The organism is Pseudomonas sp. Pseusp11 (assembly GCF_047304405.1).
Classification (GTDB): Bacteria; Pseudomonadota; Gammaproteobacteria; order Pseudomonadales; family Pseudomonadaceae; genus Aquipseudomonas.
The window spans coordinates 1-55,208 of sequence record NZ_JBGLZF010000035.1 but is presented as its reverse complement, the minus strand read 5'-3'; the positions used below and the strand labels follow the sequence as shown (position 1 = coordinate 55,208).

Sequence of the window (55,208 nt, the reverse complement as noted above, 5' to 3'; positions counted from 1 at the left end):
TAAATCTCACTGCCGAACAATTCATCGTTTCGCTTGAGAATTGATTGCCTGAAGAAAACCATTGCGAAGTTATCTTGCACGGTATATTGCCTGCTGGACTCCATCGTTTAGTCCCTTTAAGAATGAAAGTTTGCTTGCTTTACTGAAACGACTCCTCGAAGCAATCGATAGCCATAACCGCGAACACTATGAATGATGTTAATGCCGAAGTGCTTTTTGATTTTGTTTCGAAGTCGGCTTATGGATTTCTCCAGAACACGTGAGTCATAGAGCTTGATGTTCAAACCCATGGATTCGGCCATGGAATCATGGTGCAGGATATTACCTTCTGCATTGATAAGTGCATCCAGGGCTTTCATTTCCTGATAAGCCAGATCCAGTTTGAATTCATCGTTGTATAAGTGCAGGCATGTTTGGTCCAGGGTCAACTTAATGGAGGGCTGCCATTCAGGTGTTTCGAGTAACTCTGAAATTAACCTGGCTTTTTCATCCTGGTCGTTAGGTACATTGATACAATGATCTGCACCGGCCAGGTAACATTCAATTTTGGTTTGCGGAGCGCGAAAATTGATTGCAACGATAATGGACAGTTCTGTTGGGCTCGTACGTAATTTCTTGATGAGCGCCAGGCAGTCATTAAGAATAGAAGGGCTTTCAATGTCGATTAGTACGGCATCGTGGGCTTGAGTTTCGCTATCTGGGTTTAATGGGTTTGTGTAATCTAATGTATATATATGCGTGAGATTGGGTGCAAATAACTGTCGAAGTTTCTCTGCCGAGCGCCAAGTGCGCCCAATAGCGAGAATACCCCTCTGGCTATTTTCGATCTTGCTCTCAGTACTCATCGTGCAAATTACTCATATGTGCTGGCGTTGCAATCTTAATACACAAAATACTGAAATTATCTGACTTTTTATAACATTTTGAGCTTGTCAGCAGGTGCCATTCCATTGCCAGTAGTTTCAGTTGAATCAATGACATAGCCAACTGAGGAGGCTTTAGCCAATTTGATTTTTTGATATCCGATTTAGTTGGTGAGCGCCTTTGCGTCGGACTAGGCCCTCTAGGTTGACTTTTCTATGATCAACACTGAAGCGTGGCTGATCCGCGGATCGGGCTACAGAACGAGGCATCACAGAGAAGTCTTGCGTATAAATTGTGCGGAAGTCCGCATTTTTGATTTCTGGAGTTGATTTATAAGGATATTCCACGGTGTTCTATGGCAGTTTGGGTGCGCGCTCGAAAGGCGTCAGTTCAACTGTCGCCTCTTTTTAGGGCAAATTCGAGCGGGGGGTATATTAATTGACTCCTTTTACATTATATTTGTAATATTTTATGTCAAGAGCTGATTTTGTGAACAGTGTAGTTATTCCGTCTAGTGATTGAATACAAAAAGCCAAGATTGATATTAAATGGCCATTATACTTAAGTATTAGTCTAAGGGGGAGGTCCGTTCATTGGTCTTTTTCGCAATTAATCATCCATGACACGCCAAACCGATCGACCAGCATCCCGAAGCGTGCCGCCCAGAACGTTGTCTCCAATGGCATCTGAATACTCCCGCCTTGCACCAATGCCGCAAACACTCGCTCTGCCTCAACGACACTGTCGACATTCAACGACACCGAACAACCACTCATGCCGGCGCTAGGGCGATCGGGTGTGGTATCCGACCCCATGATCGACTGATCCCCGACCAACAGGCGCGTATGAATGATCAGGTTGTGGCAGTCCGCTGGCACATGGTCGCGAGCCGGAGTTTCGCCGAAGGTCATCATGACTTCGATCTGGCCAGGCAGGCTTTTGGCGTAGAAGTTGAAGGCATCCTGGCAGTCGCCGTTGAAGATCAGGTAGGGATTGATTTTCATGTTCTGCTCCTGGTGATGGAGTGGGGCACATTGGTTGGACGTTCAGGTTCGTCTGCCAATCCCGATAGGCATTGACTCCTCATAGCAAAGCGCTAAAACGTGGTGAGCGACGATACTTTTTTAGATGTTTTTCCTATGGGCGAGGCGAGGCTTATCGCTTCATATCCACGTAAAGTAGGCGTCGCTCATTCCACATACCGTATGACCTGCCGGGCCCCTTTACATCCGCCACCGAGTCCATCGCCCTATGCCTGTCCTTACCCGTTTCGCCTCTTTGCTCGACCAGGCGAGGCGTGCCTTGCTGCTGGTCTGGGGAACGTCCCGCGGGCTGTTTCTGGGGTTGGTGCTGGCGACGCTGATCGCTGGTGTGCTGCCGGCACTGGCAGCCTGGTTGGGGCAGCGGATTGTCGACGCGGTAGTTACCGCGATGCAGTTGCACGCGCAACAGGGCAGCGCACCGTTGTGGCCGGTCGTGCGCTATGTGCTGTTTGAAGCGGGCGTGCTTGCATTGCTGTCCGGGACGCAGCGCGCGCTGTCGGTGCAGCAGTCGCTGTTGCGGGTGCAGTTGGGGCAGAAGGTCAACACGATGATTCTGGAGAAGGCCCAGACGTTATCGTTGGTGCAGTTCGAGAACTCCGAGTTCTACGACAAGCTGGTTCGGGTGCGGCGCGAGGCATCGACCCGGCCATTGGCGCTGGTGATGAAGTCGCTGGGGCTGATCCAGAACCTGATCGTGTTGATCAGCTTTGGCGTGTTGCTGGTGCATTTTTCGCCTTGGGCGCTGGTGCTGCTGGTGGTCGGGGCGTTGCCGGTATTCTTTGCCGAAGCGCATTTTTCCGGGGATGCCTTTCGGCTGTTCACGCGCCGGGCACCGGAGAGTCGGCAGCAGAACTACATCGAGACACTGCTCTCCCATGAGGGTTACATCAAAGAGGTGAAGCTGTTCGGCTTCGCGCCGCTGTTGTTGCAGCGTTATCGGGACACGTTTGCTCGTCTCTACGCCGAAGACCGGCGCCTGACATTGCGTCGCGATGGCTGGGGATTTGTGCTGGGACTGCTGGGCACCGCGGCGTTTTATCTGGCCTATGCGTGGGTCGTGGTCGATACCGTTCACGGCAGCATCAGCCTCGGGCAAATGACCATGTACCTGGTGCTGTTCAAGCAAGGGCAGACGGCGGTGAGCAGCAGCTTGAGCGCGATCAGCGGTCTCTATGAGGATGGTCTTTACCTGTCGAGCCTCTATGAATATTTGGCTGAGCCGGTGGTGGCCGATGCCGGAAGCCTTACCGTGGGTGCGGTGCCCGGCGATGGGTTGCGTTTTGAGAGTGTCGGTTTCCGTTATCCGGGGGCGAGCCGCGCTGCTTTGCAGGGCATCGATCTGCATCTGTTGCCCGGACACAGTGTTGCGCTGGTGGGGGAAAACGGCTCGGGCAAAACCACGCTGATCAAGTTGCTGACTCGGCTGTATCGCCCTGATCAGGGCCGCATTCTGTTAGATGGCAGTGATTTGCAGGCTTGGGAAGAAGAGGCGCTGAGACGGCGCATCGGCGTGATCTTCCAGGACTACATTCGCTACCAGTTCTCTGTCGGCGAGAACATTGGTGTGGGCGACACCCTGGCGTTCAACGATGAAACCCGTTGGCAGCAAGCGGCCGCCGAGGGTATGGCTGCGCCCTTCATCGAGCGTCTGGATCGTGGTTACGCCACGCAATTGGGGCGGTGGTTTGCCGGTGGACAGGAACTGTCCGGTGGGCAATGGCAAAAGATCGCCTTGTCTCGCGCCTACATGCGCCGCGACGCCGATATCCTGATTCTGGATGAACCGACCTCGGCCCTGGACCCGGCGGCGGAGGCTGCGGTGTTCGAGCATTTCAGCCAACACACTGAAGGGCGCATGACGTTGCTGATTTCTCACCGCTTCTCCAGCGTGCGCAATGCCGACCACATCATCGTGCTGGACCAGGGGGCGATCCTTGAGCGGGGCGATCACGACAGCCTGGTCGCGGCGGGTGGGCGTTATGCGCAGTTGTTCAACGTGCAGGCTCGTGGTTATCGATAATCAGAACAAATCACCCATCCTGCCGGCCCCCGACCATTCACAGCCTTCCAGCGTCAGCAACCGCTCTTTCGCCTCAAGCCCCCCGGCAAACCCCGTCAATTTCCCCGACGCACCGATCACCCGATGACACGGCGCGACAATCGATATCGGATTTTTGCCGTTGGCCGCGCCCACCGCCCGAACCGCGCTGGGATTGCCGATCTGCCGGGCTATCTCGCTGTAGCTGCGCGTCTCGCCAAACGGAATCGTCAGCAACGCCTGCCACACCTGCTTCTGAAAATCCGTCCCGGCAAAGTCCAGTTCCAGCTCGAAATGATTACGCGTGCCGGCAAAGTATTCCCGCAACTGTTGTGCGGCGCGTATCAGGATCGGGTTGTCCGCCGCTTCACTCATCGGCCCCAGTCTTACCCGGCCGGGTTTGTCGTTTTCCCAGAGGATGGCCGCCAGACGCGTGCCTTTCGCGACCAGCTTCAACTCGCCGACCGGCGACGCCAGGGTGGTAAATGTGTAGGTCATGCCGGCGGACTCCGCACACGTGCTGAACAGGGGCCCAGCATACTGCCTCGCCGGGGAGGCGCAATACGCAATAGCAGCCATACTTGCCAACTGCTTTTGAACCGTTCCCTCTGTTTTTCCACAGAGCCTAAAAACAAAAAAGAGACCGACCCATGAAGTTTGAACCTTTTGCCAAATTGCTCATGGCGACCTCATTGGCGTTGAGCTGCCTGACGGCTCACGCGGCCTCCGTTGCCCCGGTCGCGGCCGAAAATGGCATGGTCGTCACCGCCCAGCATCTGGCCAGCCACGTCGGCGTCGATGTCCTCAAGAATGGCGGCAACGCCGTCGATGCAGCGGTGGCGGTGGGTTATGCGCTGGCGGTGGTGTACCCCGCTGCAGGCAACCTGGGCGGCGGCGGTTTCATGACGATTCAATTGGCGGACGGGCGCAAGACCTTCCTCGACTTCCGTGAAAAAGCGCCGCTGGCCGCCACGGCCGACATGTACCTCGACAAGCAGGGCAACGTCATCCCTGATCTCAGCACCCGCGGCCACTTGGCCGTCGGCGTGCCGGGCACTGTGTCTGGCATGGAGCTGGCGCTGAAGAAATTCGGCACCAAACCCCGAAAGGAAGTGATCGCCCCGGCGATCAAGCTTGCCGAAGATGGTTTTGTGCTGGAGCAGGGCGATGTCGATTTGCTGGAGTACGCCACAGACGTCTTCAAGAAAGACATGCGCGACTCGGGCTCGATCTTCCTGAGCAATGGCGAGCCGATGCAGGTCGGCCAGAAACTCGTACAAAAAGACCTGAGCAAAACCCTGCGGGAAATTTCCGAGAAGGGCGCCGACGGCTTCTATAAAGGCTGGGTGGCCGACGCCATCGTCACCTCCAGCCAGGCCAACAAGGGCATCATCACCCAGGCCGACCTCGACAAATACCAGACCCGCGAACTGGCACCCATTGAGTGCGACTACCGCGGCTACCACGTGGTCTCGGCGCCGCCGCCAAGCTCCGGCGGGGTGGTGATCTGCGAGATCATGAACATCCTCGACGGCTACCCGATGAAAGACCTCGGCTACCGCTCGGCGCAGGCCATGCACTACCAGATCGAAGCGATGCGCCATGCGTATGTGGACCGCAACAGCTACCTCGGCGACCCGGACTTCGTGAAAAATCCGATCGCCCATTTGCTGGATAAAAACTACGCGACCAAAATCCGCGCTGCCATCGATCCGCAAAAGGCCGGCGTGTCCCGCGAACTCAAACCCGGCGTAGCGCCTCACGAAGGCAGCAACACCACCCATTACTCGATCGTCGACAAATGGGGCAACGCGGTGTCGGTGACCTACACCCTCAACGACTGGTTCGGCGCCGGCGTGATGGCGAGCAAAACCGGGGTCATCCTCAACGATGAAATGGACGACTTCACCTCGAAAATCGGCGTGCCGAACATGTACGGCCTGGTGCAGGGCGAAGCGAATGCCATCGCCCCTGGCAAGGCACCGCTGTCGTCCATGAGCCCGACCATCGTCACCAAGGATGGCAAAGTAGTCATGGTCGTCGGCACCCCCGGTGGCAGTCGCATCATCACCGCAACCTTGCTGACCATCCTCAACGTGATCGACTACGGCATGAACATCCAGGAAGCGGTGGATGCGCCGCGTTTCCACCAGCAATGGCTGCCGGAGGAAACCAACCTGGAGAACTTCGCCACCAGTCCGGACACCAAGAAGATGCTCGAAAGTTGGGGGCACAAGTTTGCCGGCCCGCAGGACCCCAACCATATTGCAGCTATTCTGGTAGGTGCGCCTTCGCTGGAAGGCAAACCGGTGGGCAAGAACCGCTTCTATGGGGCGAACGATCCACGGCGCAATACCGGGCTGTCGCTCGGTTACTGAAACAGGCGATCATCGGCCACCCCGACTCCCTGGGTGGCCTCGATCCCGGGTAGCAGCTGCCGAGCCCGCGAGGCTGCGTTCGGCTGCGTAGCAGTCGTAAAGTCGGTTAGCCACGTTCATTCGGGCAAACCGCATTCGCTGATATGGCGAGCGCTGCGCGCTCGAACGCAGCCTCGCAAGCTCGACAGCTGCTACACCGGCTACATAGGCTAGAAGGGAGTTGAAATCCATCGTTCCAGCGACCTGTCTAAGGAAGGAAGCCATGAGCACCGCACTCCTGATCATCGATGTCCAACGCGCGCTGTGCACCGGCGAGTATGAATGCTTCGACATCCAGCGCGTCATCGAAACCATCAACGGCCTCAGCACCAAAGCCCGAGCCGCCAATATTCCGGTCATCCTGATCCAGCACGAAGAAGAGGGCGACCTGCTGCAATACGGCGCCGAAGGCTGGCAACTGGCCGACGGCCTGAAGACGTCACCCCAAGACCTGCGCGTGCGCAAAACCACTCCGGACTCGTTCTACCAGACTCACCTGCATGAACATCTGCAAGAGCTGGACGTCGACCGCTTGATCATCTGCGGCCTGCAAACCGATTACTGCGTCAACGCCACGGTCCGTGAGGCTTTATCGCGAGGCTATGACGTGGTGCTGGCGGCCGACGCCCATACCACGATCGACAATGGCACGATGAGCGCCGAAGACATCATCACCGAACACAACAAGGATCTGGCGCATCTGACCGGTTCCGTGGCGCGGATCGATGTCGTGCGGGCCAGCGAAATTAATATCTGAAAGCATCGGTGGTTACTGGATGTATTTCCCTCTCGCTTCAAATAAAACGGGTGCCGATCATGGCGCCCGTTCTTTGTTCAATCCGCTTGTAGCCGCCGTACCACCGCCTGAAAACGCTCCGACGCAATCCAGTCCGGATCCGCGTCCCCCACCAGCAGCATGATCCCCAGGTAGTGTTCCAGATGCAGCGTAATCGTCTGCCCCTCGACGGCCAGGTCCCAATAACGCTGGTCCAACCCATTGATCTGTGCCGTCCAGGTCCCGCCCAGCCCTCGTGCCAATTCACTGGCGATGCGATTGAACAAATCCCGGTCGGATGTCTGCGAGAGATAAATTTCCCGTGGTGGCGGGGGCGACGGATCAGTCATGTTTTGCTCCTAGAGAATGAACGTGACTTTACGCTTCCGGCGATATGTGTGGCGAGCGAGCTTGCTCGCCTGGAGGTGGACGCCATTACCGCGCCTATGGCATGGTCGAAATGACAGGCCATGCAGCGAGTGAGATCAGCACGATGGAGGAGGGTGATGAGGTCGGCGCCAAGACGTCGATGGCAACGCTGAGAGCATTCAATCATTGCGTGTTGCACCTTGGTCGCCTTGCTCGGGATCGCGGTGCATCCGGGTTCATCGCCGAAGGCCTGCAGGCATTCCGTGAACTGCTGCCCTTCGCTTCCGCCTGGTGGGGTGAGATGTCCGCGTCGGACGTTGATGCTCCGCCCAGAAGCTGGATGCACGGGCGAATCAATCTGCCCGAGTCGTTTGCCGCCGAATGGCACAAGAGTGCGGGCAGCGACAGATTTTCCCATGACACCCTGAGTCGACCCGGTGAGGTCGTGCGTGACAGCGGGTTCACCGACCCCGATGCAGACGTGGACGCGTTCGCTCGGCGCCACGCCCTCTACCACCTGATGTGCATCACTTTCGAGTTACCCGAAAGCGGCTTGATGTTCTTCGTCTGTCTCTACCGAGGCATTGAAGCTCCGGCGTTCAACGACAGTGAGGCGGAGCTGTTTTCGGCCTTCTGCGACCATCTGTTGCAGCTCTGGCGATTTCAGGTGCAGGACATGATTCGCTTCGACACGGGAAACGGGGCGTCTGACTTTGGCGTCGCGCGCATGGACGGCAGCCTGCTGTACGTGGGGGCCACACTGTGCGCAGCGATTGAGCGTGAGTTGCCAGGGTGGGGCGGTTCAATGCTTCCCGCGCAGGTGATCGCGCAACTGCCAAAGGTACCCTGCGTGATGCGTCTGGGCCGCTGTGCACTGACACTGAGCCCTAACGCCGAGCACGTCATCCTGTCGCTCGAAGCGCAGTCGCGGGGGGCGGTGCTTGCGCCTCGCGAGCGGACGGCAGCGATGCTGTTTGCCGCCGGTCATTCCTACAAGGAGATTGCCAAAATCCTTGCCTTGAGTCCCGCGACGGTGCGCACCTACCTGCGCAACTGCTACCTGCAGCTCGGCGTGAAGAGCAAGGTGGAGCTGGGTTCCGTGCTGCGTTCGCCGACCTCGTTTGCGGATGCAGCGCGTCGCGATTAGGTGCGGTCAAGTTGCCTCACCCTCCTCATTTGCAGAGGTCCATCCAACCGCTGCGCTCTATATCGTGTGCCCTGCATATCAGGGGCTTGCGGCAGTTCGTTCGGGCCACTTCCAGAACTATAAAAACAGAGGTGAGGCAGTTGAAACTTTCCCGTTTGTTTATGGCCGTTGCGACGACAACGGCATTTTCTTGCATGGCGCTGGTGGGGTGTCAGACACACGGTTCGACACCGGCTGACATGGTGATGCGTAACGGCTATGTCTACACCGTCGATGGCAAGAACTCCGTGCAGCAGGCGATTGCCGTCACGGGTGGGAAGATCGTTTACGTGGGCAGCGATGAAGGAGTTGCCGCGTACATCGGCACGCAGACGCAACTGATTGATCTGGCGGGACGCATGTTGATGCCCGGCTTCGTCGATGCACACATGCACCCGGGGGACGGCGGTCGCGCCATGACCTTGTGCGACCTGAAATACCAGACGATGACCCGTAAGGTTTTCCAGGAAACCATTCAGGCATGTCTGGATGCCGACGAGGATAAAGGCCCGGATGTCTGGCTTGAAGTGGGCAGCTGGGACCGCATGGGCATGACCGGGCTCGACGGCGATCCCGACAAATCAACGCTGGACGCGCTCAAGACCACTCGCCCGATCCAGGTCCGCTCCACTGACTTCCATACCGTGCTGACAAACTCCCGCGGCCTGGCGGTCGCTGGCATCAACAGGCACACGACCAATCCGGGGGATGGCAAGTACGTGCGTGACAGCGCCGGCAACCCGACCGGGATCTGCGAAGACGGTGCCGCCGATGCCATGGCCGCCGTGGTGCCGCCAGCCACCGACGCCGAGAAGCTCAACCAGACCCGCGCAGCGCTCGATGCCATGCGCCGGCAAGGCATTACCAGTTTCTTCGATGCCTTGTCGGGGCCGGAAAATGGCAAAGCGTTCACCACCTTGCAGCAGTCGGGCGAGTTGACCGCACGGGCCTTGCTGGCAATCAAACTCGACCCTGCCGCCGCCGCGGCAGACCCGGCGAAGACCATTGCCGAGGCCAAGGCATTGGCCAACACCTATGATCAGGGCGAAGCCAAAGTCGCGCCGGGGGTGAGCATGCGACACGTCAAATTGTTCATGGACGGCATCATCAACGCGCCAGCGGACACCGGGGCGATGTTGACCCCGTACCTGCGCAATACCGGCACCGATGCTGCGCCCAAGTGGACATCAGGCAACAACGTCGGCGAGCTGTATTTCCCTGCACAAGTACTCAATCCACTGCTGCTGAAGGCTGTCCAGGCCGGCCTCGATCCGCACCTTCACGCCACCGGAGACCGAGCAGTGCGCGACTCGTTGAACGGTATCGAATACGTGCGCCAGCAACTGCCGGGCAATGGCTTTCGTCCGACCATTACTCACGCCGAGTCGGTGGACCCCGCCGACTATGGGCGCTTCAAGGCGCTCGACGTGACTGCCAACATGTCCTTCCAGTGGGCCCAGCAAGCGCCGTCCACGGTCGATGGCACCAGCGAACATCTGGGAGCCGATCGCTTTGCCCGCATGGAGCCATCGGGCAGTATCAGTCGTGCCGGTGGCAGGGTGGCGTATGGCAGCGACTGGCCTGTCGACCCGCTCGACGAATTCCTCGCGCTGAAGATCGGGGTCACCCGTTCAGGCGATCCGCTTAACCCGCACAGCTATGGTCCCAAATATGCAGGCAGGTTGAATGCTGCCCCGGCGTTGTCGCGCGCTGATGTGTTGAAAAGCATCACGATGAACGCTGCCGAGCAGTTGCGACTAGACTCGGTCGTTGGCTCGATAGAAGTGGGCAAGTTTGCTGACGTGATCGTTCTGGACAAGAACTTCATGCAGGTGCCCGAGGATGAACTGGCCCGCAATGACGTGCTGCTGACGGTGGTCGGCGGCAAGGTCGTATGGGCCAAGGCGCCGTTCGTTGGTTTTGAACAACGGGCGGCTCAAGTAGCCGTTACTGAACAACAAAAATAAAAGCACGCGTCTACTCCATTAGAAGAGAACAAAAAAATGACCAAGGTCAGCGATACCCAGCAGCGAAGTCCCCTGATCGAGACACGTTCGATCGATTACATTCCCGAGGCCGAGCGCCATGGCAGCCTCTACAGCCAGTTCACCCTGTGGCTCGGCGCCAATCTGCAGATCACAGCGATTGTGACCGGCGCGCTGGCCGTGGTGCTGGGTGGCGATGTGTTCTGGTCACTCATTGGTTTGCTGATCGGTCAGTTGCTCGGCGGTGCGGTGGTGGCGCTGCACGCTGCACAAGGACCGAAGCTCGGGCTGCCGCAGATGATCTCCAGTCGCGTGCAGTTCGGTGTCTATGGGGCGGCGATTCCGATTGTGCTGGTGTGCCTGATGTACCTCGGCTTCAGCGCCACCGGTGCGGTACTGTCGGGACAGGCGATTGCCCAGTTGGTCCATGTCAGCGACAGCGCTGGCATCCTGATATTCGCCACCTGCATCGCGTTTCTGACCCTCTTCGGTTATCGGGTCATCCACTTGGTCGGGCGGGTGGCCAGCGTGCTGGGCATCATCGCCTTCGTCTATCTGTTTACGCGGCTGATGACGCTCAACGACATCGGTCTGTTGCTGGAAAACCGTCATTTTGGCTGGAGTACTTTCCTGCTGGCGGTGTCCCTTTCCGCATCCTGGCAGATCGCGTTCGGCCCTTATGTGGCTGACTACTCACGCTACCTGCCGAGCAAGACCTCGTCCTGGAAGACGTTCACCGCCGTAGGCTTGGGGACGGTGGTGGGGGCTCAGGCTTCCATGGTGCTGGGAGTGTTCGCCGCTGCGTTGGCGGGCGCGAATTTTCGCGGGCATGAAGTCGCCACCATCGTCGGGTTGGGCAGTACCGGCGTGATGGCCTCCCTGCTGTATTTGAGCGTGGTGTTTGGCAAGGTCACGGTGTCGACCCTCAACGCTTATGGCAGCTTCATGTGCGTGGCCACCATTATCAGTGGCTTTCGTCGTGGCTTCGAAATATCCGCCGGCAAACGCATGCTGTTTGTGCTGGCGATTGTCGGCGCGTCCACCACGCTCGCGCTGCTGGGGCAGTACTCGTTCCTGAGCACGTTCAAGTACTTCATCCTCTTTCTGCTGACGTTCTTCACGCCGTGGAGCGCGATCAATCTGGTGGATTATTACTTCATCAACAAGGAGCGCTATGACATCCCGGCGTTGTCCGACCCGGCGGGGCGTTATGGCCGTTGGAATGTGTTGGGGATCAGCGTGTATGTGATCGGTGTACTGGTCCAGTTGCCTTTTGTCGACACTCACTTCTACTCCGGACCAATGGTCGCGCAGCTCGGCGGTGTCGATATTTCCTGGATCGTCGGGCTGGTGGTGCCGGGCATGCTCTATTACTGGCTGGCCAGGACATCAGCGCTTGCGGTGTCGGTCGAGCGCAGTTCGCAGGCTTGAATGCCCGGTCATCAAAGGGGGCAGGGCGGGCGCGCGGCTAACTACCGGGTCCTCAAGCGTCTCCTATACTGATCCGCGTTGACGATTTAACACAGACACCGAATGCCGCCGGAACAGCAGCCAGCGTTCCGGCGACTTCCCTACGACTCAACAGTAAGGAGAACGAACATGGCAATCCGTATTGGCGACGAAGCACCGGACTTTACCGCTGAAAGCACCGAAGGCCCGCTGCATTTCCATGAGTGGATCGGTGACAAGTGGGCGATTCTGTTCTCGCATCCCAAGGACTTCACCCCGGTGTGCACCACTGAGCTCGGCTACATGGCGGGGCTCAAGCCGGAGTTCGATAAGCGCAACACCAAAATCGTCGGGCTCAGCGTCGACCCTGTCAGTAACCATAAGACCTGGGCCAAAGACATCGAAGAAACCCAGGGACATGCGGTCAACTATCCCATGATCGGCGACGAGAACCTGGTGGTGGCGAAGCTCTACGACATGATTCATCCGAATGCCAGTGGCGGCGCTCGGACTGCCGTGGACAACGCCACGGTACGTTCGGTGTTCATTATCGGCCCGGACAAAAAGGTCAAGGCGATGCTGATCTACCCGATGAGCGCCGGGCGCAACTTCGATGAAGTGCTGCGTCTGCTCGATTCTCTGCAACTGAACGCCAAGCACACCGTTGCCACGCCGGTGAACTGGCGTCCGGGCGAAGACGTCATCATTCCCACTTCGGTCTCCGATGAGGATGCCAGGAAGAAATACCCGGATGGCTTCAAGACGCTGAAACCTTATTTGCGCACCGTGGCGCAACCGAAGTAACCCCTCTGTTCGGAGACCACCCACATGGCCGTCCAGGTCCTGCGCGTTGATGCAAGCCACATCGACAAAGTCGCCAGTCTCTTCGACGCCTATCGAGGCTTTTACGGCCAGCCCTCGAACCTGATGCAGTCCCGCGATTTCATCGCAGAGCGCATCGCCAGGGATGAATCGGTGATTTTCTTCGCCGAGGACTCCACGGGCGAAGCGCTCGGCTTTGTCCAGTTGTACCCGACGTTCTCCTCCATCGATGCCCACCGCACCTGGTTGCTCAGCGATCTCTTCACCACACCTGCCGCCCGAGGCAAAGGGGTAGGGACGTTGCTGATGAACACCGCCCGAGCCTTTGCGCTGTTGACCGGCGCCAAGGGCATGGTGCTGGAAACGGCTACGGACAATCACCTCGCGCAACGGTTGTATGAGTCATTGGGCTATGTGCGCGATACGGGTTACTACACCTACTGTCTCGACTTGAAGTAGGCGCAAACTTGTGGAAACGAGCCTGTGTGGCGAGGGGGCTTGCCCCCGTTCGGCTGCGTAGCAGTCGTAAAACCATTGCATGCGGTGTACCTGATATACCGCGATTGCAGGTTTTGGGGCCGCTTCGCAACCCAACGGGGGCAAGCCCCCTCGCCACACAAGTCTGCGGTGTTCAAGCCCCAAACTGACTGACCCCAGCGCCAGCCATTTTCTATGGACGGTTCGAAACCCTCACTCAAGGCGCGCCAAACAGCATCGTCCAATAAACCCCTTTGTTGCTGCGCGAATCGCTGGCATACGCCGCGCCGACCTGGGTAAACATTGGGTTCATCAGGTTGGCGCAATGCCCGGGGCTGGCCAGCCAGCCGGACATCGCCTGGCTGGGCGAGCCTTGCCCGGCGGCGATGTTCTCGCCGATCTGCCGGCCGCGGTAACCGGCGGCTTTGGCGCGATCCGCCGGCATATCGCCGTCGGGGTCCTGGTGGGCGAAGTAGTTGCCGTAGGCCATTGCCTTGCTGTGCCCTTGAGCGGCGGCGCCCAAGGCGGGATTCCAGGTTAATGGCCGTGCGGCGGCAAAGCGTTGGCGCCCACACATGCGTGGCCTGGCCCTTGCCGCGTTGACCTGCGCCAGCAACGTCTTGCCCGCGGCGCGCGAATCGCCGATACGCCCGTCGAGTACCGGTTGCGCCAGCACCACCCGCCATTCGCTGCGGGCACGAGTGACGCCGATGTCGGCGTATTGGGTATCGAGCAGCGCCCCACAGTAATCGCTCTGAAGCATGTCGAACGCCTCATCGGCGTCTTGCGCGCCGACCAGGCGGATGGTCCGCACCGTTACAGCCTGATAGCCGTTAGCTTTCAACCCCTCCCGCAAGCCACCGCCATAGCCGATCGGCAAGGACAAGTCCGATTTCAGCGCCAGTGGCCGTAACGGCCTGACCGCACGCCCCGCGCAGCGGTCGGGATCGGCGCGATAGTCGTTAATGACTTCCACCAGTTGCCGTTCCCCACTGGCATGGGCGGGGCTGGCGAACAGCGGAAACAAAGGCATCAGGCACAGCGAAATAAAGCGGCAGCAGCGGACAGTCGGGCGCATGAACAGACAGCTCTGATGAGTTGACGACGATAAGGGTGGGATAAAGATGAGCAATAACCGCATGAGCGCTTCTTTGGGCGAGCGTCTTTTACGGCACGGCTATGACTGCGGGTCTCAAAACTGGTTCACGAGGGGAACAGACAAATTTGACGGCTACGCCGAGAGGGCTGATTCAGACGGGTCACGAGTCTGGGACAGCAGACGCTCGCACTGGTAACGTACTGACATCATTCGAGTGGTACAGGGACATGACTAAAACCAAGGGCGACAAGGATTGGGTCAAGCGCTCGGCTCAGCCGTTGAAGATAGAGCGCATCGAAGCTTTTTTTGGCGGCCATGGCTTTACGCCGCATCGCCACGATACTTACGCCATCGGGCGAACGCTGTCGGGTGTACAAAGTTTCCAGTACCGCAAATCCCAGCGTCACAGCCTGCCCGGGAAAACCATCGTCTTGCACCCGGACGAGGTGCATGACGGTGAGGCCGGTACCGAAGCGGGTTTTCATTACCGGATGATCTACATCGAGCCGGCCTTGATTCAGCAGGTGCTGGGCGGCAAGCCGTTGCCATTTATCGAGGGTGGCTTATCGAGCGACCCACGGCTGGGTGCCGCAACCCAGGTACTGCTGCAAAACCTCGACGTTTGCATCGAGCCCCTGGAAGAAGACGATGCCATTTACGATCTCGCACAGGCGCTGGATACGCTCTCTGGTCAGCGTGGGCGGCGCAAGTCATTTGATTTTGCAGCGGCCGAGCGCGCGCGTGCGCTGATTCATGACTCGCTGGATCGAGTCATTACCCTGGATGAGTTATCCCAGGCGAGTGGTCGCGACCGCTGGAGCCTGAGCCGTGATTTTCGGGCGCTGTACGGCACAAGCCCCTATCGGTACATGACCCAGCGCCGGCTCGACCTGGCAAGAGCATTGATGATTGGGGGCCACTCGATGGCAGAAGCGGCCGTATGCGCAGGTTTTTTCGATCAAAGCCACATGACGCGTCAATTCGTCCAGACCTATGGCGTCTCCCCCGGTCGGTGGCTGAAGAGGTTGGGCCTTGATTGAGCAGGGGCTCGGCCAACTTGCACAATCATGCAATACGCAGCGTTAGGTCATCCCTAGAGTCAGGGCTCGATATCTTGTCCCGAAGGTGACTTAAATGAATTCCCAGGCCTGTACCGCGATTAACTTTGCCGAAAAATATGCCTTGTTCAGCGAGCAATGGACGCCCAAGGTCATCGCCGAAATGAACGACTATCAGTTCAAAGTGGTGAAAATCGAAGGCGACTTTGTCTGGCATTCCCATGCCGATACCGATGAAACCTTCATCGTCCTTGAAGGCGAGCTTCGCATCGATCTTCGGGAGAGGGCCGTTGTGGTTGGGCGGGGAGAAATGTACGTCGTCCCCAAGGGCGTCGAACACAAGCCTTACGCTGAACGCGAGGTGAAGCTGTTGCTGATCGAGCCGCGAGGTGTGCTGAATACCGGTGATCAAGCCGGGGAAAGAACCGCAATGAATGATGTGTGGATCTAGACGTTTTGGTGGTTTTTGCCGGCCTTTTCGTTGAAACGATTCGATGGAGGCCGGCAGAATGCCTCTCGTCGGGAGATAAAGCAGCTATTGCGCGCTTTTCAGCTATTCTTGCGGCATCTGGAGAGTGCCATTACGTGCTGGCACACGATGCGCAGGGAAGGGAAAAACAAATGGATGATGTGCATTGCGTGCAAGTTATCGCTGTGACCGGCGGCAAGGGTGGCGTGGGCAAGACCACGGTAGCGGTCAACCTCTCGTTGGCGCTGGCGAAAATGGGGCGGCGCGTCGTACTGCTGGATGCCGATCTTGGCCTGGCGAATATCGATATTCTGCTGGGGCTGACTCCGCGCTACACACTGGCCGATGTTCTCGAAGGGCGGTGCGAGTTGTCCGAAGCGCTGATGCCAGGGCCTGGCGGCATTCGTGTGGCCCCGGCCTCTTCTGGTTTGCAGAACATGACTCATCTGGAGCCTGCGCAATACCGCGCGCTGATCCAGGCCTTTAGCGATATCGGCGACAAACTGGATGTGCTGATCATCGATACGGCCGCCGGTATCGGTGGCTCAGTGATCAATTTCATCCGCGCGTCTCAGGAAGTGCTGGTGGTGGTGTGCGATGAACCCACCTCGATCAGCGGCGCCTACGGGCTGATCAAATTGCTCAACCTGAACTACGGTCTGCAGCGTTTTCGCGTGCTGGCCAACATGACGGGCAGCCCGGCGGAAGGCCGCAATCTGTTTGCCAAGCTGGAAAAGATTACCGAAATGTTCCTGGATGTCTCGCTGCAATACGTCGGCGCGGTGCCGAACGACGAAAGTGCGCACAAAGCCGTGCAGAAGGGACGCGCAGTGTTTGAAGCCTTCCCTCGTTCCAAGTGTGCTCAAGCTTTCCAGGCCCTTGCTCACAACGTCGACAGCTGGCCATTGCCGACTCATCCGAGAGGGCACGTGGAGTTCTTCGTTGAGCAACTCGTGCAGAACTCCGGCAGGTGAGGCTGTCGACGGCGGCAGCCCATCGTTAGCTCAGCAGCGAAACGTGTTTCACAGCTTGTAGCCAATCTGCCGCAACAAATTCTTGCGCCACAGGATGTCTTCGTCGCCTTCAATGCCATTGGCACAGAAGCCATCCACGACGCCCAGGATCGCGCGTCCCTGTTCCGTCTCGGCAAGAATCACTTCGGTTGGATTGGCTGTTGCACAAAAAATGCGGCACACCTCTGGCACCATTTTGACGGCGTTCAACACGTTCAGCGGATAGAAACCGTCGCCGAGGAAAATGATGAAGCTATGGCCGGCGGCAATGGCTTGCGCGTTTTTCTGGGCCAGCTCGATCATGGCGGTATTGGTGCCAGACCATCGCACCAGGCATTTGCCGGAGGCTTCACAAAAAGCCACGCCAAACTGGATACCTGGCACGACGTTTATCAACGCTTCGTGGAGGTCTTCAACGGACTTGATGAAGTGCGTCTGACCAAAAATGAAATTCGTCGCTTCCGGTTTGTCGATTTTCAACGTGATGAGTTGCATCTCAAACGCCTCCTGTCACGATGTCGCGGACCGGCATCGGGCCTCTATTCAAGCCGGGACGATCTCCTGCTCCTCTGGCTGTGTCTCCGGGTGGATGCGAACATCACCCAGTCTCCTTATGGTTGACTTGGGCAAGGTCGGGGCATCCAGAAGAATCGAATCAATGCGCTTGCGGATGTCCAGCACGATCGGGCCCAGGGTAGCCTCGTCCTTGCCGCTGGCGATTTCGTCCTGAATCTCGCGAGACATCGCACCGAGCTTCTCGGAGGTGTCTTTATGCCCGGCAGCCCGGGTATCAAAGTTAAGGAAGGTCTGAACCGAACTCAGCACCAGGGTCAGCAGTGAAAGGATGCCGGCTGCATATTGGAGCCATGCTGGCGATGAGTCACTGATTGAACCAAAGACGCTGGCGCTGACTATCGCCGACAACACCACGCAAGGGATGCCCAGTTTCCAGCTGAACTTCTCGAAATCCCGGGCACTGATTTCGTGCTCGATCTGCAACCGCACGATCATGCGATTCCATTTGGTCAGTAACTCGAGCCGGCTCATGATTGCAGTCCTTTGCAGGGGAATACAGATGAATATTAGCTCCTATTTGACCACCAGCCAGGGCGCCGGGATTCAGTCTGTGGGCTGTCGTCGTACCTTAATGCGGTTTCATACGATAGGCCGTCGCGCTCCAGTACCGGTTACCATTGCTGGTATGGCGAATCCATCCGGTAGCCTCCAGGTGCTTGGCAATCATTCGATTCATTATTCCATGACCGAGCAGTAAAACGGGCCCTTCGTCGGCAAGGGATTGAAGCCGTTGAGCGGCCGTATTGGCGCGCATTCTGGCCTTACTGGCAGACTCGACCTTCCCCGAGAAACCGCACAACCATAAAACACGAAGAATAAATGCCCACGTAAACGGTGAAAGGTGCGGCAGTGTCCATCGTCCATGGGGCAGTTGCGCTTCGCAGAACATATCATCGACAAGGCCGGCTTGAAGGCCTAGTGCTCGAACCGACGTCAGCGCCCGGGGCGCACTGCTCGACACGATCATTTTGGCGGTACGCGCCAGCGCCACACTCGATTGTGGAGCGGGTTGGTCGATGATTTCTGACAGGTCGTATTGCTCGATCCAGCGTTTCATATCGCGCGCTGAAACTTTGTCTTGCACGGCCAGATCTGGCTGGCCATGACGCATCAAGATGATTTCCTTTTCCACTGTTGTTACGTCCTTGTTTTGCTATTCCGTGAGTGGTTGCACCCATCGGAGATTTGAAGGCAAACGACCCGTTTCGGGTCAAACTGCAACGCCTGCGTTGTAGTCCTGTCAGCGATACTCAAGAGGCGGGCGAGCGACAATCATTATGAAGAGGGATAACCACCATGAGCAAGGAGACGGCCGGTTCAAAGGACACTGAGGAGCAAGGCTCTGCCTCTACGCTGATCGAGGCGAAAATCAAGGCACTGGATGATTGGCGGGGCGAGACGCTCGCTCGGGTTCGAGCGCTCATCAAACAGGCCGACCCCGATGTGGTCGAGGAGTTGAAGTGGCGGGGCGTTCCGGTGTGGTCGCATGCCGGCATCATCTGCACCGGCGAGACGTACAAGAATGCCGTGAAGATGACGTTCGCCAAGGGCGCCTCGCTGGAAGACCCTTCAGGACTGTTCAACGCCAGCCTCGATGGCAACACCCGGCGTGCCATCGATATTCATGAGGGCGACCGGATTGATGAAACAGCCTTGAAGGCGCTGATTCGCGCCGCCGTGGCGTTCAACATGTCGTAGCGCCGTTCAGTCGAGCACAGATTCCGGTTCATCCAGGTGATCGATGTGCTTGAAACGCTCGACCAGAAAATCGATCAGGCTGCGCACTCGCGCCGACAGGTGCAACTGTTGCGGGTAGATGGCATAGACATCGGCGCGGGTCGGTGTCTGGTCCTCCAGCACCAGGCGCAAGCGGCCACTGCGCACGTAGCGGGCGATGTCCCATTCGGCCCGCAGCAGAATCCCATGACCTTCCAGCGCCCAATTGAGGGCCACTTCACCGTCGTTGCAGCCTAACGCGCCACGCACTTTTACATTTTGCGTGCGCCCGCCGTTGGTAAAGCTCCATACGCCGTAGGGCGTTTCGTTTTGCCGCAGGAAGATGCAGTTGTGTTGCTGTAAATCCGCCAGGCGTTGCGGCACGCCATGCTTTTCCAGGTACAGCGGCGAGGCGCAGAGCAGGCGGCGATTGGAGGCAATCTTGCGCGCATGAAAGGCCGCGTCCGGCAGCGTGCCAAAACGAATGCCCAGGTCAAACCCGTGAGTCGCCAGGTCGAGCGGGTGATCGCTGATTTCCAGCTGTATTTCCACCTCCGGGTATTGCGCGAAGAACGCGCCCAATGCCGGGCCGATGTAGCGACGACCGAAACCCAAAGACGCGTTGACGCGAATCAGGCCTTTCGGCGTTGCACGACTGCTGCTGATGAGCTGCTCGACCTCATCGATCTGCGTCAGGATGCGCGCGGCATGGGAAAAATACAGTTCACCTTCCGAGGTCAGGCTCATCGAGCGCGTGGTGCGGTTGACCAGGCGGATGCCCAGCCGTGCTTCCAGCGCGGTCAGGCGTTTGCTCACCGCCGGCGGGGTCACGCCCAGCTCTCGCGCCGTCGCCGCGAGGCTGCCTTTGTTGGCCAGCAGGTAGAAAAAAGACAAATCCAGGGTCTGGCTCATTGGTAACTCAAATTCATCTATGTAGTGATTTGGAGTAACTCACGCTCATTTGCTCACTACATATACTCCGCTCACACCCTGATTGAACACCCCCGTTCGACAGGCACAACAAGAACGTAACGAGAGTGGAGTTGATGATGAGCGCATACAAAATTGCTGCGGTTCCAGGTGATGGCATCGGCGTGGAAGTGATCGCCGCGGGCGTCGAAGTGCTGCAAGCCTTGTCGAAAAAGTCCGGCTTCGAACTGGCCTTCAAACACTTCGACTGGAACTCGGATAACTACCTGAAAAACGGCTACTACATCCCTGAAGGTGGCCTGGAAGAACTGAAAACCTTCGATGCGATTTTCTTCGGCGCGGTCGGTGCGCTCAACGTGCCGGATCACATTTCCCTGTGGGGCCTGCGCCTGCCGATCTGCCAGGGCTTCGACCAGTACGCCAACGTGCGTCCGGCCCGCGTACTGCCAGGGGTAAAAAGCCCGCTGCACAACGGTGATCAGATCGACTGGGTGGTGGTGCGGGAAAACTCCGAGGGCGAGTACTCCGGCAACGGCGGTCGCGTTCACCGGGGCCTGCCGGAGGAAGTCGCCACCGAAGTGTCGGTGTTCACCCGGGCCGGGGTCGAGCGTATTCACCGTTTTGCTTTCGAACTGGCGCGCAGCCGTCCGCGCAAGCACCTGACCATGGTCACCAAATCCAACGCTCAGCGTCACGGCATGGTGTTGTGGGACGAGATCTTCTACGAAGTCGCCAAGGACTTTCCGGACGTGAAGATCGACAAGGAACTGGTCGACGCCGTAACCACGCGCATGGTGCTCAAGCCGTCGACGCTGGACGTGATCGTCGCCACCAACCTGCACGCCGACATCCTGTCCGATCTGGCCGCCGCGTTGTCCGGCAGCCTGGGCATCGCGCCGACCGCCAACCTCAACCCGTCACGCAAATTCCCCTCGATGTTCGAACCGATCCACGGCTCGGCCTTCGACATCACCGGCAAAGGCGTGGCCAACCCGATCGCCACATTCTGGACCGCGGCAATGATGCTCGAACACCTGGGCGAAGCGGCCGCGGCGAAACAGCTGATGTCGGCCATCGAAGCCGTGACCGAAAGCGGTTTGCATACCCCGGATCTGGGCGGCACGGCCACGACCCGGCAGATCACCGATGCAGTCATTGCGTTGATCAACCGCTGATATTTTCCCCCGATTCAAAGTAGTACTGCGGCACAACGCCAAGGGGCAGATCGCTGAATCCGGTCCCTTGGCATTTCCTGACAACAATAAAAAATCAGGGCCCTGTCATGAAAAGAATATTTGGCAAACTCTACGTACAAGTGCTCATCGCGGTCATCCTCGGCGCCATTGTCGGGGTGTTCATTCCCGAGACTGGAGCTGCGCTCAAACCCTTGGGTGACGCCTTCATCAAACTGATCAAAATGCTGCTTGCCCCGGTGATTTTCCTCACGGTGGTGACGGGTATTGCGCGCATGGAGAACATGAAAGAGTTGGGGCGTGTCGGCTTCCGGGCGCTGCTCTATTTCGAAGTGGTGTCCACACTGGCGCTGGTGGTCGGCCTGGTCGTGGTCGATGTGTTCAAACCCGGCGCGGGCATGAACATCGATGTCGCCTCGCTGGATACTTCCAGCCTGGCGACCTACACCACGGCAGTGAAGCATGCGTCGTTCATGGACTTCGTGATGAACATCATCCCCGACACCATCGTGGATGCTTTCGCCAAGGGCAACGTCCTGCAAATCTTGCTGTTCTCCATTCTGCTGGGCGTGGCCCTGGCGCATGTCGGGCCGCGCGCAAAAGTGTTCGTCGACACGCTGGATAGCCTGATGCAAGGGATGTTTCGCATCGTCAACATGGTCATGCGTCTGGCCCCCATCGGTGCCTTCGGGGCGATTGCCTTTACCATCGGCAAGTACGGCTTCGGTTCGCTGTTCTCCCTCGGCAAACTGATGGCGTGCGTGTACCTGACCTGCGCGGTGTTCGTGATCTTCGTGCTCGGGCCGATCTGCCGTTACAGCGGTTTCAGCCTGTGGAAATTTCTGAAGTTCATCAAGGAAGAACTGTTCACCGTACTGGGCACCAGCTCTTCGGAATCGGTGCTGCCGCAGATGATTTCCAAGATGGAAAAGGCCGGCGTTTCCAAACCCGTCGCCGGGATGATCATTCCCTCGGGCTTGACCTTCAACCCGGACGGCCAGGCGATCTACTACACCATCGCCGCGATCTTCATTGCCCAGGCGACCAACACGCCGCTGACCCTCATGGATCAGTTGATCGTGCTGGCGGTGCTGATGTTCACCTCCAAAGGCTCGGCGGGGGTGACCGGTTCGGGGTTCATCATCCTGGCGGCGACGCTGTCCTCCCTCGGCACCATTCCGGTGGCGGGCATGGTGCTGTTGTTGGGCGTCGATCGGTTCATGTCGGAAGCACGCGCGATCACCAACACCATCGGCAACGGCGTCGGCACCATGGCTATTGCCAAATGGGTCGGCGCGTTGGACACGGTAAAGATGAACAAGGCGCTGAACGGGGAGGGCTCAGAGGAAAAACCCGAGATGGTTCAGGCGGACACTGTTGCTGTTGCGGCATCGACGCCAGCCGGCGCGATGGCCTCATCGCGATCAGGCTCGCTCCCGCAAGGGGCATATCTCGAGTCCAAGTAACCGGGGCCATGCAGCTCAAGAAATGTGTGCGGGCTTGTGTGGCGAGGGAGCTTGCTCCCGCTCGGCTGCAAAGCAGTCGTAAACCCTTTGCATGCGGTTTAACTTTGGAATGCCGGGGTCGCTGCGCGACCCAACGGGAGCAAGCTCCCTCGCCACACAAGCCTCGCTCCTACAAGGGATTTCGCTTGATCAGAGGGGCGGTTGGGCAACCAGGCCTTCTTCCCCTCGCAGCTGACGGCTCATGTCGTCGCAGCTTTGCGACCAGGCCGTCAGCCACGTCGACATCTCGGGTGACTGTTCGGCCAACCCCAGCTCGCGGACGAACTCGACCGGTGCAACCGTGCCTTTGGCCGAGCGGAACAGCCCCCGCATGATGACGACGCCGATTACCCGGCCTTTGCTCACGAAACGGTGTTCCATAAAGCTCCATTTATCGTCCCAGCCGAGTATGCGGGTATGAATTTCGAACGATTCGAACAGCTTCAGCTCACGCCGAAACTTGCCCCAGGTATCGCCAACGATCGGCACGGCCTTGTTGCGCAACGCTACTCGAAAGGCGCCGCTGCGCAGCACGAAATCCATGCGGCCTACGTCGGCCAGGGTGAAATAGCGGCCATTGGTGACGTGCCGGTTGAGGTCGAGGTCGAGCGGCCAGACGCGCAGGCGGATGACGGTGGTGGCCAGGCCGTCGACCGGTTTGCGCCATGGGCGACGGAACAGCATGAGGATAAGTCGGAACCAGAGATTCATAAGTACGCCGAGGATTGAATGACCGGTGAACTGTAGGGGGCGGAAATCGGATAAGGTAGGTGCACAAATGACTTTTTTCATGCGAAAAGCGCAATCTGGATGATTCATGCACGTCACCCTGCTACTGGCTGATCAATGTTCCGCCGCCAGCGCCACCCTGGCGCTGGAAGTGCTCAGTGCCGCCAACCTGTTCGCCGATACCGCCAGTGCACCGTTTGAGGTGGTTGCCGCCTCGCTGGATGGCGCCGATGTCGCCGCATGGGGAGGGCAAACGCTGCGCGTGGACCGATCCATCGCCGACATCACTCGAACCGATCTGGTGCTGATCCCGGGGTTTCTCTTTACCCTGAAAGACGCCTTGCCGGCATTTTCCGGTTATGGGCCGTGGCTGCGTCAACAGCACGCGCAGGGTGCCGTCGTGGCTTCCATGTGTACGGCGGCGTTCATGCTCGCAGAGGCGGGAATGCTGGACGGCATTCGTGCCACCACGCACTGGGCCTTCGCCGATTTTTTTCGTCGCCGGTATTCAGAGGCCTGTCTGGAGTCGGCGCAGATCCTCTGTGAAGACAATCGCATGATCACCAGCGGTGGCGCGACGGCTGCCATGGACTTGTTGCTGCATCTGATCCGCCGCTTCGCATCACTGGAGCTGGCGCAGAAGTGCGGCAAATACTTGCTGGCCGACAACGTACGCAGCGAGCAATCGGTCTATGTCATGTGGTCGATGCCGAAGAACCATGGGGATGGCGAAATCCTGCAGGTTCAAGCGTGGCTGGAAGATCACTTCCATCAGCCGCTGCTGATCAAGGACATGGCCGAGCGATTCGGATTCGGCGTCAGGAACTTCAAACGGCGTTTCAAGGAAGCCACCGGTTACACGCCGCTGACCTACCTGCAAACACTGCGTCTGGAAAAGGCAAAGCAGTTGCTCGAATCCACACGAATGACCCTGGACAGCATCACCTACAAAGTGGGCTATGAGGACAGCAACTCATTTCGCAGGCTTTTCCAGCAGCGCGTGGGCCTGCTACCGGCGGCTTACCGGAAGAAGTTTCAAGCGAGTGTGGGTTGAGTGACACGTCTGGTCCAGATCAGTGTTTCGACGTAGCAGCCAGTCATGATGAAATAGCCGCCCGCTTTTGCTGTCAGCAACGCCTGATTTGGAGCCGAACATGAAAAACGCCGCCGTACTCACCTTGGCCTTGATGCTCAACATGGGGTTGTTCAGCACGCAAGCAGTAGCGGCTGGCGATGCTGAGGCGGGCGAGAAACTGTTCAAGCGAATCTGCGGCGGCTGCCACCAGGTAGGGAGTTCGGCGCGAGGTTTTTTTGGTCCGCAACTCAATGCGATTTTCGGGCGCCCTGCGGGCAGCACGGCGGACTACCAGTACTCAGACGCGATGAAATCATCAGGCGTCGTCTGGACCCGCGAAACTCTCACCGCCTACATCGAAGCGCCAAAAACAGTGGTCCCCGGCACCCGCATGATTTTCTGGGGCCTCAGCGATCCGGAAAAGATCGAAAACCTGTTGGCCTATCTGCAGACGTTTCAGCCGCAATGATCGGTGCCTCATCGATCCGTTTTTTTCAGTGTTGCGTGATATCAATGAGCCACTTCATCCGTTAGAGTATGCGCCGCCCGAGAGATGGATCCCGGGTATTTCTAATGGAGTGACACAGTGAATTACCTCAGCAAAGTGGTTGCCGTAGCCCTGTTTGGCCTGGTTCTGGCGGGTTGCACCGGCACCCCGATGAAGACCCAGCAATACGACAGCAGCCAGTACACCGTTGTCGGCCACAGTGAAGCGACCGCCACTGGCCTGCTGCTGTTCGGCGTCATCCCGATCCAGCAGAACAACCGCTTCATCCGCGCTCAGGACGCGGCCATCAAAGCCAAGGGCGGCGATGCCATGATCAACACCCAAGTGCAGGAAAACTGGTTCTGGGCTTGGGTCCTGACCGGTTACACCACCAAAATCTCCGGTGATGTGGTCAAGCTGAAAACCGTTCAGTAAGTGCAGTGCGCCTTCAGTCATTTCAGCTGCGGCGCACTCCTTGTAGCAGCTGCCGAGCTCGCGAGGCTGCGTTCGGCTGCGAAGCAGTCGTGAATCCGACTGACGCGGTCTGCCTGATGCACCGCAAGTTCTGATCTTACGACTGCTGTGCAGCCGAACGCAGCCTCGCGAGCTCGGCAGCTGCTACAGATCGCATTACGGCTTAGGACATCGACCGGGGTGAGGCACTCCAGATGCCATCACCCGGCTCATTGATCGAACCTCACGCCCACGCTTTTCCGAGTTCCTCCAGACCGGCGTTTTGCAGGTCTTGCGGGTTCATGACCACACGGAATTTGCAGTTGGCCTGGAAGTTGAGGAAGAAGGGTTCCGCATATCCGGGGATTTCGGAGGGATCCACGATATCGATCAGAAAAATCCCATTTCGCATGCCATCTTGCTCAGTGAAATAAGTCGCCTCAGGCTTAATGGTGTCCAGGATACGGTTCATGATTTCGCCGACCTTCCCGGACCTGACAAACGCGTTGAAAGGCTCATGGGGAAACTCGACCATCAGTAGCATTTTCATCATTCAATACTCTGTTAGAAGTGGCGCACTCCTTACCCGGATCCTTACTCCTGGTTCTGATGCCGCAAGCCGTGCTTGCGGTGTGTGTGGTTAAGAATAGCGAAGGGTGAGAGGCCGTCGGGGCGGGGTTACGGACGGTCGTTGTTGATGATTTAGCGGTGAGACGAAAGTGCAGGCACTTTATTGGAGGTGCCAAAAGGCGCTGATCGAAGCCGACCTGCGTCCGCCGGAAAAGGCTTGGCTAAACTGCTGCCAAAATCATCAGGCAAAAAAAAGCTGCCTGAAGTGGCAGCAGAAAAAACAGCACGTATTGAATAGCCTCAGTATTACTGTCGGAAGGTTACAGAACGATGACTGTTTTTTGTGCATCGAAAAAGGGACCTAAAAACAGCTCGACCACCCGTCTATCCAGAGGGTGTCATCTTCGTGTCATCGACCTGATGGCAAGATCCTCGCAAACCGTCTTGAGCGCTCAGCGGAACTCCGTCTGCGGGCTGATGAATTTGCCAGGAATCCCCTATGAAAGACGCCTCCCTGTTTGCGGCCATTGACCTGGGGTCCAATGCGTTTCGCATGATGATTGGCCAGTCGGTCAGGCGTAATCAGGGGTTCGTTATCCAGGAAGTGAAAACCCTGCGTGAGCCTGTCCGTTTGGCGGAGGGGTTTCAGGGCGGAGCGCTGGACGAGTTGGCGCTGGATCGGGGATGGCAAGCCCTCGCGCGGTTTGGCAAAAAACTGCGCGGCTTTGAGGCGGGGCGCGTGCGGGCAGTGGCGACCAGTGCCGTGCGCGAAGCCGACAATGCTCAATTATTCTTGGCCAGCGCGGAGCGGCACCTGGGTTTTCGTATAGACGTCATCTCTGGGCATGAAGAGGCTCGACTGGTATACGCAGGGGTTGCCCATGCGATACCCAATACAGAGAGTATGCGACTGGTCGTGGATATCGGCGGCGGCTCCACTGAATTGATTCTGGGGCAGGGCACGCAGCCCCTGTTGACCGAGAGCATTGCCATTGGCAGCGGCACCCTTGGCGCGCGCTATTTTCAGGGGGGCTGTATCACGGCTCAAGCGCTCCTGGAGGCTGAGCGAGTGGCCACTCTACAGTTTGAGAAAGTTACCCGTCGTTATCGTGCAATGGGCTGGCAGCAGACTATCGGCTCTTCGGGCACCGCACGGATGCTGGCCAAAGTGCTCAAGGCCAATGGCTTGAATGACGAGGGGCAAAGCGGTATCACCTACGGCGGTCTGTTGCGCTTGTCATTGCGTCTGCTGGAAGTGGGGCATGTTAAACAACTCAAATTGGCGGGCTTGCCACCCCATCGCCTGAATATCTTGCCCGGTGGTCTGGTGCTCATGCTGGCGGCGTTCAAGGTATTCGGCATTTCGCACATGAGTCCTTCCGAACCGGGCTTAAGGTTAGGCGTTCTTCATGGCCTGATGTCCAGGCACTGAATGACGCTGCTGCAATAAAAAGCTGTCGGATCAAATAGGGTGAAAACACACCGAGGCTCATACCTCCGGCTCATTCAGCCGGGCACTAAAAACGCATGAAAAAACCCGGCTGATGAGGCCGGGTTCTTTGGTCGAGTGTTGCGGTAAAGCCACTCATTCATGCAGCACGGTTTTCGATCAGACGATCCGAGCCACCTTCAGCGACGCGGTTTTCAATCAGACGATCCGAACCACCTTCAGCGACGCGATTCTCGATCAGACGATCCGAACCACCTTCAGCGACGCGATTCTCGATCAGACGATCCGAACCACCTTCAGCGACGCGGTTTTCGATCAGACGATCCGAACCGCCTTCAGCGACGCGGTTTTCGATCAGACGATCCGAACCACCTTCAGCGACGCGATTCTCGATCAGACGATCCGAACCACCTTCAGCCACACGGCTTTCAATCAGGCGATCCGAGCCGCCTTCAGCGACGACCGGGTGAGTAGAAGAAGCGGCGAAAGCGTTTACTGCAAAAACCGAGAAAGCGATGCTGAGAAGGGTTTGGCGTTTCATGATGGTGTGCTCCAGGGTGTTATTGGTTGGGTATGGAGCGGATGTTACGCCGAGGATTTTTTATGAGAACTTCATTGACGTGATGGTGACTATCGACGTCAGCAATGGTTGAAACGTGGTGGGCAACCCCAGCCAATCTGGCGGCGCCGGGAGTGATGCTCTATGCCGCTACAGCCAGGCCGACAACGGCGGTCAGCGGTGTAAAGAACCACTTACTTCAGCGTGAATGTTGCTTTGAGCGGCATGACAACCTTACGCAAGTTGTCTTTGAGGGTGATTTCCAGCGTCCAGATGCCTGTGGGATCGTCAGGCTCGCCGATGAAACCGATCACGGGGGCGGCGAGATACATGTTGTTCGGATCCCCTTTAAGACGCCCTTGAAAACAAACGGCATCTCGCTGATTGATCGATTCTGTACCGTTCGGCCTTGTGGCTTTCAAATCGCACGTGATGTTGGCTTCGTGATTGGCATTGAGCTTCGGGTTTGCAAAAAACGTAAGCGCGAAGATCCTTTCACCTCGGGTGACTATTTTGGCTTCGGTAAATACTGGAGTGGTTTCGGCCGGTGTATTCCACTTTTTCTCCCAATCGGGATCGGAAGTGATGAATAGCGAGCCACCAAACTCCCCGATGGTTCGTCTTGATTCAGAGTCCGGGATTGGATTGCCGTTTGAATCCTTCCAGTAGCCGGCCTGTGCACTGGTCCATGAAAGAGAAATCGCGATGAAAACGGTGAGCAATCGACGGTTCATGAACGACTCACTCTCAATAGACGATGGAAATGGCGTAATGCCTATGTGAAATGCCTTGCTCCGCTTGAGTGTAGCGGCAGAAAACGCGCTTACACGAACAGGTCATAGGACAGTTTGCCGATCAGGATCAGCAGCAACACCAGGAACAGCGCCCGGACAAAGGGCACGCCTTTATGAACCGCCAGCCAGGTGCCGGTCAGCGCGCCGAGGATGTTGAATGCGGCCATGGGGATGGCGATCAGGTAGAGCACGTTCCCCGTCGGAATGAAGAACATCAGCGCCGCTACGTTGGTCGCGATGTTCACCAGCTTGGCCGACGCCGAGGCATGCAGGAAGTCGAAGGCGAAGCAGCGGATGAACAGGAAGATCAGGAAGCTGCCAGTGCCGGGCCCGAACAGTCCGTCGTAGAAACCGATGGCGCCGCCGATGACGATCGCCAGCAGTTTTTCCTTGGTGCCGATGTGCATGGGCTTGTGCAGGGCACCGAAGTCCTTTTTCCAGAAGGTGTAGATCGCCATCAGCACGATCAACACCAACACCGCCGGCCGGATCACCGACTGGGGGACGAACGACACCGTCGCCGCTCCGAAGAAGGACATGACAAACGCCGCGCAGGCGGCGGGGATCACCAGACTCCAGTTGATCACCACCTTGCGCACGAAGGATCGGGCCGCGAATGCGGTGCCGCAGGCTGCCGCAACCTTGTTGGTCCCCAGCAGCGCTGCCGGTTGTGCCGTGGGCAGCACGTTGAACAGCGCGGGAATCTGGATCAGTCCGCCGCCGCCCACCGCCGCATCGATCAGGCCGGCAGAGAAGGCGAATACGCAAAGGATGACAATATCGATCATGGAATCAGGCTCTGACGGTGAAAGGTGGGTGAGAGTCCAGGTTGAACGGGAAGGTTAACCAAAGCGCTTTTTTTGTGTTGCAATACCACGTTGTGAAAAGTGCAACGAGGTGGCGCATGGCATTGGATATGTTGGGGGAACTTGAAGCCTTCGCGACGGTGGCTCGCAAGCGCAGCTTCGTCGCGGCGGCACGTGCTCTGGGGCGCTCCCCCAGCGCGCTGACCCGCGCCGTTCAAGCTCTGGAGGAAAGTGTCGGGGGCAAGTTGTTCAATCGCTCCTCCAATGCCGTGAGCTTGACCGAGGCGGGTGAGCGCTTGTTGCCCCACGCCTACAAAATGCTGGATCTGCAACGTGAGGCGGATGAAGACCTGGCCGGCATCAGCGGCCAGGCCTACGGCTGGGTCCGCTTTTCCGCCCCCGAGTTTCTCGGGCACGGGGTATTGCCCCGGCTGATCGCGCAGTACGGTGAGCGTTATCCAGACGTGAACGTCGATGGGATTTTCACCGATGAAACCATCGACCCGGCCAAGAGCAAACTGGACTTCTCGATTCGCGGCGGGTATCCGCAATCCAGTGACCTGATCGGCTTTCCACTCTGGAGTTATTCACGGTATCTGTACGCCAGCCCCGAGTATCTGGAGCGGCACGGGATGCCCGACTCTATCGAGGCGCTGGAGGCGCACTCGCTGATCCTGCACACGGCACCACGGATTCTCAAGGAGTGGAATTTTCGTAGTGAGACGCAGGCCATCAGCGTTCGGGCTCATCCCAAGTTTCGCTTCAACTCCGGTTCGGCGGTGTTCCAGGCGGCCCTGGCGGGCCTCGGTATCGCCCGCCTGGCGGACTGGCTGGCAGAGCCCGAAGTGCAAGCGGGGCGCCTGATCCGGGTCTGTCCCGAGTACAAACTCACCTCCAGCAGCGGTGAGAGCCCGCAGATGCACGCGGTGTACCCGGCCGGCAATCTGCCGCTGCGGGTGAAGTCGTTGCTGGAGATGATCCGTGGCTTTGGTGAAAATCTTGATCGAAAGCATGCAGTAACGCTCCAGGGTGGCTGATGCATCACCAATCGCGGACACAAAAAACGGGCGCCCCTTCAGGTGCCCGTTTTTATTTGCTCCATCGCTTGCGCGTGCAAGCGCCAAACGACCGGTTCTAACGCTTGATCAGGGAAATCTTGGTGCCTTCGATGCTGACGCCAGCCATTAACCCTTGCTGGTCGAAAATGAACGCGTAGGCATCGCCCTTCAGCGTCGTACTGGACAGATTTTTCGCCACACCCGCATCTACCAATACAACAGTGGGGCCTACGCCGATTTCCCAACCCTTGGTTTTACGTACATAGTCCACGGCTTTGTCGGTCATCAGGAAAACCGCATAGGCATACGACTGTGCACCTGCCTGTAGCCCCCAGGACCCGGTTACGGTGTTGTAGTAATTCTCTACTTTCTTGTTCTTCAACAATACGCCTTCGCCGTAGCTGCCGCCGAACACAAGGCCTGCCTTGACGATATTCGGGAAGACAAGAATCGCTTTGGCATTGTGCGAAATGGATTCGGCCAGTGGTGTGGACTTGTAAAGAGTTTGCAACGCTTGTTGAGAGTCGGCATTCAGATCCTCAGCAGTTGCCGCACCTGCGGTGTTCAGGAAACTTGCCGATACCAGTGAAGCTGTCGCAAGGACGATCGATAAGAAGAACCGCATTGACTGAGTCATGTCAGGTACTCCAATACGGGAGCATTGGATGTCAGCAGCAGCCAGCACTTGCCCCGGCAGAATCCGGGCCTGCTGAAATTATCCGGCGCACCCTACAGTGGTGTGAGCTACTGGCTTCGCCCTTGAATGAAGCAGGCCAGCGGCCTGTGATCAGTAGCGATGCCATCACTTGTTTCGACCTCTGCGTGTTGGCCGGGTTCGAAAAAACAAAACAGGCGCCTGACAAGGCGCTGGTGTCATTCACGCACTGACAAACCGAGTACACACCTTGCCAGCAAGGTGAAATGATTTGAATCCAATGCGCTCCTTGTAGAGAATCGCCCTCTTTGCCTCGAAAGGATGCGCGGGATGAAGTTCGAAGGGACTTTTCAATACATGGGCACTCACGGGATCGTCTTCAACGTCTCGCAGATCACCCTCACCGACAGCGAACGCGGACGCCTGCGCGAGCTGCATTTTGGCGAAGCGAAAAGCGCCCACTATGAGGTCAACAGCAAGGTCGTCGAGGTGTACGACAAGATGCAGGCCAAGAGCTTGCCGTGCGTGATGATGATCGGTATCTCCAAACCGTTGACCCGGCAACAGGGCGATACCCTCGATGCCCAACGCACCAAGCCCTCTCGACATTGATCATCAAGGCCTGACTGGAAACGTACATGTCCGTAATTACTCAATTGGTCATTGCCTTGGTGTTGTCCTTTCTGCTTGATCAATTCCTCAAACCGTACCTGCTACGCAAGTGGCTAGGAGTGGTGTTGGTGGCGGCGGGTGCGGTTGGCTGCGTTGTGGCAGGTCAGATCCGCTTGTTGGGGTTTGATCTGGGGTTGCTGTCGGTTTTTGCCGTGGCGATAGGGATGGGATTGTTCATGAAGCGGCGGCGGTTCGAGCAGATTGGTTAAAGGTCAGGTGTCTGGTGGCGGCTGATGCATCACGATTTGCGGGCACCAAAAAACGGGCGCCAGTCAGGCGCCCGTTTTCATTTACTCCGCTGCTTGCGCCCGCAAGCGTCTACCAATCACATCCATCAAATCACAGCCGTCGCGCAGGGGAATGGCCAGCAGTTTGGCAAAATCCGACAGCACCACCGTGTCGCAACCGATCTCGGCGCGGAAGGCGATGTTTTCCAGCACCTGTGTGACCGTGCGGATGCGGTAGTCGGCCATGGCTTGCAGGACGTCGAGTGGGGCTTGGGTGTCGATGAGCAGGGAGGCCGGGATCAGGTCGATTCCGGTGAGGGGCATGTATCTATCCACAGGTGAAACTCCGAATCAGATTTAAAGGGACTGATCCGATCTGCAGGTCGCCAAACCTGGTCGCTTTGTAGGTGACGGGGTGAAGATAGTTTTTTCCGCACCAGTGGGATAGTAGTGATTTCCGAGGTTGGTGTAGGACCTGTATGTAAAGCAGGTGTGATTACTTTTGTCGGAAGCGTTGAATCCAAGAGGAGCACCGTCTATTTCATGACTCACAGACTACAAGGTAAAGCGAAAGTTAGTTACCTTGCCTAAGCTAGCAAGGAACAAAAGGGTGAAGGTGTGGCCTCGTCTGGCGTACGCCACGCAAAGGAAGCGATGAATATTTTCTTTATGCTCCAGCCGCTGTTCGACATGCTGAAGTGGCTGATGCCATTGTTGGTCATGCTCATCATCATCAAGACGCCTTGGTTCAAGGGTTGGTTTGGTGAGCTGCTGGTGCGGACATTCGCCCACTATGGGTTGGATGGCCAGGTCTACCGACGGTTGCACAACGTCACACTGGATACATCCGACGGCACTACCCAGATCGATCATGTGTTCCTGTCGCCCTTTGGCATTTTCGTGCTGGAGACCAAAAACATGCGTGGCTGGATCTTCGGAGGTGAGCGCCAGGCCCAGTGGACACAGCAGATCTTTCGGCATCGCTCCAGGTTCCAGAACCCGCTGCGACAGAATTACAAACACTTGAAGGCGCTAGAAGCGCTGCTCAACGTTCCGCCCGAGCACATCCATTCTGTAATCGCCTTCGTCGGTGGCAGCAGCTTCAAAACCGTCATGCCGGACAATGTCACCCAAGGCATCAGCTGCATCCGCTACATCAGGTCCTTTCAGCAGCCTGTGTTTAACGACGCGCAGGTGAGTGCAATGGTGAAGGCGCTTGAGAGCGGGAGGAGGGACAGTTCTCTCGCTACCCACCACGAGCATGTACAACACCTGAAACAGCGAAACGACCCTTTAGCAAAACGCCGTTGTCCGCGTTGTGGAAGCGATTTTGTCATTCGTATTCGTAAGACAGGCGATAGAGCAGGAGAGCGGTTCTGGGGCTGCAGTGCCTACCCCAAATGTCGAGCGAAACAGGATTTGGATTAGTCCGCCAGGCACTTCGCCCTGTGGAGCCGCTACTGTTCAGGAAACGCTGGCAGCCTCGGGCTTCATTGAAGTTAGCAGGGCTTTTTCTTTAGAGGGCGCGCGCAATTCTCTACTGATTACAGTCAATGAACTTGCTACAACATCGTGGATTTCGTCTTTAAATGTGATGGTCCAGTGCTGAGAATTTGGCCAGGGTTTTGTTAGAGGGGAGTTTTCCATAAGATGAAACTTATAGGATTCGAGCCCGGCTGAAAAATACTGATGCTTCCAGATTGATTCATCGGTGAGCGGTTGCACACGGTACTCGATGAGGCCGGTAAAGCAGATCACGGAAAATACATCATCTTCGTGTGCTTCAAAGCATATGTATAGGTCTGAACCTGAGTAATAAACTGCCGGATGCGCCCACGTTGGAAATACTGGGGCATCGGACAAGACAAGGGCTTTGACTTCGTACATGGTGGTACCTGACGCGTAAATTAACGGGTGGCAATACGGACACTGTTGAACGGCCAAGTTAACGACAAACCCTAAAATCGTGACGGTGGCTCATGTCCGGCCTTGATATTGGAAAAGACCTGATCTGGATCTGCCTGGCACCAATATCTGAACAGTAGCCGAGGTTCCGTAGCTCTGAAATATTGATCTACGATGCTCTCATAAGGCACGGATAATTTAGGTTCTGGCCATTGCTGCGCTAAAACACCTATTGGTTTGCCAGACGAACAAATAATCCAGGTAGCCTTGCCTCCAGTGATATCAGGGAGGTAGCCCATATCCTGTATCACTTCGAATAAGGCGCGTAGCGTTGCTGCTGGATTGAGTTTGATCGACGTCACGTGACTTTCCAGATCATCCCCCGCATGCACGCTATCTCGATCAATGGCAACTACCAACATGAATGGTCCTCTTTAGCGCTGTGTTGTCACTAGATTGACCAGCCTAAGGACATCAGCGGTTACCTGTCTACTGTCCGCTTTCGGTTGTATCCATTGTCGAAAGCAGCCATTACTCATGCACCTCAAATCCGCCAAAATAGAAGCGCGTTGTTCCCAGTTCCGTAGCGTAGAATTTCCAGAACGCCAGCCCCCACCCGAGACGGACCCTCAATGCAAACCCCAGCCAAACCTCAACACCCCCTCTGGCAAACCTACCTCCTATTCCTCGCCCCCATGGTCCTCTCCAACTTCCTCCAGTCCATGTCCGGCACCGTCAACAGCATCTACATCGGCCAATTGCTCGGCACCCAGGCGTTAGCGGCGGTATCGGGCATGTTCCCCGTGGTGTTCTTCTTCATCGCCTTGGTTATCGGCCTCGGCGCCGGTGCAGGGGTGTTGATCGGCCAGGCTTGGGGCGCCCGCGAGCCGCATCTGGTGAAGGCCGTTGCCGGTTCGACGTTGTTGCTGGGGGCGATGATCGGGGTGGTGGCGGCGGTGTTGGGCAGTGTGTTTGCCCGGCCGGCGTTACAGGGTTTGGGCATGCCGGGGGATGTGCTGGACGATGCGGTGGCGTATGCGCATGTGATGATGTGGATTTTGCCGTCGCTGTTGGTGTTTGTGTTGTTCACGCAGTTGCTGCGCGGGGTGAGCGATACGCTGTCGCCGTTGTTGGCGCTGATGGTGTCGACGTGTGTCGGGCTGGCGTTGACGCCGGCGTTGATTCTCGGTTGGTTGGGGCTGCCACCGATGGGGATTCAGAGTGCGGCGTGGGCGGGGTTGGTGGGTAACCTGTCGGCGATGGGGTGGCTGGCGTGGCGGTTGATTCGCAAGGGGCATCCGTTGGCGCCGGATCGGGAGATGTTTGCGGCGATGCGGCTCGACAGGGTCATCCTCGGCAAGGTGTTGCGCATCGGGCTGCCGACCGGGTTGCAGATGGTGGTGCTGTCGTTGTCGGAGCTGGTGATTCTGGCGCTGGTGAACCAGCACGGTTCCCAGGCGACGGCGGCGTACGGGGCGGTGACGCAGATCGTCAATTACGTGCAGTTCCCGGCGCTGTCGATTGCGATCACGGCATCGATCCTTGGCGCGCAGGCGATCGGGGCAGGGCGCCTTGAGCGCATGGGGAGATTTTGCGCACCGGGTTGTTGATCAACGTGTGCCTGACCGGTGGCCTGGTGCTGTTGGGGTATCTGCTGTCGCACTGGTTGCTGGGGTTGTTTCTTACGGATGATTCCACCCGGGCGATGGCCGAACACCTGTTGCACATCATGCTCTGGAGCCTGCTGGTGTTTGGCTTTCAGGCAATTGTCGGCGGCATCATGCGCGCCAGCGGCACGGTATTGGTGCCGGTAGCGGTGTCGATCGTTTGCGTGGTCGGGGTGCAGTTGCCGGTGGCGTATCTGCTGGATACGCGCTTCGGGCTGCCAGGGGTGTGGATGGCGTTTCCGGTGGCGTATCTGGGCATGCTGATGCTGCAGACCCTGTATTACAAAATGGTCTGGCAGCATCAGAAGATCGAGCGGTTGGTGTAAGCCCTCGATTGAAGGTTAAACGCTGCTCTTGAGCCAGGTTTCGAAGCGCGTCGGCCCGACGATGGGGTGCTCGCCCGGCGTCAGCGAGTGGTCATCGATCGGCGCGCCGAAGTAGGGGACCGTGTCGTCCGGATGGGCCTGGCGCGGGTCGTTGGTGTGTTGCAAAAACAAGCGCACGAACTCCACCAGCGGCCAGCGCTCAGGCCCGGCCACTTCCAGGGTGTTATTGCTCGGCGCCTGCACCGCGACTTTCGCCAGCGCTGTCGCGACATCGAACGCGGCAATCGGCTGCAACGCGGCGGAGGTCAAGCGCACGGTGTCGCCATCCTGTACGCCGGAGTACGAAATGGCCCCGATGAACTCGAAGAATTGCGTGGCCCGCAGGATTGTGTAAGGGATGCCTGATGCCTTGATGAGTTTTTCCTGGGCCATTTTTGCCCGGAAGTAACCGCTGTCGAGCATACGCTCGGTGCCTACCACCGACAGCGCGACATGGTGTTTGACCCCGGCGGCCTTCTCGGCGGCGAGCAGGTTGCGCCCGGAGGTTTCGAAGAACTCGAGCACGGCAGCGTCTTCGAAGGAGGGCGAGTTGGCCACGTCGACCACTACATCGGCGCCTTGCAAGGCGTTTTGCAAGCCCTCGCCGGTGAGGGCGTTGACGCCGGTGCTCGGTGACGCGGCCAAGGTTTCATGCCCCAGGTCTTGCAGGTTTTTGCAGAGCTGCCTGCCGATCAGCCCGGTACCGCCAATCACGACGATTTTCATGACGAGTCTCCCGATGCGTGTGCAGTGGGGTGCGAGGTGTCAGCCCCGCTTGGACGTCGTGTTTCTGGTCGGAGTGGGGGGCTGGCTTGGAATCCTGCAACCATTAAAGACCCGGAATCGGCTTAATGGCGCAAGGGGCGGGAAGTTGTCCGATAGGTGGTCAGTTCAGCCGTGATGCGATCCGTAGCAGCTGCCGGCCCATCCGGTGCAAAACCCATTATTGCTTCTGCTGATTTTCCGCCACAGCAACCTTTGATTTGGAGAACCGATAGAACAGGTTGGGCTCGCTCACAATGTAGAGCTCGCCGGAAGTGTCCATGGTCATGCCTTCGGCTTGCGGTATGGTTTTTTTCAGGTCATTCAGGCCGAGCAGGGAGCGGAAGCTGACGAAGTTGCCGTCCTGGTCCAGTTCGGTCACGTTGCTGGATTGCTCGCTCAATAACAGCAAGTGACCGGTCCGCGGGTCGTAGTAACCCTCGGAAAGATCCAGGCCGAAGACGCTACGGTCGATCCAGTGGGTCAAGTCCTGGATATGCACCTGCAACGGACTGCCGATGGACGCCAGCATGCCCGTGACCGTAAACAGCTGCCGCGGATCGCGTTCCTTGATCGCGAAGATACGATCATTGGCCGCGTCATAGGTCACGCCTTCAAAGCCCTTGTTGTGTTCGCTCAGGTTGATCTCGATGGCAACGAACGGGGCGTTCTCGACATTGATCGGGCCTGGGCTGTCCGGCAAGGTGACGACATACAGTCGCTGCAACTGTTCATCGGCGATCACTACGCGTCCGTTACCCAGGTAAGCAAGGCCTTCGGTGTCCTGGAAGCCGATCAGCGGGTAACGTTCAAGCAGATCGCCGTTGCGGTTCATGGCCACAATCTGCATGGGCCCACCATTGGTGATGCCCAGCAGTCGATCATGGTCCGGGTCATAGGCGATGCCGGACAGATTGGTGATGTCCGCGACAGGCTTGGCCTGGATCACGGCTTTATAGTCTGGCAGCCAGATATTTTTATCGGGCGACTGATTGCCATGCCAGAGGTTTTGCCAGTACGCATACAGCTGCTGGTGGACCATGAAGCGTGCGGAAACCACATAGGCGCCAAGCAATACAACAATGAGAAGTATCCCCAGCTTCCCTCTCTTGCTCATGACTTGTCCTTGTCCCAGCTGAAGCGATAGACCTTTTTGGGTTGTCCGGGCTGGCATTTGCCGTTATCGGCATCGGCGCCCACGATCGACCATTGCGCACGAGACGTTTCGCCGAGCTCATGAGCGGCCTCGGGATTGAAACACTGGCTCAGCACTTCGTCGGGCACCAGGGCGTAGGCGTCACGGTGTTCGCGTAGCCATTGCGCCGCTTGTTCGACCGAGGAACTGCTCATCCCGAAATGTACGATCGGCTGCCGGGCGAATAACCAGTGGCCCTCGCGCCAGTTGACCAGTACCAGGTCGGCGCCGTGGGTCATGGTCGCCGCCTGCGCCATGATCGCTTCGTGGGGGTTCGGACCTTCCTTGATCGGCTCGATAAACCCGCGGGCGAACCACAGAACGAACCAGCTCACCACCAGCGCCTGGAATACCCGCATAGCGCGTGGACGTTTACCGAACCAGCGCTTGAGCAGCCAGGGAATCAGTGGCGCCGCCACCAGCACCAGACCGGGCAACGCCGGATAGATGTACAACTTGCGCTTGCCGGTGCTCAGGCAGAAAAACAGCACCACCAGCACGACCCAGCTCAACAGCACCAGCACTCGACCGTCGTGCTTGCGCAGTTGCTTGCGCCAGGCCGGCACCAGCCACGGCAGGGCCAGCACCAACGGCAGCCAGTATTGCGGGATCACGTTGACGAAGAAGTACCAGAACGGTTCGCGATGGTCCCACGCGGCGGCATAGCGTGCCGCTGTCTGGCGCAGCAGGATTTCTCGCGCATAGGCGACTTCTTCCGCGGTGCCATTGAGCACAATGGACAGTGCCAGAGGCAGCAGCCAGATTGCGATAGCCCCGAGCGCCACCAAAAAGCCCAGGAACCATTTGCGCTTCTGGCCGGGCATGGCCACCACGCCGGACCAGTTTTTGCGCACCGCGTAGGCATACGGAATCAGCATCAAGGCCGGGACGAAGCCGACCCCTTTGGTGATTATGCCAATGCCCATGGCGGCGCAGCCCACGTAAAACCAGCGCCAGGCTGGCCCGAGCAACAGGTGCCGCGCCAGTCCGTACAGGCCCAGGGAGGTGAACAGAATCAACAGGCTGTCGATCTGGCCGGTACGCAGGATGCTGTAAGTCTGATAGGTGGCCAGGTACAACAGCGCCGCTATTCGACCGATGCGCTGATTCCACAACCGGCGGCCCAGGTCGTAGACCACGGCCGTGACCGTCGCCGCCGACAACATCCCCGGAATATACAGGGCGAGGGCGGGCAGGCCGGTGAGCCATGCGAAGAACGCCACCATCCACATGAAGACCGGCGGTTTATCGCCGTAGATCTCCGCAGCGCGGTGAGGGATGAACCATGACCCGTTGTGCAGCATCTCCAGCGCTACGCCGAGGAAACGTTCCTCGTCGACGTTTTGCGGTTGACGCAGCCCCAGGCCAGCGCCGATCAACAGCAAGGCAAGCAGCACCAGGCCCAGGCATTCGATGCTGGGCGACAGGGTTTTACGCATGGCTCAGTCCTTCAGGTGTTTGGTGCGGGCAATCAATTGCAAATTGCGCAGATAGACGATGGAGCCAAAGGCCTGGCCAGCAATGAACACCGGGTCTGCCCGGTAAATGGCATAAGCGAGCAGCAGGGCGCTGCCAACAATGCTCAGGTACCAGAAACTCACCGGGATCACGCTGCGTTTTTTGTACTCGCTATACAGCCACTGCAGGATGAAGCGACCGGTAAAGGCGATCTGGCCAGCGAAGCCGACCACCAGCCACAGGGTTTCGCGGGAGAGGTTCATCCTTCGATCTCCTGCGCGTTGGTGTTCAACCGCGTGCGCTTGATCAGCCACCACACACCGAACAGGTCGAGAATACCCACCAGGGCGCGGTCGATGTTGCCGTATTTGGACACACCCGCGGTGCGGGGCCGGTGGTTGACCGGGTGAACGATCATTCGGCCGTTGTGACGCTGGATCAGTGCGGGAATGTACCGATGCATGTGGTCGAAGTACGGCAGGCGCAGAAACGCCGCGCGTTCGATCAGCTTCAGCCCGCAGCCGGTGTCCGGGGTCGAGTCATTGAGCAGGCGGCTGCGCAGCCCGTTGGCGAAGCGCGAAGCCCAGCGTTTGCTCGCGGTATCGCGGCGGTTGACTCGGTGCCCGGCCACCAGCTGAACGTCGACCAGACCCTTTTCACCACGCACCAGCTCCAACATCCCGGGGATGTCCGCAGGGTCGTTTTGACCGTCGCCATCAAGCGTGGCCAGCCATTGCCCCCGGGCGGCGATTGCCGCGTGGTAGAGCGAGGTGCTTTGCCCCAGCGAGCGCTCATGGCGCAGGATACGCAACGCGTCCAGGCCGTTGTTTTTCAACTGCCGCAGTTCATGCAAGGTGGAATCGGTGCTGCCATCGTCCACCACGATGATTTCGTAGGCCTCATCGGCCAATGCGACGCGGATTTCCTCAAGTAACGGTTTGAGGTTGTTCGCTTCGTTCTTTGCTGGAATCAGTACAGATACAAAAATGTCTTGGCTCATAGAGTCCCCCCTTGCTCCTTGGTCTTTTGTTTATCAAGGGCTCGATTCATATCTGATAGAAGTGGCGATACCACTTCACAAATTCTGCTACACCGGTCTCGACCGTCACTTGAGGACGGAAGTCGACCCACTCGGCCAGTGCCGAAATATCGGCCCAGGTCTTGATCACATCGCCTGCCTGTAGCGGCATGAAATTGCGTTGGGCCTTGATGCCCAGCGCCGATTCCAGGCAGTCGACAAACTCCAGCAGTGGCACGGGTTGGCCACGGCCGATGTTGAAAATCCGGTTTACGCCAGCGCCCGGCTCGTTCGGCACCGGTGGTTTGGAGCGCAGGCGGGCGACGCTTTCAACGATGTCGTCGACATAGGTGAAATCGCGCGACATCTGGCCATGGTTATAGATGTCGATCGGCAAGCCTTTCAGGATTGCCTCGGTAAACTTGAACAGCGCCATGTCGGGGCGCCCCCAAGGTCCGTATACGGTGAAAAAGCGCAGGCCGCTGGCTTTAAGGCCATAGAGATGGCAATAGCTGTGCGCCAGCAGTTCATTGGCGCGTTTGCTGGCGGCGTACAGAGAAATAGGATGGTCGACGGCGTCTTCGACACTGAACGGCATTTTGCTGTTGGTGCCGTACACCGAGCTGCTCGAGGCATAGATCAGATGCGCGGGGCGATGGTGCCGGCAAGCTTCCAGCACATTCAGAAAGCCCACCAGATTGGACTGCGCATAAACATCCGGGTTGTCCAGTGAATAGCGAACACCCGCCTGGGCGGCCAGGTGCACAACCTCGGTGAAAGCATGGTCTTCGAACAAGGCCATCAAGGCCGGTTTGTCGACGATGTCCATGGCCTGGAAACGAAAGCCCGGCAAGGATTCCAGCTCCTTGAGCCGTGCGTGTTTGAGTTCTACGCTGTAATAGTCGTTGAGATTGTCGATGCCGACGACTTCAAGGCCTTCTTGACACAAACGCTTGACGGTGTGATACCCAATAAAACCGGCGGCGCCAGTAACCAGAACAGTCATGAGGCCTGCGCCTGTGCGTGACTGATTCCGATTCTGCGCAAAGGGCGCTTTTGCATCACAATCCCCTGTAAGTACTCGCTGATCAGTATATTTTTTGGGCTTGTTGCCACCATTGGCTCCATGCCTTGCTCCATTGTATTGGTAAAGTTCTGTGCAGTGCACATCATGAGCCGCAGAAATGGCAGCCGTATACCCTGCCAGTTGGATTGTAAAAAAAACGTTAAGTAATTACTTCGTTTTTCTGACCGCTTGCTTAAACGCGTGCTGGTGTGAGGGCGCTCACAACGCGGTGCCCAGCATTTGCAGGTAGTTGGGGCTCTCGGAAATCGAGTTGTGGCCCGTGTCCGGTATGACCTGCAGCGTGGCCACGCCTTTGGCGAAATGGGTGTAGAGCCGGTCTGTGCTTGCGCGTGGTATGACTTCGTCGTGCTCGGCCGCAACCAACAGCGTCGGAACGGTGATGTGAGCGGCGTATTTCCAGGACTCGAACTTGTCCTGCAACAGCCATTTCACCGGGAACCAGGGAAACTGGCGGGCGGCGAGGTCTTCCAGGCTGTTGTAGGGCGTGATCAGGATCAGCCGCGACGCCGGACGCTGGCTGGCCAGGCGCACGGCAACGCCTGAACCCAGGCTGCGTCCGATCACTGCAATATCGGGATGGCTGTTGTAGACATAGTCGAACAAGGTCATGGCGTCACGCTGAATCGCCTCCTCGGACGGCGACCCGGTACTGCCACCGTAGCCTCGGTAATGCAGCAAGTAGATCGCATGATCCGCAAACGCCTGCGAAAACCCGGGCAGGCTGCAGGAAACGTCCTCGGCATTGCCACCAAAGTAGATCAACGCCTTCGGCCCGTCGTGCGGCCTGACGGTCACCAGCACCTGCGCGTCGGCGACTGACAAGGCAAGCAGCGATTCGGGTGTGTCGATGGTACGAGGTTGCGGGTAGTAGATGAGGGCCCGTTGAAACACGAACAGCGCGATGCAGAGCAGCAGGTATGCAACGGCAATGAAAGCGAAGAGAGACACCAGGGTTCGCGACATTCGGCTAAGTTTAGTGGACGGCATGGACTGCTTCGGGCCTTGAGACAGCTATTGCTGGAGCGTCGCCAGAGTGTAGTCCAGCAATTTCAGCTGTGCAGAAGCGCCGCCCAATGCCCGTGTAGGTGCGAGCACCTGTGGCGAGGGGGCTCGCCCCCGTTGGGTCGCGAAGCGGCCCCAAAACCTGCAATCGCGGTACACCACATGCAATGGTTTTACGACTGCTGCGCAGCCGAACGGGGGCAAGCCCCCTCGCCACACGGAGGCAAGAACATGCTGACCCGAGCCATTCCTTCCAGCAACGAGCCGTTGCCCATCGTCGGCTTGGGTACTTATCGCGGTTTTGATGTCACGCCTGCCGATGCCGCTTACAAGCAACTGCAGGCGGTGCTCAGCGCGTTGTTCGAGAAGGGTGGAAAGGTGATCGACAGTTCGCCCATGTACGGTCGCGCCGAGCAGACCACCGGTGAGCTGTTGTCGATCCATCGCCCTCGCTCACCGGCCTTCCTGGCCACCAAGGTCTGGACCCGTGGCCGCGAAGAAGGCATCGCGCAGATGGAGCAGTCGTTCAAACTGTTGCAGACCGACCGGATCGACCTGATGCAGATTCACAACCTGCTGGACTGGAAAACCCATTTGCCGACCTTGCGTCAATGGAAGGCAGAAGGGCGCATCCGCTACATCGGCATCAGCCATTACACGGCGTCGGCCTACGACGAAGTGGAGGCGGTGTTGAAAGCCGAGCCGATGGATTTTTTGCAGATCAACTATGCCCTGGACGACCGCGCTGTCGAGAATCGAATCCTGCCGCTGTGTCGTGAGCGCGGTGTGGCGGTGATCTGCAATCGGCCCTTCGGTGGTGGCGGCCTGATCGCTCGATTGAAAGGCAAACCGTTACCGGGATGGGCTGCGCAAGTGGGGATCAACAGCTGGGCGCAACTGGCGCTCAAGTTCCTGCTGGCTCATCCGGCGGTGACCTGCGTCATCCCCGGCACCGGCAACCCGCGCTACATGACGGAAAACGCCGGTGCAGGTAGAGGACCGATGCTCACGGATGCACAGCGCCAGCAATTGATTGCGCTGGTGGGTTGACGGCTACCTTGTAGCAGCTGCCGAGCAGCGCGAGGCTGCGCAGCAGTCGTGAGTCCGACTGACGCGGTCTGCCTGATGCACCGCAAGCTCTGGTTTGACGACGGCTTCGCCGCCGAACGCAGCCTCGCAGGCTCGACAGCTGCTACAGGCTTACGGCGGCCGGCATTACTTGCGCCGTCTCCAGCGGAATCTCCAGGGTAAAAACCGCTCCCTGGCCGGGTCCATCGCTATGGACGCGAAGGTGCCCGTTCATTTCCACCGCCGCGAGTGCGCAACTGTGCAGGCCAAAACCATGACCTTCCTTGCGCGTGGTGAAGCCGTGATTGAAGATGCGGGTCATGTTCTCGGCGGCGATCCCTTCGCCCTGATCCTCTACGCTGAAGCGCAGCGTTGCGTTATCGATAATCCTGACGCCCAGCGTCATACGGCGCTCATGATCGCTGACCCTGGACATCGCATATTTGGCATTGCTGATCAGGTTGATCAGGATCAGCAGCAGACGGTGTTTGTCGCCGATGATGGTCGGTGTGGCCTGGTAGTCTTTAATGACGGTGACATGGTGTCGACTCAAGGCGCCGGAATTCATGCGTAACGCATCTTCGAACAGATCGACGACATTCAACGGCTCGACCAGCCTGGCGGCGCCGGCATAGGCCTGTTGGGTGGCAACAATATCCTTGATGTGATCGATGCTCTTGGTGAGTTGCGCCAGCTCGTCAACGATGCTCGATTGCTCGGCCGCGATGGAATCCACCAGCTGATTGAAGTAAAGGGGCAGCAACTTGCCTTTTTCATCGTGCGTCATGAACTGCCCCAGGTCTTCGGCATGTTCATTGATCATTTTTACCGCTTTGCCCAGGCCGAGGGTTTTGCTGGTCGACAATTTGCGGGTGATCAACTCCGCGGAGACATTAACGCTATTCAACACATTACCGACGTTGTGCAGCACGTTGGTCGCGATCTCTGCCATACCGGCCATCCGCGCGGCGTCGATCAGTTCGCGCTCGGCTTCCAACAGTTCGCGGGTGCGTTCCTCGACGCGTTGCTCCAGCCGCTCGTTTGCCGTCTGCAATTGGTTGTTCATCTTGTTGATCAGCGCATAACTGCGAATCAGACGGGCCGCCAGGTACAGCAACAGCAGCGCCATGATGCCGGCGCAGATCCCCAGGTAGAGGTGGTATTGGCGATCTGTCGCGGCTGTGCGCCGTTGTGTCTCGTTCAATAATTCGTTGATGCTGTCCAGTTGCTGTGCAACCGGAATGACACTGATGCGATCAACCAGGTCATTGACGATGGGCTGCTCTCGAACAATGGCATTCACAGCGTCTACAAGTGCAGTGAAAGTCGGGCGCCGTTCAGGCGGCAGTTGATTGATGTACTCATTCAGATATTCCAGATGCCCGGAGATTTCTTCGGCCCGTTCGCTGCTGACATAGAGGGCGTATTCAAGGGTGTCCAAGGTAAGGTCGAACACCACTGAGGCCGCCCGGGCATCCACCGACGAGAGTTTGTCGTTGGAATCTTCCTGCAACACCCGAATGGCATCTTCCAGCGTAGGCAGGGCCTCGAATGCTGTTCGCAAGGCCGTGTTGTGCTGTTTGAATTGCTCAACCAACCGGGCTTTGTTTTCTACCGCCTCCAGATAACCCTGGCGTCGGGTTTGCCAAAGGGTCGGGAGCGGGCCGACAGCGTTGAGGCTATCGAGCTGTTGCCAGCGCTCTTCCGCTTCAGGCGGCGCCACCAGCAACAGGTTGTTGTTCATGCCGATTTTGGCTCGCAGGAGCTTCACGTTCCAATTGGCATCGTATTGCTTGAGTTGACGAACGAAGTCGCGCGATTCGAAGTAGGTCGATGTGTCGTACGAGTAGGATTTGATCAGCAAAAATATCAGTACGCTGAAGAGAGTCAGTGCAATGGCTGCCAAGGCAGACCATTTGTAATGATTAGAAATCTGCATGGCGGCATTCCTCCCTGATACAGGCTGTCCTGAGAGAGAGAGGCTGCCAACGGTCAATTAATTCCATTTTTTGCGCTCCCTGCAGAATGACGAGGCATCGCCAGGTCATCCGTAAGCCTAGCGTTGTTAGTGGACGTTGCCGGAAAAAACACCGAACGGCAGGGGCGAGCGTCAGGGGACGAGCACGATCGCCCCTTTGACCTGACCGGCCCGCAGGCTTGCCAGCGCCTGATTGGCATCGTCCAGGGCAAAACAGGTGACGTCGCTGTGCACGGGCGTATGACGCAGTTCGGCAAAAAACGCCGTGCCGTCTTCGCGGGTCAGGTTCGCCACCGAGCGGGCGCTGCGTTCGCCCCACAGCAGTCGATAAGGGAAACCGGGGATGTCGCTCATGTGGATGCCGGCGCAAATCACACAACCGCCCTTGACGGTGGCTTCCAGCGCCAATGGCACCAGTGCTCCGACAGGGGCGAAGATCAGGCTGGCGTCGAGCGGGTGCGGTGGCGGCTGATCCGAGGAACCTGCCCACACGGCGCCCAGCGTCCTGGCATAGGCCTGGCCCTCGCTGTCGCCCGGTCGAGTGAAGGCGTACACCTGCTGCCCCCGTCCCCGCGCCACCTGAATCGCCAGATGCGCCGCCGCGCCGAAGCCATAGAGGCCCAGGTGGCGTGCGCCTTTGGCCATTTGCAAGGCACGAAAGCCGATCAGCCCGGCACACAGCAGCGGTGCGGCTTCGGTGGCCGAGAGCGCGTCCGGGAGGGGGAAACAGAAGTGGGCATCGGCAACCGTGTAGTCGGCATAACCGCCATCCCGATGACAGCCGGTGAACTGCGCCCGGTCGCAGAGGTTTTCCCGGCCCGAGCAGCAAAACGTGCACTCACCGCACGTCCAGCCAAGCCAGGGAACGCCGACGCGCTTGCCGACCCAGTCGGGCGAAACGTCGCCACCCACCGCTGTCACTTCACCGACGATTTCATGGCCCGGCACCCGCGGCAGCACTGCTTGCGGCAGTTCACCGTCCACCAAATGCAGGTCGGTGCGGCACACGCCACAGGCCAACACCTTGATCAACAGTTGCTGCGCGCCGGGCTGCGGTACGGGACGTTCTTCGCGTTGCAGCGGCTGACCGGGGGCATGCAGAACCATGGCGCGCATGACGACTCTCCTAAAACCGATGCACCGCAGGCGTCAGAGGGGGGACTCCCGGTGGCAGCCGGCGACCAGTTGCTTGAGCCCGTCCAGATTCAGCACTTTGACGTTACGCCCGGAAATCTCGACCAGTTCCGAGTCCCGCAGATGAGCGATGCCCCGACAAATGGTTTCCAGACGCAGGCCCAAGTAGGAGCCGATCTCTTCGCGACGCATCTTCAGCACAAAGTCTCGGGACGAGTACCCCCGAATACTCAGCCGTTGCGACAGGTTCAGGAGGAAGGCGGCCAGGCGTTCATCGGAGTTCATGTTGCCCATCATCATCAGCAGGTTGTGCTCGCGGACGATTTCCCGGCTCAGGATCTTGTTCATGTTGTGCTGCAACGAGGGCAGCTCCAGGGCGAGTTTCTCCAGTTGGGCGAAGTTGAAGGGACAGACTTCGCTGTCCTCCAGGGCAAAGGCACTGCAGGTGTGATGATCGTCGCTGATAGCGTCCAGACCGAGCATCTCGCCGGGAATCTGAAACCCGGTGACCTGCTCGCGACCGTCGACCGACAGCATGCTGGTCTTGAATGAGCCGATCCGTACCGCGTAGAGCGAGCGCAACGGATCGCCGGCCCGGTACAGGGCTGCACCTTTTTTAACCTTTACGCGCTGAATGATCAGGGTATCCAGCCGTTCGACTTCGTGGCTGGTCAAGCCAATCGGCAGACACAACTCCAGAACGCTGCAATTGGAGCACGCGGCTTTCAGATAATGATGTTGATACGGCCGGGTTTCAGGCATTGCGAAAAGCCCCTGTAACAGGAGCTTAGAGCATAGTTCGGATCACCGTTTCAATCGGGTGTTTACAGGCTCAATCGATGAGCGGGAAAAGGCTTGCCCCTGTTGAGCGGCGGGCGTTACTTGCTCTTCCAGTATTTCTGCATCTCCAGAAACAGGAACGAAGCGGTCCAGGAAATCAGCACCAGCCCCGTCAGTGCCTCCAACCCGGTCAGGTACTTGAGGTTTCCCATGGGTGAAATGTCGCCGAAACCGATGGTCGTGAACGTGGTGAAGGAAAAGTACACGCAGTCCATGAACGAGCCATCGAAATTGCCGCTCAGGCTGCCCCATTCGCCGGAGCGGATCAGCAGGTAATAGACCAGCGCGAAACACCAGACCTCTAACGCATGGGCCGCCATCGCGCCGAATACCCCGACGACGATCCGAAAGCGGCTCCAGAGTTTGAGCCTGGGCAGCCAATCGTTCAGACGCAGCAGGCATTCGTAGTGGATCACCACCGTGATGACCACCACCAACGTGTTGATCAGCGTGACTGCGAACATGATGATCCTTCAGCGATGAGGGCAGGGCGCCGTCTGCGGGCGATTGATCGGTACGTCACGGTGCTGGTAATGCCGGGGTGGGCTTGAATGGCATCAGCGGCGGGAACTCCTCGGGCGTGAGGGTTTCCTTTTCCAGCAACAGGCGAGCGCCCTCGTCCAGGTCGGCTCGACGACTCTGGAGCAGCGCCTTGGCCCGTTGGTAGGCTTCATCGAGCAGGGCGCGAATACCCAGGTCGATTTCCCGGGCGGTCTGTTCCGAATAATCCTTTTCGCCCATCGTGGCCATGCGATCTCCCAGGTACGTTGGGGTTTGCTTTTCCAGCACCGACTGGCCGAGCTCAGGGCTCATGCCGAAGCGGGTGATCAATTGCCGGGCGATATCGGTCGCGCGGCCCAGATCGTCGGCGGCTCCGGTGGAGATCTGGCCATAGACAAGGTCCTCGGCGGCGCGTCCGGCCATCAGCACGACAATCCGGTCCTTGAGTGTCTGGCAACTGATCAGGAAATGATCCTCGGTCGGTCGCTGCAAGGTATAGCCCAGCGAGCCGATGGCCCGGGGCACGATCGAGACTTTATGCACCGGGTCCATGGCCGGCAGGCTGCTCGCGGCCAGGGCATGCCCCATCTCGTGATAGGCCACCACCCGGCGCTCGTCGGGATCGAGCAGGTTGCTCTTTCGTTCGAGCCCCGCGATAAGGCGTTCTACTGCGGCCGTGAAGTCATTCAGGTTGACGGCATCGGCGCCGCGGCGGGTGGCGACGATGGCCGCTTCGTTCACCAGGTTGGCCAGGTCGGCGCCGGTGAAACCGGTGGTGATTTCGGCGATACGTGCGCCATCGAGGCCTGGTTCCACGGTGATTTTCTTGAGGTGAACCTTGAGGATCGCTTCCCGGCCGGTGCGATCGGGGCGGTCGATCAGAATCTGCCGGTCGAAGCGCCCGGCGCGTAACAGCGCCGGATCAAGGACCTCCGGCCGGTTGGTCGCAGCCAGCAATACCACGCCCTCACGGGGATCGAAGCCGTCCAGTTCGGCCAGTAACTGGTTGAGGGTCTGTTCTTTTTCGTCATTGCCGCCTAACACGCCGACGCCACGCATCTTGCCCAGCGCATCGAGTTCATCAATGAAGATGATGCAGGGCGACGCCTGGCGTGCCTGTTCGAACAGGTCGCGGACCCGGGCCGCACCGACCCCGACGAACATTTCGACAAATTCGGACCCCGAAATCGAGAAAAACGGCACACCGGCTTCACCGGCGATGGCTTTGGCCACCAGGGTCTTGCCGGTGCCTGGCGGGCCGACCAGCAAAGTGCCCTTGGGAATGTGCGCACCCAGGCGTGCGTATCGGGCCTTGTCCTTGAGGAACGAGACGATTTCCACCAGTTCGGCCTTGGCTTCGTCAATGCCCGCGACATCGGCGAAGGTCACTCCGGTGTCGCGTTCGACAAAGATCCTGGCCCGCGACTTGCCGACATTCATCAACCCGCCAAGGCCTTGTTTGTCCGCCATCCCGCGAAACAGGAAATGCCAGAACACCATGATCATTATGAACGGCAACAACCAGCCCAACAGGCTGTTCATAAAGGTGTTTTCGTTGACCCCGGTAAAACCGACCCCCGATTGGGAGAGTTCGGTCGCCAGCGACGGATCGACCCGCACCGTGGAGAAACGGTCGCGTCCGTCGATGGGTTCCACCAATTTGCCGCTGATCCGGTCTTTGTCGATCTGCAAGTCACTGACTTTTTGCTCGTTCAACAATTGCATGAACTGGCTGTAGGGGAGGGGCTGCACGGCCTGGCGCTCGACAAAGAAAACCTGCATGAGGCCCATCACGATAAATGCGATCGCCAAGTAGGACAGGTTCCACTGGTCGTTCTTTTTCATGGCCTTGGCTCAGAGTGGGAACGCGTATCGGTAAGACAACGGCCAACCCGTTTAATAAAGATAGACTGCTTCAGCTTCTCCCTCGCGCAGAGGGTCAATACAGCAAGTTCTCCTGCCGTAGCCGCGCGAAGCGCGCAAGCGGCACCGCGTCGAGCGCTTGCGCCGCGTCAGGTGTCGCGCCATCGCGAATTGCCTGCCACACGCTTTGCGAGCCGATCGAATCACGGGTCGCCGCCAGGTCGAGTATGTGGGGATAGAGCGTGTGCAAGGTGGCGAGCAGGGCCAGTCCCAGGCTGGCTACAGGGCGTTGCGCAGGCGTTGAGAGGCGGGTGATGCTCACACCATGACAGAGCCGGCCGTGCCAGTTTGATTCGGTGGGGACGAAGTCGACCGGCTCGAAATGCGCGCCGACGTCAAACGCATTCAGCGCGGTTGCGAGCCGGGTCGCGTCGATCCACGGCGCGCCGACCCACTCGAACGGGTGCGGTGTGCCGCGCCCCACACTCAGATTCGCGCCTTCGAGCAAACCGATATCCGGGTACAGGTCCAGCTGGGAGAGTGTGCGCAGGTTCGGCGAGAGCGGCACCCATCCCAACCCGGTGTCGGCAAAGGTCATCGCGCGCCGGTATCCCTGCATCGGCACCACGCGCAGATCCGCACCAATGTGCTTGTTGCGGTTGAATAGACTCGCCAGCTCGCCGACGGTCATGCCGGGCTGTAGCGGTGCAGGGAAATAGCCGGTAAACGATTCGCGGCGACTGTCCATCACCGGGCCGCCGAAACGTTGTGCGCCGAGCGGGTCGGGCCGGTCCAGCACGAACAGCGCAATGCCTTGCGCCGCGGCGGCTTCGAGTGCGTAGCCGAGTGTCGTCTCATAGGTGAAGAAGCGCACGCCGGCATCCTGAATGTCGAAGATCAGCGCATCCAGCCCTTTGAGCGAACCGGCTGGGAAACGTTTCGTTGCGCCGTAGAGACTGTGCACGGTGAGACCCGTCGCCGGGTCGCGGGTGTCGCCGACCCGTTCGTCCACGTCGGTGTTCAGCCCATGCTCCGGTGAGAACAATGCCGCCAGCCTGACACCTGGCGCATGTGCGAGGACGTCGACGGTGCGTCGGCCTTTGGCGTCGAATCCGCTGCGATTGGTGATCAAGCCCACGCGCAGGCCGGCGAGCGGGGCAAACTGCTGTGCCTCAAGCACGTCAATACCTGTCTGCACCGGGCCTGACGAGGTGGGCAGGCGATCGGCGGCACGCAGCGCCGGCACCGCTGAGGGCAGCAACCGGCCGATTTGCGCGCCGCTTGCAGTTGCCCCGCGACTGGCCATCAATGCGAGCAATTGCGCACGAAGCGGGCGAGCGTCACCGCGGTCATCGGGATACACCCGGTTGCTCAGGATGACGATGAATTGGCGGGTCACCAGATCAATCCACAGCCCCGTGCCGGTGTATCCGGTATGGCCGATGACGCCAATCGGCGGCAGACGATCATGGTTCGATACGAACGGTGCGGCCAGTTCCCAGCCGAGGCCGCGCCACGGCACGCTGTCGAGCGGCGAAGCGGCGCTCGTGAGGGCGGCGATGCTCGCCGGCCGCAGGATCTGCCGGCTGCCTGCGCGCCCCTGGTTCAGCACCATCTGCGCGAAACGCGCAAGGTCGTCCGCCGTGGAAAACAGCCCGGCGTTACCGGATACACCGTCCATCCATTGCGCCGTCGGATCGTGTACGCGCCCCCGGAGCGTGCCGGCCTTGTTGGCGATTGTCGGTGCGCTGCGTATCGCTCGCAGGGTATCCGGCAGAAAAACCGTATCGCGCATGCCCAGCGGCCCGAAGATATGAGCCTGGCAATAGGCGTCGAGCGGGCTGTGGGTGATGCGTTCGACCAGCTCGCCGAGCACCACGAAATTCAGGTCACTGTAAATGACTTGGGCACCCGGCGCGTTGCGCAGCCGCTGCGCCGCGATGGCGCTCAACACACCTTTGCGGCCCGCACCGGGTGGCCGCCCAGGCAAGCCTGGCCGCAGCCCGGACGTGTGCGTAAGCAGGTCACGCACCTTCACCGCTTCTTTGCCGTGCGACCCAAAGGCAGGCCAATACCGTGCAACGGGGGCGTCCAGGTTGATGCGGCCCGTTTCGGCCAGTTGCAGGATGGCCGTGGTCGTCGCGATGACTTTGGTCAGCGATGCCAGATCGAACTCGGTGTCCAGCGTCATCGGCTCGCGGGGGGGCGTCGTTGTGCGTTGTCCAAAGGCCTGGCGATAGAACACCTTTGTGGCGTCACCGATCAGGACAACGGCTCCTGGAACGCGCCCGGCGGCGATCTGGCCCTCGACGATCTGTGCGGCTTGCAGGCGCGTCGTCGCATCGAGATCAGCGGCGCATGCAATGTGCGCCGCCATCGCCAGGCCAAGCAGCATCGCCCAGCGCTTCAGCGCTGTGGCAGATCGGCGGCTTCGTAGTGATTGCGTGGGTTCCATAACATCCATCCATCGGTGTCGGCGTCGTCGGCGGCGTGAACCTGCGCACTAATCGCGGCCTCGTCAAACGGGCGACGGTCGAAGGCATAGTCGCGAAAGGCCTGCAACCAGGGACGAAAGCGCACGCCCGGCAGGTGGGTGCGCTTCATCGCCTCCGCCAGGGTATGCCTGACAATCTGGCCGGGGTCGGCTGTCGGGTTGGTAAAGCCCGGCAGCCCCCATGTGAAACCGGACGGGTACAACATTGGCGAGATGTAGTCGAGCTCCGCGCCCAGCAGTTCGATTTGCTGGCCGATCGCCGTATCGTCGAGGTTCCAGCAGACGTAGCCGAAGATGTCTGCAGAGACGAATACATTGTAGGGCGCGAGTCGTGCGCGTGCGGCCTGCAGAAAGCCGATGATCGCCGCGGTCCGGTTGGCGCGGTTGTTGGGGAGGGCAAAGCGTAGCCCGCTCTTGTCGGGAAAACGCACATAGTCGAACTGGATCTCGTCGAAACCCATCTGCGCGGCCTCCTCGGCGATATCGAGATTGTGCTGCCAGACCTCGTGCGAAAACGGATCCATCCATTGCAGTTTTTCGAGATCCTGCCACGGCTGGCCGTCAGCGGTGTGCACGCTCCACTCTGGATGCGCGCTGGCGAAAGGATCGTCCTTGAACACCACGATGCGCGCGATCAGGTACGGGTGTTGCGCGCGCAGCTTGGCAAGCAGCGCCGGAAAGTCGCGCATCTGAGGTGCCCGTGTGGTCAAGTGGGCCGTTGCGCCGATCGCCTCGCGCGCCGCACTGCGATAGGGCGTCAGGCCACGGTCACCCTTGACGTCGATCACCAAAGCATTGATCTCGGTGTTTTCAGCAAGGCTGACAGCGTTGTTGCGCAGGGTCGAACTGGTCACGCCGAACACCGACAGATAGACCGCTTTGGGGCGAAACGGGGTCAATGCGAGCGTCACGGGCGTTTCGTCACTCACTTTGGCCTCGGTGCGCAAATACCCAGGGGCGCGGGCGGCGACATTCTCGACCGCCTCGGCCGTCTCGAACCGCCCGTTTTCGTCGGTACGCATCACGCCGGCAGAGGTCGTGATGATCGCGTCGGCGAGCGGGTTCTGCGTGCTCGAATCGAGCACGACACCGGTGACGGCCAGTGCGCCTTGCCCGGTCAGCAGGGCAGTGACGACAAGCAGCGCCGGGATCGCATAGCGCCTCAATGCGCGGATGAAGGTCATCGCGGGTTCCCCGCGGTCGGCTGAGTGTCCGGTTCGCCGAGCAACTGCGCGAACGCGTGCGCGCCGTAGGCATCACTCATCAGAAAGCGCGGCAGGGCGAGCAGTCGCGCGTGCCGGTCAGCCTTGCGCGCGTCTAGTGTGAAGGCCACTGCGTAACCCTCGTCGGAGGCGAGTGCGATCAACTCGTCGTCATAGATACCGAACGGCCACGCGAGCATGTCGACCTGCTGCACACCGGTTTGCGACTCGATGCGTTGACGTGATTTTTGCAGTTGGGTTCGGACGAATTGCTGGAAGTCCACCGGCGTGCGGTGCCTGCGTTCGACGTTGAAATTGGGATGCCAGTACGTATGCGACTGGATGTCGAAGAGCCCGGTCTGCTTCAGGGTTCGCAACTGCTCCCAAGTCAGCGCATAGGACGCATTGGAGATGGCCGATGGATAGATAAACAGGGTCACCGGAAAACGCTCGCGCTGGATGACGGGCAGCAGTTTGTCGAAGACCGAACGATGCCCGTCGTCGACGGTGATCGCCACCGGCTTCGACGCTAATGTCGCGTCGGGATTGCGCAGCCAGTCGACCACCTCGCGCAGCGACACAATGTGATAACCGTGCTCGCGCAGGACGCGCAACTGGGTTTCGAAGGTGCTCATGCGCACGGTCATCGAGTCGTCCGCCGTGTCCGAGAAACGGTGGTAAACGAGGATCGTGACGCGTGGTTCGACGTTCTGTGCGGCGCTCTGTGCGGCGCCGCCCGTGCTCCAGGCCAGTGCGCAGACGCTTGTCAGCATGATGCGGATCAGCAGCCGGAACGCGACACTCCCACCGATACACGCCATGATTTTCCCGCACATGTCAGCGCTCCTGCGCGAGCCAGACGCTTGCAGTGTGTATTGAGCGTTCATCGTCTATCTGATGCAGATCAATTTCGCGCAATGTGGTCCGCTCCGAGGGGGCGAGTCGTCAGACAAAACGGGAGGCCGGTTGTGCCTTGATTTGATTTAGATCAACAGCAAGCCCTCGTGGGCGGATGACTTTATAAAGGATATGACACTCTTTTGAGGTGTGCGGGGGGGGGGGGGGGGGGGGGGGGGGGGGGGGGGGGGGGGGGGGGGGGGGGGGGGGGGGGGGGGGGGGGGCGGCGCGGGGGGGGGGGGGGGGGGGGGGG

At 58.7% G+C, this 55,208-nt stretch carries 56 protein-coding genes and 2 pseudogenes (1 of these 58 running past the window's edge); 24 read left to right on the top strand and 34 right to left on the bottom strand.

The window, feature by feature from the left end:
• From ACCC96_RS23565 to ACCC96_RS23555, 3 genes are all read right to left on the bottom strand, one after another.
• On the bottom strand, positions 1–104 hold the start of the coding sequence (locus ACCC96_RS23565; protein ID WP_258673016.1) for an EAL domain-containing protein. 652 nt of this gene lie to the left of the window's left edge; only the first 104 of its 756 coding nucleotides appear in the window; it begins with the start codon at positions 102–104; the stop codon falls past the left edge of the window.
• Between the two features lie 12 nt (positions 105–116).
• A complete protein-coding gene (locus ACCC96_RS23560; protein ID WP_413697044.1) occupies positions 117–845 on the bottom strand; it encodes a winged helix-turn-helix domain-containing protein in 729 nt (242 codons plus the stop codon).
• Between the two features lie 609 nt (positions 846–1,454).
• On the bottom strand, positions 1,455–1,868 hold the full coding sequence (locus ACCC96_RS23555) for a VOC family protein (RefSeq protein WP_007934186.1): 414 nt from the start codon (positions 1,866–1,868) through the stop codon (positions 1,455–1,457).
• Between the two features lie 247 nt (positions 1,869–2,115).
• Between ACCC96_RS23555 and ACCC96_RS23550 the strand changes: the two genes are divergently transcribed.
• Positions 2,116–3,927, top strand: a complete 1,812-nt coding sequence (locus ACCC96_RS23550; RefSeq protein ID WP_019581993.1) for an ABC transporter ATP-binding protein — start codon at positions 2,116–2,118, stop codon at positions 3,925–3,927.
• Here the strand turns inward: ACCC96_RS23550 and ACCC96_RS23545 are convergent, their stop codons facing one another.
• Positions 3,928–4,443 carry a methylated-DNA--[protein]-cysteine S-methyltransferase gene (locus tag ACCC96_RS23545; RefSeq protein ID WP_096480759.1) on the bottom strand — a complete coding sequence of 172 codons (516 nt, stop codon included), beginning with the start codon at positions 4,441–4,443 and terminating at the stop codon, positions 3,928–3,930.
• Between the two features lie 152 nt (positions 4,444–4,595).
• Here ACCC96_RS23545 and ggt point away from each other — a divergent pair, with 152 nt between their 5' ends.
• Together ggt and ACCC96_RS23535 are read left to right on the top strand one after the other, a co-directional pair.
• On the top strand, positions 4,596–6,323 hold the full coding sequence (ggt, locus tag ACCC96_RS23540) for a gamma-glutamyltransferase (protein ID WP_413697043.1): 1,728 nt from the start codon (positions 4,596–4,598) through the stop codon (positions 6,321–6,323).
• A 262-nt stretch (positions 6,324–6,585) separates the two neighbouring features.
• Complete coding sequence (locus ACCC96_RS23535; protein ID WP_413697042.1) at positions 6,586–7,119, top strand: cysteine hydrolase family protein; 534 nt, start codon at positions 6,586–6,588, stop codon at positions 7,117–7,119.
• 77 nt (positions 7,120–7,196) lie between these two features.
• Here ACCC96_RS23535 and ACCC96_RS23530 read toward each other — a convergent pair whose 3' ends face one another.
• Positions 7,197–7,487, bottom strand: coding sequence for a DUF3630 family protein (locus ACCC96_RS23530; RefSeq protein WP_413697041.1), 291 nt, complete (start codon positions 7,485–7,487; stop codon positions 7,197–7,199).
• A gap of 143 nt (positions 7,488–7,630) precedes the next feature.
• Between ACCC96_RS23530 and ACCC96_RS23525 the strand changes: the two genes are divergently transcribed.
• From ACCC96_RS23525 to ACCC96_RS23505, 5 genes are all read left to right on the top strand, one after another.
• Positions 7,631–8,653, top strand: a complete 1,023-nt coding sequence (locus ACCC96_RS23525; RefSeq protein ID WP_413697046.1) for a response regulator transcription factor — start codon at positions 7,631–7,633, stop codon at positions 8,651–8,653.
• A 140-nt stretch (positions 8,654–8,793) separates the two neighbouring features.
• Complete coding sequence (locus ACCC96_RS23520; protein ID WP_413697040.1) at positions 8,794–10,659, top strand: amidohydrolase; 1,866 nt, start codon at positions 8,794–8,796, stop codon at positions 10,657–10,659.
• 36 nt (positions 10,660–10,695) lie between these two features.
• Positions 10,696–12,108 (top strand): purine-cytosine permease family protein, encoded by a 1,413-nt coding sequence (locus ACCC96_RS23515; RefSeq protein WP_413697039.1) that lies wholly within the window; start codon positions 10,696–10,698, stop codon positions 12,106–12,108.
• Positions 12,109–12,276: 168 nt separating this feature from the next.
• Positions 12,277–12,930 carry a peroxiredoxin gene (locus tag ACCC96_RS23510; RefSeq protein ID WP_018928249.1) on the top strand — a complete coding sequence of 218 codons (654 nt, stop codon included), beginning with the start codon at positions 12,277–12,279 and terminating at the stop codon, positions 12,928–12,930.
• 24 nt (positions 12,931–12,954) lie between these two features.
• Positions 12,955–13,407: a GNAT family N-acetyltransferase gene (locus ACCC96_RS23505; RefSeq protein ID WP_413697038.1), complete on the top strand. Its 453-nt coding sequence runs from the start codon at positions 12,955–12,957 to the stop codon at positions 13,405–13,407.
• Between the two features lie 235 nt (positions 13,408–13,642).
• Here ACCC96_RS23505 and ACCC96_RS23500 read toward each other — a convergent pair whose 3' ends face one another.
• The gene (locus tag ACCC96_RS23500; protein WP_258673025.1) at positions 13,643–14,503 is read right to left on the bottom strand and encodes a CAP domain-containing protein; all 861 of its coding nucleotides are present in this window, start codon (positions 14,501–14,503) and stop codon (positions 13,643–13,645) included.
• A 248-nt stretch (positions 14,504–14,751) separates the two neighbouring features.
• Here ACCC96_RS23500 and ACCC96_RS23495 point away from each other — a divergent pair, with 248 nt between their 5' ends.
• From ACCC96_RS23495 to ACCC96_RS23485, 3 genes are all read left to right on the top strand, one after another.
• Positions 14,752–15,564 (top strand): AraC family transcriptional regulator, encoded by an 813-nt coding sequence (locus ACCC96_RS23495; RefSeq protein WP_413697037.1) that lies wholly within the window; start codon positions 14,752–14,754, stop codon positions 15,562–15,564.
• 94 nt (positions 15,565–15,658) lie between these two features.
• Positions 15,659–16,033, top strand: a complete 375-nt coding sequence (locus tag ACCC96_RS23490; protein WP_413697036.1) for a cupin domain-containing protein — start codon at positions 15,659–15,661, stop codon at positions 16,031–16,033.
• A 170-nt stretch (positions 16,034–16,203) separates the two neighbouring features.
• Positions 16,204–17,025, top strand: coding sequence for a MinD/ParA family protein (locus ACCC96_RS23485; protein WP_305411871.1), 822 nt, complete (start codon positions 16,204–16,206; stop codon positions 17,023–17,025).
• 48 nt (positions 17,026–17,073) lie between these two features.
• On the opposite strand, the gene ACCC96_RS23480 is transcribed toward ACCC96_RS23485, so the two are convergent.
• The 3 genes from ACCC96_RS23480 to ACCC96_RS23470 all read right to left on the bottom strand — a co-directional run bounded on the left by ACCC96_RS23480 (position 17,074) and on the right by ACCC96_RS23470 (position 18,772).
• A complete protein-coding gene (locus ACCC96_RS23480; RefSeq protein ID WP_413697035.1) occupies positions 17,074–17,559 on the bottom strand; it encodes an adenosine-specific kinase in 486 nt (161 codons plus the stop codon).
• A 48-nt stretch (positions 17,560–17,607) separates the two neighbouring features.
• Positions 17,608–18,111: an SLATT domain-containing protein gene (locus tag ACCC96_RS23475; protein ID WP_413697034.1), complete on the bottom strand. Its 504-nt coding sequence runs from the start codon at positions 18,109–18,111 to the stop codon at positions 17,608–17,610.
• A 97-nt stretch (positions 18,112–18,208) separates the two neighbouring features.
• Positions 18,209–18,772, bottom strand: coding sequence for a histidine phosphatase family protein (locus ACCC96_RS23470; RefSeq protein ID WP_413697033.1), 564 nt, complete (start codon positions 18,770–18,772; stop codon positions 18,209–18,211).
• Between the two features lie 164 nt (positions 18,773–18,936).
• Here ACCC96_RS23470 and ACCC96_RS23465 point away from each other — a divergent pair, with 164 nt between their 5' ends.
• On the top strand, positions 18,937–19,338 hold the full coding sequence (locus ACCC96_RS23465) for a DUF1801 domain-containing protein (RefSeq protein WP_413697032.1): 402 nt from the start codon (positions 18,937–18,939) through the stop codon (positions 19,336–19,338).
• A 6-nt stretch (positions 19,339–19,344) separates the two neighbouring features.
• Here ACCC96_RS23465 and ACCC96_RS23460 read toward each other — a convergent pair whose 3' ends face one another.
• Positions 19,345–20,268 (bottom strand): LysR family transcriptional regulator, encoded by a 924-nt coding sequence (locus ACCC96_RS23460; RefSeq protein ID WP_019649489.1) that lies wholly within the window; start codon positions 20,266–20,268, stop codon positions 19,345–19,347.
• 137 nt (positions 20,269–20,405) lie between these two features.
• Here ACCC96_RS23460 and ACCC96_RS23455 point away from each other — a divergent pair, with 137 nt between their 5' ends.
• Together ACCC96_RS23455 and ACCC96_RS23450 are read left to right on the top strand one after the other, a co-directional pair.
• Positions 20,406–21,461, top strand: coding sequence for a tartrate dehydrogenase (locus ACCC96_RS23455; protein ID WP_007935426.1), 1,056 nt, complete (start codon positions 20,406–20,408; stop codon positions 21,459–21,461).
• A gap of 107 nt (positions 21,462–21,568) precedes the next feature.
• Positions 21,569–22,945, top strand: coding sequence for a dicarboxylate/amino acid:cation symporter (locus ACCC96_RS23450; RefSeq protein ID WP_413697031.1), 1,377 nt, complete (start codon positions 21,569–21,571; stop codon positions 22,943–22,945).
• Positions 22,946–23,134: 189 nt separating this feature from the next.
• Here the strand turns inward: ACCC96_RS23450 and ACCC96_RS23445 are convergent, their stop codons facing one another.
• Positions 23,135–23,695, bottom strand: a complete 561-nt coding sequence (locus ACCC96_RS23445) for a thioesterase family protein (protein ID WP_413697030.1) — start codon at positions 23,693–23,695, stop codon at positions 23,135–23,137.
• Between the two features lie 106 nt (positions 23,696–23,801).
• On the opposite strand from ACCC96_RS23445, the gene ACCC96_RS23440 reads away from it, so the two are divergent.
• The 3 genes from ACCC96_RS23440 to ACCC96_RS23430 all read left to right on the top strand — a co-directional run bounded on the left by ACCC96_RS23440 (position 23,802) and on the right by ACCC96_RS23430 (position 25,710).
• Complete coding sequence (locus ACCC96_RS23440; RefSeq protein WP_413697029.1) at positions 23,802–24,767, top strand: GlxA family transcriptional regulator; 966 nt, start codon at positions 23,802–23,804, stop codon at positions 24,765–24,767.
• Positions 24,768–24,867: 100 nt separating this feature from the next.
• A complete protein-coding gene (locus ACCC96_RS23435) occupies positions 24,868–25,257 on the top strand; it encodes a c-type cytochrome (protein WP_019582017.1) in 390 nt (129 codons plus the stop codon).
• Between the two features lie 117 nt (positions 25,258–25,374).
• Positions 25,375–25,710 (top strand): hypothetical protein, encoded by a 336-nt coding sequence (locus tag ACCC96_RS23430; RefSeq protein ID WP_105347109.1) that lies wholly within the window; start codon positions 25,375–25,377, stop codon positions 25,708–25,710.
• A gap of 262 nt (positions 25,711–25,972) precedes the next feature.
• On the opposite strand, the gene ACCC96_RS23425 is transcribed toward ACCC96_RS23430, so the two are convergent.
• Positions 25,973–26,278 (bottom strand): hypothetical protein, encoded by a 306-nt coding sequence (locus tag ACCC96_RS23425; RefSeq protein WP_018928234.1) that lies wholly within the window; start codon positions 26,276–26,278, stop codon positions 25,973–25,975.
• Positions 26,279–26,797: 519 nt separating this feature from the next.
• Between ACCC96_RS23425 and ACCC96_RS23420 the strand changes: the two genes are divergently transcribed.
• Entirely contained in the window at positions 26,798–27,730 is a 933-nt protein-coding gene (locus tag ACCC96_RS23420; protein ID WP_019649482.1) for a Ppx/GppA family phosphatase, read from the top strand.
• A gap of 157 nt (positions 27,731–27,887) precedes the next feature.
• Here the strand turns inward: ACCC96_RS23420 and ACCC96_RS23415 are convergent, their stop codons facing one another.
• From ACCC96_RS23415 to ACCC96_RS23405, 3 genes are all read right to left on the bottom strand, one after another.
• Positions 27,888–28,289: a hypothetical protein gene (locus ACCC96_RS23415; RefSeq protein ID WP_349746710.1), complete on the bottom strand. Its 402-nt coding sequence runs from the start codon at positions 28,287–28,289 to the stop codon at positions 27,888–27,890.
• A 212-nt stretch (positions 28,290–28,501) separates the two neighbouring features.
• Entirely contained in the window at positions 28,502–29,041 is a 540-nt protein-coding gene (locus ACCC96_RS23410; RefSeq protein ID WP_413697028.1) for a hypothetical protein, read from the bottom strand.
• An 89-nt stretch (positions 29,042–29,130) separates the two neighbouring features.
• The gene (locus tag ACCC96_RS23405) at positions 29,131–29,889 is read right to left on the bottom strand and encodes a sulfite exporter TauE/SafE family protein (protein ID WP_192351391.1); all 759 of its coding nucleotides are present in this window, start codon (positions 29,887–29,889) and stop codon (positions 29,131–29,133) included.
• 116 nt (positions 29,890–30,005) lie between these two features.
• On the opposite strand from ACCC96_RS23405, the gene ACCC96_RS23400 reads away from it, so the two are divergent.
• Positions 30,006–30,944, top strand: a complete 939-nt coding sequence (locus tag ACCC96_RS23400; protein ID WP_413697027.1) for a LysR substrate-binding domain-containing protein — start codon at positions 30,006–30,008, stop codon at positions 30,942–30,944.
• 97 nt (positions 30,945–31,041) lie between these two features.
• On the opposite strand, the gene ACCC96_RS23395 is transcribed toward ACCC96_RS23400, so the two are convergent.
• Positions 31,042–31,602, bottom strand: coding sequence for a YSC84-related protein (locus ACCC96_RS23395; RefSeq protein ID WP_018928229.1), 561 nt, complete (start codon positions 31,600–31,602; stop codon positions 31,042–31,044).
• A gap of 348 nt (positions 31,603–31,950) precedes the next feature.
• Between ACCC96_RS23395 and ACCC96_RS23390 the strand changes: the two are divergent.
• Together ACCC96_RS23390 and ACCC96_RS23385 are read left to right on the top strand one after the other, a co-directional pair.
• Positions 31,951–32,214: pseudogene (locus ACCC96_RS23390) on the top strand (hypothetical protein); the annotation flags it as partial.
• 44 nt (positions 32,215–32,258) lie between these two features.
• A complete protein-coding gene (locus ACCC96_RS23385) occupies positions 32,259–32,501 on the top strand; it encodes a hypothetical protein (RefSeq protein ID WP_064616894.1) in 243 nt (80 codons plus the stop codon).
• An 81-nt stretch (positions 32,502–32,582) separates the two neighbouring features.
• On the opposite strand, the gene ACCC96_RS23380 is transcribed toward ACCC96_RS23385, so the two are convergent.
• Positions 32,583–32,855, bottom strand: coding sequence for a hypothetical protein (locus ACCC96_RS23380; RefSeq protein ID WP_007935387.1), 273 nt, complete (start codon positions 32,853–32,855; stop codon positions 32,583–32,585).
• A gap of 318 nt (positions 32,856–33,173) precedes the next feature.
• On the opposite strand from ACCC96_RS23380, the gene ACCC96_RS23375 reads away from it, so the two are divergent.
• Entirely contained in the window at positions 33,174–33,947 is a 774-nt protein-coding gene (locus ACCC96_RS23375; protein ID WP_413697026.1) for an NERD domain-containing protein, read from the top strand.
• Positions 33,948–33,983: 36 nt separating this feature from the next.
• Here the strand turns inward: ACCC96_RS23375 and ACCC96_RS23370 are convergent, their stop codons facing one another.
• Positions 33,984–34,406, bottom strand: coding sequence for a hypothetical protein (locus ACCC96_RS23370; RefSeq protein ID WP_413697025.1), 423 nt, complete (start codon positions 34,404–34,406; stop codon positions 33,984–33,986).
• A gap of 71 nt (positions 34,407–34,477) precedes the next feature.
• The gene (locus ACCC96_RS23365; protein WP_413697024.1) at positions 34,478–34,846 is read right to left on the bottom strand and encodes a hypothetical protein; all 369 of its coding nucleotides are present in this window, start codon (positions 34,844–34,846) and stop codon (positions 34,478–34,480) included.
• A gap of 210 nt (positions 34,847–35,056) precedes the next feature.
• Between ACCC96_RS23365 and ACCC96_RS23360 the strand changes: the two are divergent.
• Positions 35,057–36,417: pseudogene (locus ACCC96_RS23360) on the top strand (MATE family efflux transporter).
• 15 nt (positions 36,418–36,432) lie between these two features.
• On the opposite strand, the gene ACCC96_RS23355 reads toward ACCC96_RS23360, so the two are convergent.
• The 7 genes from ACCC96_RS23355 to ACCC96_RS23325 all read right to left on the bottom strand — a co-directional run bounded on the left by ACCC96_RS23355 (position 36,433) and on the right by ACCC96_RS23325 (position 42,963).
• Positions 36,433–37,182, bottom strand: a complete 750-nt coding sequence (locus ACCC96_RS23355; RefSeq protein WP_413697023.1) for an SDR family oxidoreductase — start codon at positions 37,180–37,182, stop codon at positions 36,433–36,435.
• 217 nt (positions 37,183–37,399) lie between these two features.
• Positions 37,400–38,335, bottom strand: a complete 936-nt coding sequence (locus ACCC96_RS23350) for an SdiA-regulated domain-containing protein (protein ID WP_413697022.1) — start codon at positions 38,333–38,335, stop codon at positions 37,400–37,402.
• Complete coding sequence (locus tag ACCC96_RS23345; RefSeq protein WP_019649466.1) at positions 38,332–39,852, bottom strand: ArnT family glycosyltransferase; 1,521 nt, start codon at positions 39,850–39,852, stop codon at positions 38,332–38,334. Before ACCC96_RS23345 ends, ACCC96_RS23350 begins: the two co-directional genes overlap by 4 nt.
• 3 nt (positions 39,853–39,855) lie before the next feature.
• The gene (locus tag ACCC96_RS23340; protein ID WP_018928220.1) at positions 39,856–40,134 is read right to left on the bottom strand and encodes a lipid-A-disaccharide synthase N-terminal domain-containing protein; all 279 of its coding nucleotides are present in this window, start codon (positions 40,132–40,134) and stop codon (positions 39,856–39,858) included.
• Entirely contained in the window at positions 40,131–40,871 is a 741-nt protein-coding gene (locus tag ACCC96_RS23335) for a glycosyltransferase family 2 protein (protein ID WP_019649465.1), read from the bottom strand. The genes ACCC96_RS23340 and ACCC96_RS23335 overlap by 4 nt, the downstream gene beginning before the upstream one ends.
• 46 nt (positions 40,872–40,917) lie before the next feature.
• Positions 40,918–41,895 carry an NAD-dependent epimerase gene (locus ACCC96_RS23330; protein WP_413697021.1) on the bottom strand — a complete coding sequence of 326 codons (978 nt, stop codon included), beginning with the start codon at positions 41,893–41,895 and terminating at the stop codon, positions 40,918–40,920.
• Positions 41,896–42,174: 279 nt separating this feature from the next.
• Positions 42,175–42,963 (bottom strand): alpha/beta hydrolase, encoded by a 789-nt coding sequence (locus ACCC96_RS23325; protein ID WP_413697020.1) that lies wholly within the window; start codon positions 42,961–42,963, stop codon positions 42,175–42,177.
• A gap of 246 nt (positions 42,964–43,209) precedes the next feature.
• Here ACCC96_RS23325 and ACCC96_RS23320 point away from each other — a divergent pair, with 246 nt between their 5' ends.
• Positions 43,210–44,028, top strand: coding sequence for an aldo/keto reductase (locus ACCC96_RS23320; RefSeq protein WP_413697019.1), 819 nt, complete (start codon positions 43,210–43,212; stop codon positions 44,026–44,028).
• Positions 44,029–44,170: 142 nt separating this feature from the next.
• Here ACCC96_RS23320 and ACCC96_RS23315 read toward each other — a convergent pair whose 3' ends face one another.
• The 8 genes from ACCC96_RS23315 to ACCC96_RS23280 all read right to left on the bottom strand — a co-directional run bounded on the left by ACCC96_RS23315 (position 44,171) and on the right by ACCC96_RS23280 (position 54,894).
• A complete protein-coding gene (locus tag ACCC96_RS23315; RefSeq protein WP_413697018.1) occupies positions 44,171–45,985 on the bottom strand; it encodes a DAHL domain-containing protein in 1,815 nt (604 codons plus the stop codon).
• 171 nt (positions 45,986–46,156) lie between these two features.
• Complete coding sequence (locus ACCC96_RS23310; RefSeq protein ID WP_413697017.1) at positions 46,157–47,140, bottom strand: zinc-dependent alcohol dehydrogenase family protein; 984 nt, start codon at positions 47,138–47,140, stop codon at positions 46,157–46,159.
• Positions 47,141–47,173: 33 nt separating this feature from the next.
• Positions 47,174–47,920 (bottom strand): fumarate/nitrate reduction transcriptional regulator Fnr, encoded by a 747-nt coding sequence (gene fnr, locus ACCC96_RS23305; RefSeq protein ID WP_413697016.1) that lies wholly within the window; start codon positions 47,918–47,920, stop codon positions 47,174–47,176.
• A gap of 116 nt (positions 47,921–48,036) precedes the next feature.
• Positions 48,037–48,462, bottom strand: a complete 426-nt coding sequence (locus ACCC96_RS23300; RefSeq protein ID WP_111453728.1) for a potassium channel family protein — start codon at positions 48,460–48,462, stop codon at positions 48,037–48,039.
• A gap of 55 nt (positions 48,463–48,517) precedes the next feature.
• On the bottom strand, positions 48,518–50,344 hold the full coding sequence (gene ftsH, locus ACCC96_RS23295) for an ATP-dependent zinc metalloprotease FtsH (RefSeq protein ID WP_413697015.1): 1,827 nt from the start codon (positions 50,342–50,344) through the stop codon (positions 48,518–48,520).
• Between the two features lie 94 nt (positions 50,345–50,438).
• Positions 50,439–52,817: an exo-beta-N-acetylmuramidase NamZ domain-containing protein gene (locus tag ACCC96_RS23290; protein WP_413697014.1), complete on the bottom strand. Its 2,379-nt coding sequence runs from the start codon at positions 52,815–52,817 to the stop codon at positions 50,439–50,441.
• A complete protein-coding gene (locus tag ACCC96_RS23285) occupies positions 52,769–54,040 on the bottom strand; it encodes a putative glycoside hydrolase (protein ID WP_413697013.1) in 1,272 nt (423 codons plus the stop codon). Before ACCC96_RS23285 ends, ACCC96_RS23290 begins: the two co-directional genes overlap by 49 nt.
• Positions 54,037–54,894: a polysaccharide deacetylase family protein gene (locus ACCC96_RS23280; RefSeq protein WP_413697012.1), complete on the bottom strand. Its 858-nt coding sequence runs from the start codon at positions 54,892–54,894 to the stop codon at positions 54,037–54,039. The genes ACCC96_RS23285 and ACCC96_RS23280 overlap by 4 nt, the downstream gene beginning before the upstream one ends.
• Positions 54,895–55,208: the final 314 nt, after the last annotated feature.

What these genes read in the sequence shown, in the direction of transcription:
- ACCC96_RS23560 (WP_413697044.1), bottom strand. Translation starts at nt 845, where the DNA reads ATGAGTACTGAGAGCAAGATCGAAAATAGCCAGAGGGGTATTCTCGCT.
- ACCC96_RS23555 (WP_007934186.1), bottom strand. Translation starts at nt 1,868, where the DNA reads ATGAAAATCAATCCCTACCTGATCTTCAACGGCGACTGCCAGGATGCC.
- ACCC96_RS23550 (WP_019581993.1), top strand. Translation starts at nt 2,116, where the DNA reads ATGCCTGTCCTTACCCGTTTCGCCTCTTTGCTCGACCAGGCGAGGCGT.
- ACCC96_RS23545 (WP_096480759.1), bottom strand. Translation starts at nt 4,443, where the DNA reads ATGACCTACACATTTACCACCCTGGCGTCGCCGGTCGGCGAGTTGAAG.
- ggt (WP_413697043.1), top strand. Translation starts at nt 4,596, where the DNA reads ATGAAGTTTGAACCTTTTGCCAAATTGCTCATGGCGACCTCATTGGCG.
- ACCC96_RS23535 (WP_413697042.1), top strand. Translation starts at nt 6,586, where the DNA reads ATGAGCACCGCACTCCTGATCATCGATGTCCAACGCGCGCTGTGCACC.
- ACCC96_RS23530 (WP_413697041.1), bottom strand. Translation starts at nt 7,487, where the DNA reads ATGACTGATCCGTCGCCCCCGCCACCACGGGAAATTTATCTCTCGCAG.
- ACCC96_RS23525 (WP_413697046.1), top strand. Translation starts at nt 7,631, where the DNA reads ATGGAGGAGGGTGATGAGGTCGGCGCCAAGACGTCGATGGCAACGCTG.
- ACCC96_RS23515 (WP_413697039.1), top strand. Translation starts at nt 10,696, where the DNA reads ATGACCAAGGTCAGCGATACCCAGCAGCGAAGTCCCCTGATCGAGACA.
- ACCC96_RS23510 (WP_018928249.1), top strand. Translation starts at nt 12,277, where the DNA reads ATGGCAATCCGTATTGGCGACGAAGCACCGGACTTTACCGCTGAAAGC.
- ACCC96_RS23505 (WP_413697038.1), top strand. Translation starts at nt 12,955, where the DNA reads ATGGCCGTCCAGGTCCTGCGCGTTGATGCAAGCCACATCGACAAAGTC.
- ACCC96_RS23500 (WP_258673025.1), bottom strand. Translation starts at nt 14,503, where the DNA reads ATGCGCCCGACTGTCCGCTGCTGCCGCTTTATTTCGCTGTGCCTGATG.
- ACCC96_RS23495 (WP_413697037.1), top strand. Translation starts at nt 14,752, where the DNA reads ATGACTAAAACCAAGGGCGACAAGGATTGGGTCAAGCGCTCGGCTCAG.
- ACCC96_RS23490 (WP_413697036.1), top strand. Translation starts at nt 15,659, where the DNA reads ATGAATTCCCAGGCCTGTACCGCGATTAACTTTGCCGAAAAATATGCC.
- ACCC96_RS23485 (WP_305411871.1), top strand. Translation starts at nt 16,204, where the DNA reads ATGGATGATGTGCATTGCGTGCAAGTTATCGCTGTGACCGGCGGCAAG.
- ACCC96_RS23480 (WP_413697035.1), bottom strand. Translation starts at nt 17,559, where the DNA reads ATGCAACTCATCACGTTGAAAATCGACAAACCGGAAGCGACGAATTTC.
- ACCC96_RS23475 (WP_413697034.1), bottom strand. Translation starts at nt 18,111, where the DNA reads ATGAGCCGGCTCGAGTTACTGACCAAATGGAATCGCATGATCGTGCGG.
- ACCC96_RS23465 (WP_413697032.1), top strand. Translation starts at nt 18,937, where the DNA reads ATGAGCAAGGAGACGGCCGGTTCAAAGGACACTGAGGAGCAAGGCTCT.
- ACCC96_RS23460 (WP_019649489.1), bottom strand. Translation starts at nt 20,268, where the DNA reads ATGAGCCAGACCCTGGATTTGTCTTTTTTCTACCTGCTGGCCAACAAA.
- ACCC96_RS23455 (WP_007935426.1), top strand. Translation starts at nt 20,406, where the DNA reads ATGAGCGCATACAAAATTGCTGCGGTTCCAGGTGATGGCATCGGCGTG.
- ACCC96_RS23450 (WP_413697031.1), top strand. Translation starts at nt 21,569, where the DNA reads ATGAAAAGAATATTTGGCAAACTCTACGTACAAGTGCTCATCGCGGTC.
- ACCC96_RS23445 (WP_413697030.1), bottom strand. Translation starts at nt 23,695, where the DNA reads ATGAATCTCTGGTTCCGACTTATCCTCATGCTGTTCCGTCGCCCATGG.
- ACCC96_RS23440 (WP_413697029.1), top strand. Translation starts at nt 23,802, where the DNA reads ATGCACGTCACCCTGCTACTGGCTGATCAATGTTCCGCCGCCAGCGCC.
- ACCC96_RS23435 (WP_019582017.1), top strand. Translation starts at nt 24,868, where the DNA reads ATGAAAAACGCCGCCGTACTCACCTTGGCCTTGATGCTCAACATGGGG.
- ACCC96_RS23425 (WP_018928234.1), bottom strand. Translation starts at nt 26,278, where the DNA reads ATGAAAATGCTACTGATGGTCGAGTTTCCCCATGAGCCTTTCAACGCG.
- ACCC96_RS23420 (WP_019649482.1), top strand. Translation starts at nt 26,798, where the DNA reads ATGAAAGACGCCTCCCTGTTTGCGGCCATTGACCTGGGGTCCAATGCG.
- ACCC96_RS23415 (WP_349746710.1), bottom strand. Translation starts at nt 28,289, where the DNA reads ATGAAACGCCAAACCCTTCTCAGCATCGCTTTCTCGGTTTTTGCAGTA.
- ACCC96_RS23410 (WP_413697028.1), bottom strand. Translation starts at nt 29,041, where the DNA reads ATGAACCGTCGATTGCTCACCGTTTTCATCGCGATTTCTCTTTCATGG.
- ACCC96_RS23405 (WP_192351391.1), bottom strand. Translation starts at nt 29,889, where the DNA reads ATGATCGATATTGTCATCCTTTGCGTATTCGCCTTCTCTGCCGGCCTG.
- ACCC96_RS23400 (WP_413697027.1), top strand. Translation starts at nt 30,006, where the DNA reads ATGGCATTGGATATGTTGGGGGAACTTGAAGCCTTCGCGACGGTGGCT.
- ACCC96_RS23395 (WP_018928229.1), bottom strand. Translation starts at nt 31,602, where the DNA reads ATGACTCAGTCAATGCGGTTCTTCTTATCGATCGTCCTTGCGACAGCT.
- ACCC96_RS23385 (WP_064616894.1), top strand. Translation starts at nt 32,259, where the DNA reads ATGTCCGTAATTACTCAATTGGTCATTGCCTTGGTGTTGTCCTTTCTG.
- ACCC96_RS23375 (WP_413697026.1), top strand. Translation starts at nt 33,174, where the DNA reads ATGAATATTTTCTTTATGCTCCAGCCGCTGTTCGACATGCTGAAGTGG.
- ACCC96_RS23370 (WP_413697025.1), bottom strand. Translation starts at nt 34,406, where the DNA reads ATGTACGAAGTCAAAGCCCTTGTCTTGTCCGATGCCCCAGTATTTCCA.
- ACCC96_RS23365 (WP_413697024.1), bottom strand. Translation starts at nt 34,846, where the DNA reads ATGTTGGTAGTTGCCATTGATCGAGATAGCGTGCATGCGGGGGATGAT.
- ACCC96_RS23355 (WP_413697023.1), bottom strand. Translation starts at nt 37,182, where the DNA reads ATGAAAATCGTCGTGATTGGCGGTACCGGGCTGATCGGCAGGCAGCTC.
- ACCC96_RS23350 (WP_413697022.1), bottom strand. Translation starts at nt 38,335, where the DNA reads ATGAGCAAGAGAGGGAAGCTGGGGATACTTCTCATTGTTGTATTGCTT.
- ACCC96_RS23345 (WP_019649466.1), bottom strand. Translation starts at nt 39,852, where the DNA reads ATGCGTAAAACCCTGTCGCCCAGCATCGAATGCCTGGGCCTGGTGCTG.
- ACCC96_RS23340 (WP_018928220.1), bottom strand. Translation starts at nt 40,134, where the DNA reads ATGAACCTCTCCCGCGAAACCCTGTGGCTGGTGGTCGGCTTCGCTGGC.
- ACCC96_RS23335 (WP_019649465.1), bottom strand. Translation starts at nt 40,871, where the DNA reads ATGAGCCAAGACATTTTTGTATCTGTACTGATTCCAGCAAAGAACGAA.
- ACCC96_RS23330 (WP_413697021.1), bottom strand. Translation starts at nt 41,895, where the DNA reads ATGACTGTTCTGGTTACTGGCGCCGCCGGTTTTATTGGGTATCACACC.
- ACCC96_RS23325 (WP_413697020.1), bottom strand. Translation starts at nt 42,963, where the DNA reads ATGCCGTCCACTAAACTTAGCCGAATGTCGCGAACCCTGGTGTCTCTC.
- ACCC96_RS23320 (WP_413697019.1), top strand. Translation starts at nt 43,210, where the DNA reads ATGCTGACCCGAGCCATTCCTTCCAGCAACGAGCCGTTGCCCATCGTC.
- ACCC96_RS23315 (WP_413697018.1), bottom strand. Translation starts at nt 45,985, where the DNA reads ATGCAGATTTCTAATCATTACAAATGGTCTGCCTTGGCAGCCATTGCA.
- ACCC96_RS23310 (WP_413697017.1), bottom strand. Translation starts at nt 47,140, where the DNA reads ATGCGCGCCATGGTTCTGCATGCCCCCGGTCAGCCGCTGCAACGCGAA.
- fnr (WP_413697016.1), bottom strand. Translation starts at nt 47,920, where the DNA reads ATGCCTGAAACCCGGCCGTATCAACATCATTATCTGAAAGCCGCGTGC.
- ACCC96_RS23300 (WP_111453728.1), bottom strand. Translation starts at nt 48,462, where the DNA reads ATGTTCGCAGTCACGCTGATCAACACGTTGGTGGTGGTCATCACGGTG.
- ftsH (WP_413697015.1), bottom strand. Translation starts at nt 50,344, where the DNA reads ATGAAAAAGAACGACCAGTGGAACCTGTCCTACTTGGCGATCGCATTT.
- ACCC96_RS23290 (WP_413697014.1), bottom strand. Translation starts at nt 52,817, where the DNA reads ATGGAACCCACGCAATCACTACGAAGCCGCCGATCTGCCACAGCGCTG.
- ACCC96_RS23285 (WP_413697013.1), bottom strand. Translation starts at nt 54,040, where the DNA reads ATGACCTTCATCCGCGCATTGAGGCGCTATGCGATCCCGGCGCTGCTT.
- ACCC96_RS23280 (WP_413697012.1), bottom strand. Translation starts at nt 54,894, where the DNA reads ATGTGCGGGAAAATCATGGCGTGTATCGGTGGGAGTGTCGCGTTCCGG.